Source organism: Flavobacterium aerium (assembly GCF_030766725.1).
GTDB classification, from domain to species: Bacteria; Bacteroidota; Bacteroidia; order Flavobacteriales; family Flavobacteriaceae; genus Flavobacterium; species Flavobacterium aerium.
Genome location: NZ_JARQWR010000005.1, coordinates 1 through 57,671, shown reverse-complemented (window position 1 = coordinate 57,671; position 57,671 = coordinate 1). Strand labels below are relative to the sequence as shown.

Below are 57,671 nucleotides of genomic sequence, written 5' to 3'. Positions count from 1 at the left end.
CCAGTAATCATATTACGGGTGTATTGTTCATGTCCGGGTGCATCGGCTATAATGAATTTTCTTTTTTTCGTAGAAAAATATTTATAAGCCACATCTATTGTAATTCCTTGTTCTCGTTCTGCTCGTAATCCATCTGTAATTAAGGATAAATCGATGGTCACCCCTTCCAGTTTGGTTTGTTTTTGGAGTATTCCTAATTGGTCGGTATGAATACTATCGGAATCATATAGTAAACGCCCTATTAAAGTGCTCTTTCCATCGTCTACATTTCCTGCTGTTATAAATTTTAGTGTTTTCATCTTTCCTTGTTTTTAAAAATATCCTTGTTTTTTTCGATCTTCCATTGCAGCTTCTGAGAGCTGATCATCCAATCGGGTTTGTCCACGTTCGCTAATTCGGGTTTGAATAATATCTTGAATGATATCTTGGACCGAAGTTGCATTGGATGGAACAGCTGCCGTACACGTCATATCGCCTACGGTTCTGTATCGTACGCGTTCTGTTGTTACAATATCTGTGGGTAATGGCTGAATGAATGTTGATGTAGCGACCAGTTTATCTTGAAAGACAATACATTCTCGCTCATGTGCAAAATAGAGGCTTGGAAGTTCTATCTTATATTTTTCAATATAATTCCATACATCGAGTTCAGTCCAGTTGCTGATTGGGAATACACGAACATTGTTTCCTTTATGTACTTTCCCATTGAGAATATCCCATAGCTCTGGTCGTTGTAGTTTCGGATCCCATTGTCCAAAATCATCTCGAACTGAAAAAATGCGTTCCTTAGCTCTTGCTTTTTCTTCATCTCTTCGGGCTCCGCCAATGCAGGCATCAAATTCATGTTCTTGAATTACATCAAGTAAAGCATACGTTTGTAAAGAATTTCGGGAAGGGAAACGTCCTTGTGTTTCTTTTAAATTGTATTTTTCGATACTTTCTTCTACAGAACTCACAATCAATTTTTCTCCTATTTCTTTTACAAAAGCATCTCTAAAGGCAATTGCTTCTGGGAAATTATGTCCTGTATCTACATGAACTAATGGAAAAGGAAATTTTCCTGGACGAAAAGCTTTTAAAGCTAGATGTGCTAAGATTATCGAATCTTTTCCACCAGAAAATAATAAAGCTGGTTTTTCAAATTGCGCTGCTGTTTCGCGAAGGATATATATCGCTTCATCTTCTAATTGATCTAAATATTGCTTTGAATCATTCATCGTATTTTCATTTTTCATTCTTACTGTTATCGGTGTAATCCACATTCTTTTTTCGTCGTATCTTCCCACCACCATCGTCCTGCTCTAAAATCTTCTCCTTCTCGGATGGCTCGTGTACAGGGCGCACAACCGATGCTTACAAATCCTTTGTCGTGAAGCGGATTATAGGGTATTCCTTTTTGTTTGATATAGTCTTTCACGTTTTCTAAGGTCCAATGCAACAAAGGATTGTATTTGTATAATTGATATTCTTCATCCCATTGTATCATTTCTAATGTGTTTCTATTTGCTGATTGTTCTGCTCGCAACCCTGTAATCCATACCTCAGCATCTTGTAAAGCTCTTTTCAACGGTTCTACTTTACGAATTTGACAACATCGCTTTCGCAGCTCTACAGTTGTATAAAAAGGATTAATTCCGTTTTCATTGATAAAATTCTCTAGGGTTTCTGTTGCTGGATAGTAGGATTTAATTTGTTTTTGATAGCGTAGATTGGTCTGATCCCACAAAGCATAGGTTTCGGGAAATAATCGACCTGTATCCAGTGTAAAAACTTCTATATTGGGTATTTTATCCGATAGAATAAGATCTGTAATCACCTGATCCTCCATACCAAAACTGGTTGAAAAAACAATTTTACGTGATGTACTTTCTGATAAATCTCTCAGATTTCTTCCTATGTCTTGACTGGTTAATAAGCGATTAAGAGTGTTCGTATTCATGGATAATGTTTGATTTTGGATAAAAAAAAAGCCTCTTGAAATCAAGAGGCTTTGAAAAAGTTAATTATATACTATCTCATTTATAGCTATAATACAACAATACGCCTCCTGTGTATCTACACATGCAGCACATCATCATATTGTTGAAAGAGATTGTATTAAAATTATTTTTCATGGTGTTCATTTATATTTTCAATGTATTGTAAAAAAAAAGCTCCTCATTTTCATGAGGAGCTTTGCATATTTAAAAAGTTTTAATTCACTTTAGACCATAGCAGAGACTTCCTCATTTTCTGAGAAGCACATACACATTGTCATACATAAAACTTGATTTGTCATTTTTTCTATTCTATTTGAATGGTGCAAACTTATAACATTTTTTAATTACGCTCCAAATAAAATATTTATTTTTAACGTATCTTATTTTTAAAAAAGCAGGAAAAAGAACTATTTTTTATCAAAAAACAGTTGAAAACACTCCTTTTCGTTTACTTTTTAAATTATTGTTTTTTAAAGAATATCTTTCTCATTATCATTATAAAATGTGTCAATATTCTTCAAATTAGGATCAATGCATAAGCGAATTGGTTTACTGGTCATTCGTATTTTTCCGATTACTTGATTATTTTTAAGGTTAAAAATGTAGGTTACCATTTTTCCTTTTTCATCATAAACACCAATATCAATCGTTTGATCATTCATAATAAGTGTACGTTTCCCTACATTATTTTCACTGTATTTTTTACTATTGACCAAAAATGAAACTTCATATTCCTTATCGGAAACTTTCCTACTGCTTACGGATTCAATTTTGGAAGTATACGTGATAATCTGCTGAAACATTTCGTTTATTTTTGGATGCAAATCAATTGGTGAGATTTTGTATATCTCATTTAATAAATCCTGCGAATCAGCTCTAGGCTTCGGATAAGCATGATTATCAAGTAGTAATTTCAAGGCTTTATTGACCTTATCTTCTCCAATCAATAATCGCAGTTGATGCATCATAACCATACCTTTGTCATACGCTAAATATGGAGTATCATAATGTGTTTTGTATACAGGCATTTCATCCGTATAACCACGACTACTCAAATACAGATCCAGATGTACTTTCAAGGATTCAAGCGCAGCTTCTTTTCCATGTGTTTTTTCATAGAGCATAAGTTCAGTATACTGGGCAAGCATTTCTGTTAGAATTATTCCACCTTCTTTTTCTTCTGGGCTTAACTGTGCATTTCCCCACCATTGATGTGAAAATTCATGTCCTGTTAATTGATTCAACACATCGGCTTTCGTCTTATTATTGTAATTGCTAAAGAAACCAAAATTTTCTTTCATATAGAGTGTTGTAGGATAGGCCGTTGCAGCAAATCCCTCTACAAAGGCTGAGATTTCAGCATATCGTATTACCTTCTCTGGGTATTTCCCAAAGTTACTTTCACAATAATCCAATGCCTGTTTTGCGGCAGTGATAAGATTATCTACATTTCGTTGATGTTGAGCATCAAAATATACTTCAATAGTAGTCCCTTTATACTGTTCTTTTTTAACTTGATATTTAGCGGAAGAAAACGCAAATCGAAAAGGTATTGGATGGGCCGTTTTATAATGAAAATAATTGCGATTCTCTACCTTCCATTCTTTTATCAAATCTCCTAACCCAATGGCTATTTGATCTTCCGATGTAGATATGATGGCGTCTAAATCAATAAAATCATAGGGCACTTTTTCTTTATCTTCTAATTTCTTAAGACTTCTTACAGCACCTAAATTTCGTTTTATACGTTCATTTTTATCTTCAATTTCATTTCCAATCTGATAGCCCAACACAGGAAAATATCGACTCATTCGCATAAAAGATCCATTATCAATAATGGAATTAAATGAAGTATGACCTTGGTAAGATGACCAAGAGGATTCAAAAGTAAATTCCATTTTTAATGAATCATTCGGCTGTAACGGTTGTTCTAATCGATACCATTGGTGTCCATATTCTGATAAATCCTTTATTTTCTTTGCATTTGGAATTATAACTGAGGTTAGCTTTGCATTTTCATCAATATAAAGCAATAAGCTATCTATTTTGACTGATGTTGTATTTACTAATTCGTAACTTCCCTTTACACTATACCGTTGTTCTTCAGGAAACAAATCAACATTTGTTTTTACTTTAGTAATTAGAGGTTGGGGTAAATTCTCATATTTTTTAAATGTCAATTCATAACGTTGTTTCCAATCATTATCACTACTCACTGGACTTAACTTTTCAATATCGGTTTTGTACAAAATAAAGCTCCCAAAACCCCAGAAGAATACTACTCCCAAAAGAAATATTCCTTTTTGCAAAACGTTGTTTTTGGTTCGTTTATAACCCTTTTTAATCGAATATCCTCTGTTTTTCCATACAATACCACTCAAAACAATCAAAATTATAGCCAGTCCACTATTGTATAACATATAACTATGGAATGAAGTTGTATAATTACCAAAGCCATTCATATCGTAATAGGACGTTTTCATCACATTCCCATAACGGACTAAAATATGATTGGCATGAATTAGCTTCCCAAAGCTTGTGCTCACAATAAATACAACAAATGCTGCTATGGATAAGCCCAAATATTTATTTGGGATAAAAACCTGAATGCTGAGCAACAAAACCGCAATTAGTAACATTGGGAGTCCGATGTAATAATACATTGAGAAGTATAAACCAATATCTATCGGGGCATTATTATTTATAATCTGAAATAAGGTTCCAATCAATATACTGCTTGTAATTAATAGTAATGGAATAATGGATAATGTAATTAATTTTGAAAAATAGATACTGTATTGATTACTGGGTGTTGCATTTTCCAACATCTGAAAATTTACTCCTGTACTTCGCCAAAGGAGTTCACTACTATAAAAAATAAGAACGAGAATAATACAAAAAGGAATTACTTTCATAATGGTTGTAATCATTAAACCTGTAGTCGTAATATTTTCTGCCATGCGTGTGCCTCCATCTATTACATCCGAAATCTCAATGATTAACATGGCACTCAGCATAATGATAATTAATAGGAATGGTATTCCTTTGACAACAGACTTTAAATCTATTTTTATAAAACTTATCAGAACCAATCGATTGTGTTTACTCGTTTGAATCACTGGTCTTACAATAGTATAGGGTTTGATCCCTTTACTGTATTGTTCTTCCCATTTTCTCTTTTTATGATACTTGATATTCATTTTTCTGAAAGAAAATAATCGGTATGATATTCCCAAAATCATCAATGAAAGTACAATCCAAAGTATTCGATTAAATAAAAAATTTCCCGTTAATTCAACACCGTGTGTATTTCTTTCAAGAACAGTCCAATAGCGCGTTTGTTCAAAAAAACTAGCCAGACAAAAGGGATCCATTTTGGCTACGAAAGCCATCGATTCAGCCGACGAAGGGGAACCACCTGCAACCAAGGGCGAGTTAGAAAAAATGGATGCGACGATATAAAAGATATAGATAAATAATCCTCCTACATATATAATTAATTTATTTCGTGTAATCCAAGCCAGACTGCATAATACGGAGGCGCATAACAAAATATTCGGAATTGCAATTATCATAAAAGGCCATACATAATGGGATAAGTCAAAAGCACCTAAATCCTCCCGTAATACCCATGGCATGTGATAACCTATCATCATACCAAAAACTAACATACTAAACGATAGTATTCCTACACCAAAAACGGCAATGAATTTTGTCCCTAAGTAAAGTCGTTTGGAGATTGGAGTTGCATAAATAATTACATCCATTTTGCGATCTATATCGCGTAATAATGTTTGGGCAATGAGTATTGTCATAGAGAATATCACTCCTAGTGACATTAATCCTATTATGTAACTAATTACATACGGCGAGTTTCGGTATACTCCTGGAAATGGAAATCCACCCATTGAAGCAGCAAAAAAACCAAGTAAGAAGTAAATTAGAAATGCGGCATAGAACAAAATATTTCTAGTATGATAATGCCATTCGAATTCTAGTAGTTTCTTAAACATGGCTTAGCTTATTTACATTATTTTCTAATAAAATGCTGAAATAAACATCTTCCAAATTAGGTTTTATGGCTACAAAATCGTTTCCAGGATGTGTTGTGGCACTAACATGGATATTCATTTGTCCTGCATAAAGTTGCGCGGAAATAACATTCATATTTGCTTGATACAAAGCCAATTCATTTTTGTGAATTGTTTTCGCCCATAGTGTTCCCTCAATGACTTTTATGGCTTCTTCGGGTTTACATTGAGTAATCAATGTTCCATTCGTAATGATGCCCATATTAGTACATAAATCTCGTACATCTTCTACAATGTGGGTTGATAAAAGCACAATAATATTCTCTCCTATTTCACTCAGCAGATTATTAAATCGATTGCGTTCTTCTGGATCTAAACCCGCCGTTGGTTCATCTACAATAATCATTTTGGGGTTTCCTAAAAGGGTTTGTGCTATTCCAAAGCGTTGGCGCATTCCTCCAGAAAATGTATGAACAGATTTGTTTCTATGTTCCAATAAATTAGTCTTTCCCAACAAACTCATAATCTGTTCTTCCCTACTCTTTTTGTCTACTATTCCTTTCAAAACAGCCAAATGTTCTAATAATTTATAGGCTGATATTTTAGGATATACGCCAAATTCCTGTGGTAAATACCCTAAATTTTGACGCATGAATAATGGATCATTTAAAATATTGATTCCATTAAATTCAATTGTTCCGCTATCAGGTTGTTGTAACGTGGCTATCGTTCGCATTAAAGAAGATTTTCCTGCGCCATTTGGTCCTAGAAGTCCAAACATACCATTGCTAATTTCAAGCGAAACATTATTAATTGCTTGTACTCCATTAGCATATCTCTTGTTGAGATTTGTGATTTTCAACGTGTTCATTTTTTGATGATTTTGATGATTTATATTCCGTTTTATTCTTTCTAAAGCCTTATTAAAATGCTGTTGATGAGACAGTCAATCCAAATTATTATCGTTTTAGATTCTTGAAAAATAAGGCTAAGAATTCCTTGTCCGCTCTATTTACAGAGTTGATAAATTAATCTTCTATTACTTAAAAATTATTCGCTGATGTATTCTAAAATATCTCCTGGTTGGCAATCCAGTTCTTTACAAATCGCTTCCAGAGTTGCTATTCGGATGGCTTTTGCTTTTCCGGTTTTTAGCACTGATAGATTTGCTGGGGTAATCCCAATTTTTTCTGCCAATTCATTTGAACGCATTTTGCGTTTAGCAAGCATCACATCAACGTTTATTATTATTGGCATATTAAATGGTTAAATCTTGTTCGTCTTGCAAAGTTAATCCTTGCTTAAAAATTGAAGCCATAAAAAAAGCAAAAATCCCTATTACAAAATGGAGCATGGTAATAATGACCATCAAGCTTTTTTCCTCTTTCCCTATATATAGTATTGAAATGGCTAGTACAGGTATAATGATATTAGCGATATAAAACTGCCTTAGCCGTTGTACAGAAAGTGCAGTAAATAATTTCTTGTTTCGAAATACACTAAATACATTTCCTAATAACCAGAAAAAAATCCAGTATATCAAAAATATAGTGAGCATAACAGTGATGAATAATCCTGTATAATCTCCTAACAAAATAGATTCTTCCGAAAAAGGGAAAAGTATTTGAAATCGATTATTTTCAACTCTATTGATTGCATTCCAGGTTACATCCGTAAACTCTGAAAGGAAAAAAATAATCCCAGAATACAGAAATAAAGTCAAATACAATAGTGCTATGCATCGGCTCAAATAAAATAAGATCGTTGCGATAAATCGAACATTTTTCATTTTATAAAATTTAATTACAGATCAAATATAAAAATTAATTATCGTAAATCGATAATTTTTTATCAAAAAATAATATTATAAACTTTTCCATACCCTAACAAATAAACTGTAAGGTATTTGAAATCACACCTAGATTTAACATTAGGAAAATTTAAAAACAATATTATTAATCGCTATTTGGAATAAAAAAGTAGTAAATTTAACATAACATCTTTTTTATTTAAGATTAAATTTTTCATTTAAACAATAATTAATTATGGCTACCTCATTAAATACTATTCTGAATTGGTTCAAGACTGGAAAAAAACCTACACAAGCACAATTTTGGGCCAGCTGGCAGTCTTTTTGGCATAAAGATGAAGTTATACCTCAAGACAAGATTAATGGACTACAGACATCTCTAAATTCTAAATTAAATAAAAGTTCATTAACCACTAATATAATTCCAATAACAAATTCGAATAATGAATTAATTGATAGTACAATAACAAAAGATTCGGTCGGTAACTATTATATAGAAACCCCTCTTTTATCACTAAAAAATGCTCAAATTAATTCTACTCAATTAACTGGATCAGTAAAGTTAAATTTCTCTTGGCTTGATCATATTGGGGCAGGAATTGAAGGATATAAAATAACAAAAAATACATCTGGACTGAAATTTTATACCGAATATGGGTATAATGTACAAATAGAACGAATGCGTTTAACCAACGGAAGCGGAAAATTAATGTTAGGAAATGATGTTACAACAATGCAAGAAGATGCAAGTCGACTTCAAGTAGAAGGATCAGCATCATTTACAGGAATTATAGATGCTATTGGTGGAGTCAACCTTAGTGGGCAAGGACTAAATATTGGAAATGGATTTGTAACTGCTTATAATTCAAATTTCGGAGGATGGAATTTTGCTAAATTAGGAATTACAGATGGTATTTTTTTTATAAAAGATAATAGTTTTGTTGGAATTGGCACAGTTAATCCTTCAGAAAAATTTGTAGTCTCAAATAATGGCGCAGAATCTTTTGAAATTGCATTAGGTAATCATAGTGGCTATGTTCATGCTCGAGCTTATAATAGAGAAACCCAAAGTTATTCTCCATTACTTTTGGATGGATTGAAGATTATATTGGGGATCTCTGGAAATGTTATAATTGGATCCAAAAATGATAATGGTGAGAAATTTCAAGTAAATGGCAATATGGCTGTTTATGCAAATGAAGGAAGAGAAATTTTAGCTTTTCATACATATCTAAAACCAATTGATACAATGATATCAGGACATTCCTTCAAATGGTATGATCACCAATGGAAAGCAGGCATTACTAGAGGTAATAGTATAAACACAATTGGTTACGATATCATGTTAGATGATGAACTCAAATTTAGAGTAACACCAGAAGGTGGAGGTCATTTTTTAAGTACTGTAAAAGGAGCCAATGCTCTTGAACCAAATGAATTTGTAACCAAACAACAATTAGATAACTTTTTTCCAAGCCATTTATCGGATCAACTTCTAATCAGTAAAAATGAGGCTGGCCCTTTTCCTGGAATAAGAATTGAAAACACCAATAATACTGGAGCAACAGCCTGTACCTCAATTGACTTAGTTTGCCAAAAAGAAAATGAATTAGGGATTATTGGACAACTTCTTGCTACAAGTAATCAATGGCAATATGGGACGTATCTTCAAAATCAAACAAACCTTACTGGCTCAGGTATTGGTGGTATTGCTATCCGAACAACAAATGCACCTATAAGTTTTTATCAAGGAAATTTAGATCCAGATAATTCACCATTAGTTGCAGGCTTTAAAGACGGACAATTCTTTATCAATAACTTACCTGTTACCGTTGGAGATATAATTACTGTAGGACAAGATGGTAAACTTGGAAAAACAACTTTAGAAAACCTGGGCATACCTACTGTAATAAAAACGACTGTAAGTACAACAGCACTTACAATTCCTCCCGGGGAAATAATAACAATGGCTAGAGCTATTAATGGTGTAACAGAAGGTGACTCAATCATATTTGGATCACCAATGATACTACCTGGTACAATTGATGCTAAAGCTTATGCAACAAATAATCATGTGAAATTAATTTTATCAAATAATGGTGTATCAGCATTCTCTATCCCCTTTACAACCTTTAAAATAACCGTTTTAAAATAATCTAATTTCAGACAATTACAACAATAAAAAACACTGTATTTCAGCAGCTTATAATTCCAAAATACTTACATTTAAAATAGTAAGGATTATAAAAAAACAATAATTTGTTTTTTTTATTCATTTTACTCTATATCTTTGTACCATATAATTACAACAATGAACACAATTTTAAACAATACATGGTGGTGGAATAACTTACGTCGAACTTCGTGAGCGATTCCTGCTATAGTATTTTTTAAAAAAATATAAATATAAAAGGCTTGTCATCACGACAAGCCTTTTTTTATTGTCCAAACTGAAAATATCTCAAAAAGATGAAAACATATAAATTAAAAACACAATACAAACAAATCCTTGCTGATACGATTACACCTGTAAGTGTTTATCTTAAAATTCGTGATAAGTTCCCGAATAGTCTTTTGCTAGAAAGTAGTGACTATCAAGCTAATAAAAATAGTTTTTCATACATCTGTTGTAATCCTATTGCAAGTATCAAAATTGAACATGAAACGATTACCAGAACATTTCCTGATCATCGAAAAGAAATAGAATTGATTACAAAGGATAGTAATGTACCAATGATTATTGATGCTTTTGCACAGGAATTTGAAACGGGTAACAATGAATTCAAATTCATCAATAATGGACTATTTGGTTATATTGCTTATGACGCTGTTCGTTACTTTGAAACCGTTAACATCAAACCAAAAGCCGATGGCGTGAGTATTCCTGATATCTATTATGCCATATATCAGAACATTATCGCTATTAACCATTTTAAAAATGAGGCTTACATCTTCTGTCATAATATAAATGGGGAAAACAATATTGATGAAATAGAACAAATCATGGCGGTAAAAGATTTCAGCTCATATAGTTTCTCCCGAAAAGGAACAGGAATTTCAAATCTTACCGATGAAGAGTTCAAAGAAAATGTTGTTTTAGCGCAAAAGCATTGTTATCGTGGTGATGTGTTTCAATTGGTATTATCCAGAAGGTTTACACAAGACTTTAAAGGTGATGAATTTAATGTATATCGTGCCTTACGAAGTATCAACCCATCCCCTTACCTTTTCTTTTTTGATTATGGTGACTTCAAAATATTTGGATCATCACCCGAAGCACAGCTCGTCGTTCAAGACCGCAAAGCAGAAATTCATCCTATCGCCGGAACCTTCAAACGTACTGGAAATGATGAAGAAGATGCACTTTTGGCAAAACAATTAGCGGAGGATAAAAAAGAAAATAGCGAACATGTCATGCTTGTCGATTTAGCTCGTAATGATCTAAGCCGCAATAGTAATGGGGTTCAAGTAGAAAAATACCGAGAAGTACAATTCTTTTCGCACGTGATTCATTTGGTTTCCAAAGTCACTGGACTTTTACATCCTAAGGCAACTACTATGCAAGTTGTCGCGGATACTTTTCCTGCAGGTACATTAAGCGGAGCTCCAAAGCACAAGGCGATGCAATTAATTGATTCTATAGAAAAAACAAACCGTCATTTTTATGGTGGGGCTATTGGATTCATGGATTTTGAAGGAAACTTTAATCATGCCATAATGATCCGTACATTTATGAGTAAAAACCATCAGCTTCATTGTCAGGCAGGTGCAGGAATTGTAGCCGATTCAAATCCTGAAAGTGAAATGCAGGAAGTGTACAATAAACTAGGTGCTTTGAACAAAGCATTAGAATTAGCCGAAACCATTTAAGACTTATATAAACCGACCGTTTAAAATATACATACAATGAAAAAAATAGTAGTCATAGACAATTACGATAGCTTCACTTATAATATAGTACATTATTTGGAAGACTTGAATTGTGAAGTTACAGTCATCCGAAACGATGAAGTTTTTATGGATGAACTGAAGGATTATGATAAAATTCTATTATCGCCAGGACCTGGAATTCCTGATGAAGCAGGTTTATTAAAAGAAATCATTCAAAAATATGCGCCAACAAAAAGCATCTTAGGGATTTGCTTAGGGCAGCAAGCTATTGGTGAAGTATTTGGAGGTCAGTTAATCAACTTGGATAAAGTATACCATGGTGTTGCAACAAAAGTGAACATTCTGGTTTCCGATGAATCTCTTTTTGAAGGTCTTGAATCTCAAATTGAGGTAGGACGTTACCATTCATGGGTTGTTGATCCTAATTTACCGGCAATATTAGAAGCTACTTCGCTAGATGAAAATGGACAAGTAATGTCATTACGCCATCGGGAATATGATGTAAAAGGCGTGCAATATCATCCTGAATCTGTATTGACACCTGACGGTAAAAAAATATTAGAAAACTGGGTAAATAGCTAATGATCAAAAGCAATATCCAATAACTAATACAACACTATTACAATGAAAAATATATTAAATAGATTAATTAAACACGATACACTTTCTAAAGAAGAAGCGAAAAACGTATTGTTACATATCTCTGACGGTCATTACAATAACAGTCAAATTGCTTCATTTTTAACTGTATTCATGATGCGAAGCATTACAATTGAAGAATTAGAAGGTTTTCGAGAAGCCCTATTGGAACGTTGTATTCCTGTTGATTTTTCGGCCTACAATACCATCGATTTATGTGGAACAGGTGGTGATGGAAAGGATACTTTCAATATTTCAACATTGGCTTCATTTGTCACTGCTGGTGCAGGAATTAAAGTAGCAAAACATGGAAACTATGGTATTTCATCAATATCAGGTTCTAGTAATGTCATGGAAATTTTAGGAATCCGATTTACCAATGAAATTGATTTTTTAGAAAAATGTATTGAACAAGCCAATATCAGTATCTTACATGCTCCTCTATTCCATCCTGCTATGAAAAATGTAGGACCAATTCGCAAAGAATTAAGCGTTAAAACCTTCTTTAATATATTAGGTCCTATGGTAAATCCTTCCTTTCCAAAAAATCAATTGGTGGGAGTTTTCAACTTAGAATTGGCAAGAATGTATGGTTATTTATATCAAAATACAGGAACTAATTTTACCATACTCAATGCTTTAGATGGTTATGATGAAATATCCTTGACCAGTAATACCAAGACAATATCCAATCATCATGAAGGTCTTATTAAACCAGAAGATTTTGGTGTCCAACCGGTCACACAAAAGCAAATTGAGGGAGGAAAAACAATTGAAGAATCTGCTCAGATATTTCTGAATATTATAAGTGGAAATGGTACTGAAGCACAAAATAATGTAGTTTGTGCAAACGCTGCAATGGCAATTGTAACTATGCAAAACTGTACTCCAAGAGAAGGATTTGAACTTGCAAAAGAAAGTTTACTTCGTGGAAATGCTTTAAATCAATTGAAAAAACTACAAGCTTTGAGTAAAAACTAGCTTACAAAACATACAAGAAATGAATATATTAGATAAAATTGTTGCCGACAAACATCGTGAAGTTGCACTCAAAAAATCAATTATTCCGGTGAGTCAACTGGAATCTTCTGTTCTTTTTGGTCGATCAACCCATTCATTAGTCGAAAACTTAAAGGTCTCAAATTCAGGAATCATTGCAGAACATAAACGTCGTTCTCCTTCAAAGTCTGTAATTAATCAAAGTTTTACCGTTGAAGAAGTAGTAACTGGGTATGAAAACGCTGGAGCAAGTGCTATTTCAGTTTTAACAGATGGGAAGTATTTTGGTGGTTCCCTGGATGATTTAATCCTTGCCAGAGCCTCAGTTCAGTTACCACTTTTACGTAAAGAGTTTGTGATTGACGAATATCAAATCCTTGAAGCTAAAGCTTATGGCGCCGATTTAATTCTTTTGATAGCAGCTGTTTTATCTCGAAAAGAAATTGAAACATTGTCCTCATTTGCCAAAAGTCTAGGACTAGAAGTATTGTTAGAAGTTCATAATCAGGAAGAATTAGAGCTATCAATTATGCCCACTTTAGACATTATTGGCGTGAACAATCGTAATCTAAAAACATTTGAAGTAAGCCTAGACTATAGTAAGACCTTAGCTCCACATATTCCTGATGATTTTATTAAAATTTCAGAAAGTGGCATTAGCAGCGTAGAGGCTATTAAAGACTTAAAAACCTATGGTTACAAGGGATTTTTAGTGGGAGAAAACTTCATGAAAACTGATAATCCCGGAATAAGTGCGAAACAATTTATCGATCAATTCGTCTACTAAAGAAAAAACGTTTTACGAACTAAAATAAAAGCAAATGAAACTCAAAGTTTGTGGCATGAAATATCCTGAAAACATAATCGATGTAGCCAAATTACATCCTGATTATATGGGTTTTATTTTCTGGGAAAAATCAGCTCGTTACTTCAATGGAATTATTCCTGATTTACCTGAATCTATTGAAAAGGTTGGGGTATTTGTTGATGCAACTTTTCGAGAAATTGTTTCAAAAGTTAGAAAATATCAATTGGATATTGTTCAATTGCATGGTAATGAACAACCTGAATTATGCAAAGAATTAAAACAACTTTTTGAAAACATTAAAATCATTAAGGTGTTTTCAATCGGAGAAGATTTTGATTTCAACCGATTAGTTCCCTATGAAACTAGTTGTGATTACTACCTCTTTGATACAAAAGGTGAATTACCAGGCGGTAATGGTTTACCATTTAACTGGCAAATATTAGAACGTTATCCCTATTCCAAGCCTTTTTTCTTAAGTGGTGGTGTGGGAATTGAAGAGCATCCAAAAATAAAAGAACTTATCGAAACAGGATTACCCATCCACAGTATTGATATCAACAGTAAATTTGAATTAGAACCAGGTCTAAAATACATCGATGCGATTAAACGCTTCAAGTATGAAATAGACTTTCTATAAATAACATTTCAATATATTATGAAAACATATCACGTAAATGAAAAAGGATTTTATGGCGAGTTTGGTGGTGCATTTATACCCGAAATGCTCTATCCAAATGTAGAAGAATTACGTCAACGTTACCTTACAATCCTACAAGAACCAAGCTTCCAGGAAGAATTTCAAGCACTATTAAAAGACTATGTAGGACGTCCTACACCACTTTATTTTGCCGAAAGATTATCCGCAAAATACAATACTAAAATCTACCTGAAAAGAGAAGATTTATGCCATACTGGTGCGCACAAAGTGAACAATACAATTGGGCAAATTCTATTAGCAAAAAAACTAGGTAAGACGCGTATAATAGCTGAAACTGGTGCAGGTCAGCATGGAGTGGCTACAGCGACAGTATGTGCTTTGATGGGATTGCAATGTATTGTCTACATGGGAGAAATTGATATTGAGCGTCAGGCTCCAAATGTAGCCCGTATGAAAATGCTTGGTGCAGAAGTACGTCCAGCAGCGTCAGGTTCCAAAACATTAAAAGATGCTACTAATGAAGCCATTAGAGATTGGATCAATAATCCTGTAGATACTTATTACATCATTGGATCTGTGGTTGGACCACATCCTTATCCAGATATGGTAGCTCGTTTCCAAAGTGTTATTTCTGAGGAAATTAAAGCCCAACTTTTAGAAAAAGAAGGCAATGAAAATCCTAATTATGTTATCGCCTGTGTAGGTGGTGGTAGTAATGCTGCAGGTGCATTTTATCATTTTTTAGATGATGAAACAGTCGGTTTAATTGCTGTAGAAGCTGCTGGAAAAGGAATTGATACGGGTCACAGTGCGGCAACATCTGCTTTGGGTCGCATCGGAATCATTCATGGAAGCAAGACGTTATTGATGCAAACTAAAGATGGACAAATCACGGAACCCTACTCCATTTCTGCAGGATTAGATTACCCTGGAGTTGGACCAATGCATGCTCATTTATTCCAAAGTAAAAGAGCTGAATTCATAGCCATAACCGATGACGATGCCATGCAATGGGGACTTACTTTATCCAAAACTGAAGGTATAATTCCAGCAATTGAAAGTGCACATGCATTAGCCGTTTTAGATTATAAAACCTTCAAAAAGGATGATGTTGTCATCATTAATCTATCCGGTCGCGGTGATAAAGATTTGAATACCTACATCAATTATTTCAAATTATAAGCTCTATTTTCTACTCAAATCAGGCAATCTTCCACCTTTTTCCAGTCGTTATTTATGCCTAAATTATTAAAAAAAAGATAGTTTTTCTCATTCAAAAAAGAAAGAAAAAACGTATAAAATTTAAATTACAGAAGACTATGAATCGTATACAAAAACAGTTACAAGGAGATAAAAAAATCCTTTCCATCTATTTTACGGCAGGATTTCCAAGTCTAAATGATACCGTAACTATCATAGAAAACTTAGAAAAAAGTGGTGTTGATATGATCGAAATCGGGCTTCCTTTTAGTGATCCCTTAGCCGATGGACCTACCATTCAGGAGAGTTCAACACAGGCTTTACACAACGGAATGACCACAGAATTACTGTTTGAACAGCTTAAAAATATCCGTCAAACAGTGCAAATCCCGTTACTGATTATGGGATATTTTAATCCTATTTTGCAATATGGAGTAGCCAAATTTTGTGCTAAATGCAAAGAAATTGGTATCGATGGATTGATCATTCCAGACCTTCCAGTCGCAATATATGATGCCGAATACAAGGCTATTTTTGAGCAATATGACCTTTATAATATCTTCCTTATAACACCACAAACGAGTGATGAGCGCATTCGATATATTGATAAAGTATCTCAAGGATTCATCTACATGGTGAGTAGTGCAAGTGTAACCGGTAGCCAAAATAGTTTCGGTAATACGCATCAAAATTACTTCAAAAGAGTCGCAGAAATGAACTTAAAAAACCCTCAAATTATTGGGTTTGGAATTAGCAATTCAGAGACTTTCTCACAGGCAATTCAAGAAGCAAAAGGAGCAATTATTGGGAGTGCGTTTGTAAATCACATCAAAAACAACGGAATTGAGAGCATCAATTCATTTGTTAAATCAATACTAAATGTAAATTAGTATAATATACTGGTTATTAAAATTTTAAATAATCACTATAGAAATACTCTATAGCACTAAAAAAGATCATTTCACAATAAAAAAGGGTAATATTAGTAACTTAAAAGTGAAGATATTGCTCTTTTCTCTTTTATATACAAGAGCTAGATTAAGCATCAAAATCTTTGGAGAAAAACGATGCATTACTATATCCCTATCGCTCCTAAATTTCGGAGCCAAATTACAATAATTTTATGGCTTGTCTCTTCTTTTTTCCTATAATTTCATTTTGTTAAAATTAAGTTAAAAACAAATTAAACAAACGTTTAATTTAAACAAGTGTTTAATTTTGTACTCGATTTTGAAATGCACAAAAAATGACTGAGTATAATGACAAGCAGATGAAGATACTTCAGGTAGCAGAAAAGCTATTTGCTGAGAAAGGATATGACGGAACTTCAATCCGGAATATTTCAAAAGAAGCCAAAATAAATATCGCAATGATCTCTTACTATTTTGGATCAAAGGAAAAATTATTAGAGGCTTTAATTTTTTTCAGAACATCTGATTTAAAAATGAAATTGGAGAGCTTAATTGTAGAGGACATCTCCCCTTTAGAAAAGATCAATAAACTTATTGACTATTATGTTACCAAAATAAATTGCAACAAAGGAATCTATCAGATTTTACATTTTGAATTTTCTTCCAAGAAAAGAACAATGGATTATAAATCATTTTCTGAAGTCAAAAGAGTTAATTTAATTTCTCTAGAAAAAATAGTTCATGATGGACAGGAAAAAGGAATCTTCCAAAAAAATGTCAATATCGCTTTAATACCTCCTACGATATTGGGTACCTTTTTTCACTTTAATACCAACCGTCCATTTTATGAAAATTTGTTGGGATTAAATACGGATGAAAAATTTGACAATTACATAAATAACGAATTAATAACTCACATTCAACAAACCATTAAAGCACTTTTAATTTATGAAAGTTAAATCCCTTTTGCTTTCGGTACTTTTTGTTGTAGGTATATCGACCGTAAATGCGCAGGACAAAACGCCGCTTACATTAGATGAAGCTATCCATATAGCCCTTACAAAAAGCACAGAAGCTCAATTAGCTGATACAAAAGTTTCAACTAAACAATATGAACTACAGGCAGCAAAAAACAACTTATACCCTAATTTAAAACTTTCAGGGCAATACCAACGTCTTACTAATGCCGATGTAAACTTCAAACTTGGCAATTCAGATTCTGAAGGAGGTACAACGGCACCAAAAGTTAATCAATTGATGTTAGGACAAGCTAGTTTATCTTATCCTCTATTTGCTGGTCTTAAAATTCAAAACAGCATTAAGACATCTGATTACTTATACCAAGCAGAAGGTTTTAATGCAGCACAAACAAAACAAGAATTAGCGGTTCAAGTAGTGATGGGCTATGTTAACTTATACAAAGCACAACAATCTGTCGCTTTGATTCAAGAAAATATCAAGAGTTCAGCACAACGTGTAAATGATTTCACTGCTATGGAACAGAATGGTTTGATTGCTCGTAATGATTTGCTAAAAGCAAAATTACAAGTATCCAACTTCCAAGTGGCTTTGGACGAAGCTAAAAAGAATGTTTCCGTAATCAACTTCCAATTAATTACATTGTTGAAACTTCCTACTAGCACTCAGATTATACCTAACGAAGGAATGTTTGATAAAAACATGTTTGGAAATGTTACAACTACAGAACAAGATGCGATTGAGAACAGAAGTGATTTAGGAGCTATTCGTTTACAACAAAAAGCTTCTGAAACCAATATTAAAATTGCAAAAAGTGCATATTACCCATCATTGTCTTTAGTGGGTGGTTATGCTGCTATCGATTTACAAAATGTAATGAGAGTAACGAATGCAATTAACTTTGGTGTAGGATTATCGTATGATTTAACGTCTATATTCAAAAATGGTAAAGAAGTAAAAGTAGCGACAAGCAAAGCACAAGAAACAGAGCATGCCGTAGAATTATTGACGGATAACGTTAAAGTACAAGTTCAGCAAGCAAAAGAAAACTACGATTTATCTTTAAAACAAAATGACGTATACGTAGAAGCTCGTGCTCAAGCAGAAGAGAATTATAGAATTGTAAAAGATAAATACGAGAATGGTCTTTCAGATACAAATGATTTACTGGAAGCAGACGTAGAACAATTACAAGCAAAAATCAATCAAGCTTATGCAAAAGCAAACATCACACAAAGACAGTATGAATTGCTTGCTGCATCCGGAAAACTAACTCAATCAATAAAATAATTCAAAAAATAAAATCATAGACTATTCCCATGGAAAAGAAAAAAACAAATAAAAAATTCGTCGCTATACTAGCTGTATTAGTTGTATTAGGCGGTGCTTATGGCATATACAAATATATCCACTCCCTTTCTCATGAATCAACTGATGATGCTCAAATTGAGAAAAACATGAATCCTATTATTCCACGTGTAACAGGATACATTACTAAAGTTTATGTAAAAGACAATGATTATGTGAAAAAAGGAGATACACTTTTCACAATCGACAACAAAGATTACCAAGTAAAAGTAGAAGAAGCAAATGCTGCTTTGGTTGCTGCAGAAGGAAGTTTTGCAGTATCTAAGGCTGACATAGGTGGTGCGCTTGCAAACGTATCGGTTTCTGACGCGAATATCTCTTCTGCAGGTGGTAACATAGAAACTGCTAGAATTCGTTTAGGAAGAGCTTCTAATGACTTTGAGCGTTATAAAAACTTATACGCAAACAAATCAATCACCAAACAACAATTTGAACAAGCTGAAGCAGCAAAATTAGAAGCAGAAAGCCAAGTTAGAATTTTACAACAACAACAAAAAGCAACGAGCTTCCAAAAATCAGCAATTGTATCTCAATCTGAAGTAATACACAAACAAACCGATGTTGCTGCTGCAAATATTAAAAGAGCACAAGCTGTTCTTGAAGCTGCAAAATTAAACCTAGCGTATACCGTTGTTACTGCTTCAATTGATGGACAGGTATCAAAAATCAATATCCAACCAGGACAAGTAGTTCAACCCGGACAATCATTATTCTATATCATCAATAATGAATCTGCTTGGGTTGTGGCAAACTTTAAAGAAACACAATTGAACAAAATGGCTATTGGCCAAAAAGTAGGAATTAAAGTAGATGCCTATCCAAATGTAGAATTTGAAGGTACTGTAAGTTCATTTTCTCCAGCAACAGGGGCGCGTTTCTCTTTATTACCTCCAGATAATGCTACGGGTAACTTCGTAAAAACAATTCAACGTTTACCGGTTAAAATTAGCTTAGACGCTAGTAATGATCCAGAAAAAATAAAATTATTACGTCCAGGAATGAATGTGGATGTAGATGTACATTTAAAGTAATATGGAAGCGACTAATGGAGAAGATAGTTTAGTTGAATACGGTTACAGAAGGGTAATCATTACGATTACGGCAGTACTTTGTGCATTGCTTGAAATCGTGGATACTACTATTGTAAACGTAGCACTAACAGACATGCGAGGAAGCCTTGGCGCTACGCTAACGGATGTTGCTTGGGTAATTACTGCGTATGCCATTGCAAACGTAATTGTAATCCCAATGACGAGTTGGCTTTCTCAACAATTTGGTCGACGTAATTATTTTGCCGTTTCGATTGTAATCTTTACGATTTCCTCTTTTCTCTGTGGTAATGCCACAAATATATGGGAACTGGTAGCTTTCCGATTTATTCAAGGTTTAGGTGGTGGAGCTTTATTAGTAACAGCACAAACCATTATTACAGAAAGTTATCCGATTGCAAAACGAGGTATGGCGCAAGCTATTTACGGAATGGGTGTAATTGTAGGACCTACATTAGGTCCGCCATTAGGAGGTTATCTTGTGGATAATTACTCTTGGCCTTACATTTTTTACATCAATATCCCATTGGGAATTATTGCAACGATCTTAACTCTAACGTATGTAAAGAGTCCAAAATATGGAGAGAAACTAAAAGCCAATCAGGTTGACTGGTGGGGAATTATATTCTTAGCATCATTTATTGGGTCATTACAATTCGTTTTAGAACATGGTCAACAAGATGACTGGTTCAACGATGGCTTAATTGTTACGTTGAGTGTGGTTACTGTATTTGGATTATTATTATTCATTTGGAGAGAAATGACCTATAAATATCCCATTGTAAATCTTAGTGTTTTAAAAGATGGAAATTTAAGAATTGGAACCGTTATGTGTTTTATCTTAGGATTTGGTTTGTACGGATCGACATTAATATTACCGATTTATACACAATCTGTTCTGGGATGGACCGCTACAGATGCAGGTTTATTATTAATTCCAGGATCACTTACCACTGCCTTTATGATGCCTTTTATTGGGAAAATGATTCAAAAAGGTGTTCCACAAGGTTACATGGTCGGTATAGGATTCTTAATCTTCTTTTTCTTTACATTCTGGATGCATAATGTAATTACGCCCGATACAGGAAAAGAACATATGTTCTGGCCTTTAATATTAAGAGGTATGGGATTAGGATTACTTTTCGTACCGATTACAACTTTAGCTTTATCTACCTTAAAAGGTAAAAGCATAGGTGAAGGAGCTGCATTTACTGGAATGATGCGTCAATTAGGAGGTTCATTTGGTATTGCAATCATCACGACATTCATTACACGATTCAGTCAGGATCACCGTGTAGATTTAGTTTCAAAACTAGATGTGAGTAAACTTGAAGTTCAACAACGAGTAACACAACTACAACAGGGATTCATGTCTAAAGGTTTTAGTTCAAGCGAGGCCTTAGGAAAAGCCTATCAGGCAATGGATCTTTCTGTAATGAAGCAAAGCACTGTTCTTGCCTACATGGATATTTTCATGTACCTCGGGATTATGTTCTTATTGTGTATCCCTATCATCCTGTTGATTAAAAAAGGAACCAATAAAATTAATCCTGCTGATGCTATGCATTAGTCTTAGTAATTAATTAGTATTTTAAAAAAAACTCCCGATTCACATCGGGAGTTTTTCTTTATATCAATGCTATTATTTTATCGTGTAAAAATCAGTGTATTTCCTTTTGACAGATTGGCATCAAATTTATATCCTTCATAATCGAAACCTTTCAGGTCTTCGATAGTTTCAACATTTTTATCCAAAATATAGCGTACCATCAATCCTCTAGCCTTCTTTGCGAAGAAACTAATGATTTTTAATTTCCCATCTTTATAATCTTTGAATTCTGGAGTAATTACTGGAACTTTTAACTTCTTTACATCGACTGCGTCAAAATATTCTTTGCTGGCCAAATTAATAAAAAGCTCTCCTTTCTTTAATTCACTATTCAAAGCCTTCGTAATAATTGGTTTCCAAAAGCCATATAGATTTGGTGATTCTTTCACAGGTAATTTTGTACCCATTTCCAAACGATATGGTTGAATAAGATCCAATGGCTTTAATACTCCATACAAACCTGAAAGGATTCGCAGACGATCTTCCAATTTTTCAAATGCATTTTCTGGAATAGAATAAGCATCTAATCCTGTATACACATCTCCATTGAAAGCAAAAACTGCTGGACGTGCATTCTCAATCGTAAAAGGCGTTTTCCATGCTTGATTACGCTCCCAATTTAATGCCGCCAATTTATCAGAAATACTCATCAAATTTGATAACTCTTTTGGGGATTGTGTTTTTAAAACTTTATGTATGATTTTCGATTCTTTTAAAAAAGAAGGCGTAGTATGTTTTTCAATGGGTAATGGCGTTTCAAAATCTAGTGATTTGGCTGGAGATATTACAATTTTCATTTTCATTTATTTTATACTTTCAAAAATACTAATTCCAATTTAGAATTAGCAGCATCCTTATTCAATTCTGTTGATTATACTATTGTAAAAATTGATACCCCAGAAAAAACAGACAGCTACTAGCCTACATTGCTCATTTTCACTGCCAAAATATGTTTGCAAACCCCTCTCTTTCCTTGATAACTGGTAAACCAATCACAAGTACACTTTGCTTTATCGTTTTCAATAATTACAGTATGATATACTCCTGTTCCTTTTACTCTCACTTCTGTATACTCAGGTCGTTTTGCTACAACTTCTATTTCCGCGTTATCCAATAGCTTTTTTGCATTTTTCAAACGTGGATTTAAACTTAAAATACGTTCTGTTTTAAAAGGCAAGCGTCTATAGAAATGCTGATTTTCATGTAAATCATAGCCCAATAATCCCATCGAAGATAAACTTGCTGTCAAACTGTCCATAGTATCAAATTGAATATCATTTTCAATAGACATCATTGTGGGATCAAATGTTTCATTGGATTTCATCAGACTATTTAAACCATACACCCATTCTAGTGGCACTTCTTTTACCATATTCTCTAAGGCTACTCCTTCTCCAGAAAAGCCTCTATAGGCATCGGGAGAAAAAGCCATCATCAAGCGCATGGTTCCAAATTCTGCTACTAGAGCACAGGCTTCCTTATCCTGGGATTGATAGATTTGTATTCCTTTCACTAATGGTAAAATCCCTTCCAACAATCTCAATCGGTGTACTCCACCAATACGTACAGAGTCTGGACTTTCAATTACAGTAAAAGTGAATTTCCCTGCTCTTTGTGTAATGAAAAATTGTCCTGTAGTATTTCCTTTTGGAATACTTTGAAATAATTGTATGGTTTGTATTTTATTCAGCTCAAAAGACAAATCCATATCTGCTAAATACAACTGAACACTTGTTAAACCTTTAATCCATCGCAGGGGTAATTTTACTTTTTTCTCTACAACTTTTTCTTGCTTGGTTGTTACCTGAACTTCGTTTTGCCCAATGGCTAAAACAACTTTTTCATTCTTCTGAATTCCATTTAGAGCATTCAGCATCGGCTCATTAAAATCTACATTCGTTGTACCACTGGCAATGAATTCTCCATCGACAGCATCGGGCATCATATCCAAACGCACATACACTCCATTACAGGAAGAAAACCCTTCAAAACGTAGGCGCTCTGCTCCTGCAGAAACAATTGGATCTCGTAAGCTGGCTGGAATAGGTCCAAAACTGGAACGAACTACTTTTGAAATCGTAGTCCAGCATTTTGCGGTTACATAAGGGTCCGTCAAACTTCCCCAAAAGAAACATGGAATATTATTTACTTCTTCAATTTCTGTTTGATGTGCGAAAACTAATTTATTCCCTCCTTTATTTTTTTCTAAAGTTGAAACTCCTTGATAATTATATTCTAAATCCGCTGACATATTTTCTCTTTTTTAAATCAAAATTTAATTATTCGAAATTTGCTTCACTATCGCTTTAATACTCGCATTAGAACCCAAAGAAGTAATTAAATTAAGCGCTCCTGCACTTGGTTTGTGTCCTGTTTTTGTCAGTACATCAAAATACAATTCAAGCAATTTCTTAAAGTTTGTAGGTAACTTATCGCCTATTTTTAAATTTTCAAGACAACTGTCTAACAATGACTTCAATGCTGAATTATGCAAAGGAGATATATCCTTACTCATCGTTATGGCTTCTGTAAAACGTTGTAAGGGACCATAATTTTCTGAAATTAAAAACCCTGCTTTTCGTCCCATAGTATCTACATCTATTTTTTGTTTTGTTATCAAATCAATCAATACTTCCCCGGCAAGTAAACGGTTTTGTTTCTTTTGTTCAAATAAACCACAGGCTAATACCATAATCGAATGGTCTGTAAACCAAAATTCCGGTAACATCATTACATATAAAAAGGCTCTTAGTCCATTATTACTTTCATCTGGACTTTTACAAGCATACTTTAATATTGAAAGTGCTAATGGATCATCATTCTGTGGCATCAAACTATGCCAATACCATACATTTTCTTCCGCTTCAATGAGATATGAAAAATATCCCGTTTTATCATACGCATCAATACTGTATAAAAGTACCTCTGGAGTTTGTTGAAAAGCATTTAACTTAACATCTAGAATAGAAGGCAGTTGATTGCGCATCTTTTCATTTGTTTTATAATCTCTCCACTCCTGCCATTGTTCTTTTATTTTTATTTCAGGATAATATGGAGATACTACATAAGGAATATCCTTTAATGTGGTGGTTTCAAACTCAGCGAATGTTCCTAGGGGATCAAAAGTTCGAGCAGCCAATGCCCAATAGGCATTATTTACTGTTTCTTTTGTGGTATTCAACGTATGCATCATTATTTTTGAAAAGAATGAATTTTTACGTAGTGTAATTTCTTTCGTTTCTCCTAAACAATATCGTAACAAATCTGCAACCTCATCTTTTAACTGATCACAAAGCTGTAAGGCTTCTGTAGTATTCTCCCGTGGCATTCGACTGATTGCTATTGCAAAATCAATTTTATTAATCGGTTCATTGGCTTCTTGATATTGTAGTAAACGCTCTACTAACACTTTAGGAGCAACCCAATGTGGCAAGTGTGATGGAAAGCTCAATAACGGTAACTTTGACTTATTTTTAATTTTATATTCTACTTCGTTTAAAACCTCCAATAGTGAATTAATCGTTTTAGAATTGGAGATATAGGCACTTTTCACTTTAAAAGTCCCCGATAGGTCCTTTATTTTTTCACTGAAAAAGTTTTTAAAAATATTTTTATAATCAGCTTCAAAGTAACTTTTCTCCAATTGTTTTAAATAAGGCTGTAATTGTTCTTTATAATCTTCTGGAAATAAATCTGACTGAAGCGTTAAACTATGTAATATTATTTCTGCATCTATAACCTCCGTAGAACTAATAAATTTTCCGAATTGGAATAAAATTGCATTCCAATCAGCGGGTAATATTACGGTATTTTGTTCTAAAAGAACTTTATTTTTTTGTTTAACAACAACATAGTCTTCGAGTTCAAATCCCTGTAACAAAACAGTTTCAGCATCCAAAAATGGTGTTAATTGTACTTTCACATTTCCCTGCATTTGGGAAGCATACATTTCTAATTTTTCTTTGAGTACTGCATCTTTTGCATTCCCTAATTTTTCAATTGTTTTTACGGCGCGTTCCTGTAAACTTAAATCCGGAATCATAAAAACATCGGAAGCCAAATGACTTAGTCTAGCTTTTAACTTTGGTTGTTTTTTAGCTATTTTATCAAATAGAATCAATATTGATTTTATAGCTCCTTTACAATCTTCACGCATCATTACAGGCTCCAACCATTCTAAAAATGCTGTTGTGTCGAATTTCTTCTCTTCTATAATTTTCTTACTTAAATCAATCCCTAACACGACTACAGCACTAACAGAAGCATGTAATAAAGGGAATATTGTGTTTTGAAGTGTTACTAATTGTTCGGGTGTCGGATCTGCTTCTAAAATTCTTTTTCTAAAAAATGATTTTAAATTCAGACTCCATTCTTTCGTTTGTATTTGTATGCTTTTTTCCAAGAACCAAAGCATATCTATTTTTTTATCTTGAAGTAGTGTTTTTAAAATGCGCTCCCATATTATTATTTCTTCTCTTTTCTTTGGGTCTGGGTCATGAAAAAATTGCTGATGCAAAGTTGTTGGATAATTGAACAATTCCAAAACATCTCGTTTCACTATGGTTGCATCATTTATAATATAGGCGGAGAATTTATCAAAATTCTCATATCGATCATCCGCATTACCCCATCTTCTGCGGGATAACATTCGTGCAAACAACTCTGGATTATAGTCAATTATTCCTTTATCTTCCCAAAGACGAAGAACAGCATAATCCACCGTTCGCCAATCATCGCGTGCTGTTTTTTCTAATAAAAAATCAACAATCCAATTGGGTTTTGCCCATTCTATTATTGCAGTAGAATAGGGATCATTCATTTCATTAAAAACATCTAACAATTCATCCCAAGAATTAATTTCTGCTCTATTGAATAAGGCAATGGCGCTTAATGCTATAATATTTTGTTGTGCTTTTGAGCCTCTAATACCATATTGGTTCCCTCCTTTTTTAATAAAGTTTTTTTCTTTTGTTAAATCAACCCAAGTCATCCAATGCCTTTTGGCTTTCCGAATATTCTTCTTCATCGCCTCAGTATGCCCTTTTACTTTTGTTTGTAAAAAAGGTAACAGTCCTTGAATGTTGGCTTGTTTCACTAACTCATCATATTCTGCTAATAGGGTCGCTTGATCTGATTTTTTAGCGGTTATTGCTTTGGGCACTGCACCAGAAGGTTCTCCATCTTCTGAGTAGCCTTTTTTAAGTTTTTCAGCAATTATTTTCTGTGCTTCTTTGAGGCATTTTTCTTCACTTTCAAATGTTTTCGTCTGTGATTGGCCTTGGGTACCTGTTTTACCATAGGTTACTGTAAAACTATTTCCTGACGCAGCAATATTCCAGAATTTATTTGATATATCATCTTGGTAAAGGAGTTCTTTGTTCATGGGGAATTTTTATAAATCTAAACCAATTGGTTACTACTTAGTAATTAATAATCAGGGGAAATAAGTCCCTAATTTATAAAAAAAGAATTATAAACCCATTTGAAACAACTGGATTTAAGCAAAATTATTCAACAAAAAAGCCCGCATTTTCATAGCTGAAAATGCGGGCTTTATATTTTTATCATAATGATAGATTAATCTTCTTCCTCTTCTACAGTATGTGAATTAGAATAAGCTCTCCATTTCGTGATACATTCTTTCATATCCTCAGGAAGTTCCGTATCAAAACTCATTTTTTCTCCCGTAGTGGGGTGAATGAATCCTAATGTCTTAGCATGTAGGGCTTGTCTTGGTAATATTTTAAAACAATTATCAATGAATTGTTTATATTTCGTAAATGTCGTTCCTTTTAAAATGATATTTCCGCCATAACGTTCATCATTGAATAAGGTATGTCCAATGTGTTTCATGTGCACACGAATTTGGTGTGTACGTCCTGTTTCCAATTTACATGAAATCAAAGTAACATAACCTAATCGTTCTATTACTTTGTAATGAGTTACTGCTGGTTTCCCAATCTCTTCATCTAGAAAAACAGCCATTTGCATTCTGTCTTTCACATGTCGGGCGATATTTCCTTCTACCGTTCCTTCATCTTCTACCATATTTCCCCAAACCAAAGCCACATATTCTCTATCTGAAGTTTTTGCTTCAAATTGCTTTGCTAAGTGTGTCATTGCAGCTTCAGTTTTTGCAATAACCAATAATCCTGTAGTATCCTTGTCAATACGGTGTACTAAACCCGGACGTTCACTACTATTCATAGGAAGGTTATCGAAATGATAAGCCAATGCATGTACTAAAGTCCCTGTATAATTACCATGTCCAGGATGTACAACCATCCCAGCTGGTTTATTAATCACTAAAAGTGCATCATCCTCATAGACAATATCCAAAGGGATATTCTCTGGTTCAATATGATTTTCATACGGTGGATGTGTTAACATAATACGTACTACATCCAAAGCCTTAACTTTATAATTTGATTTTACAGCGATGTCATTCACATAAATATTTCCTGCTGTTGCTGCATTTTGTATTTTGTTACGTGTTGCATTCTGAATCAAACTCATTAAATACTTGTCAATTCGCAAAGGAGATTGTCCTTTAGGAACTTCAAATTTAAAGTGTTCGAATAATTCTTCATCCATTTCTGGACTGTCAATATTGTTATTGTTCATTTTTTGTATCTATGTTTACCCCGTCTGTATCGTTCGTATTATTATCCTCAAATCCAATTTTCCCATCTCCTAAAACTAAATCGATCTTAGAGGTTTTCAAAACTTGGTCTCCTGGTTTTAATTTTTTACCATTAAAACGCATTTCCAAAACCATGTCTTTTGCAATATTAGGAACATAGATGATTTTACCTTCATCAAGTCCTAATGCTTTTAATGTAGGCAATGCCTGTCTGTATGTTCTCTGAATTAAATCTGGAATTTTCACCTGTGCATAACCCGAAGAATTTAATTTTACATAAATTTTTCTGTTCTGTTTTACCTTCGCACCCGCAATTGGATCCTGATCTACAACTGAAAATTTAGGGAAATCACTTCTATAGTCTACAGAATCTACAATAACATATTCTAAATCCATGTTTTCTAATTTTGACTCAATTTGTGTTGCAGTCATCTTTTTCAAATCTGGCACAGTGATTTCTTCACCATGATTTGTGGTGACACTCAACCATTTCATCAATAAAAAAGTAGCAATAAACACAATTACTGCAGCAATAATTAATTGCTTAACGAAAACACGACTTGTAAGGAATTTGGATAAACTCATATAATTTTATTTACCGCAAAGATATAAAAATAGTAAAGGTTTTTAGTTTCAACAATTAATGATATTTTTGTTTTATAAAAGTCGATAATTTTAATGCCTTTCAAGATGAAAAATGTTGCCATTATTATGGGTGGATATTCTAGCGAATATCAAGTTTCTTTAACCAGCGGAAATGTAGTATATCAGTATTTAGATAAAAATGAATACCATACTTATCGTGTTCATATTTTTAAGGAAAGATGGTTTATGGTCGATGATAACAATATCGAACACACAGTAAACAAGGATGACTTTTCGGTATTGGTTAATGAGGTCAAAATAAAATTTGATGTTGTATTTAATGCCATCCACGGTACACCGGGAGAAGATGGATTATTGGCTGCTTATTTTGAATTATTAGGTATTCCTCATACATCTTGTGATTATTATCAAGCAGCATTGACTTTTAATAAACGTGATTTATTATCTGTATTAAAACCTTATGGTATTAAAACAGCACAGTCTTATTACTTAAACCTTGGCGACCCTATCGATCAGGATGCGATTATAAAAACAGTAGGATTACCTTGTTTTGTTAAGCCCAATAAAGCAGGATCTAGTTTTGGTATTTCAAAAGTGAAAGTTCAAGACGAATTAGCCGCAGCAATTGAGAAAGCTTATAAAGAAGATAACGAAATCATTATTGAATCATTCCTTGATGGTGTTGAAGTTTCTGTTGGAGTAATCAATTACAAAGGAAAAGTTACTGTTTTACCAATTACTGAAATCGTTTCAGAAAATGATTTCTTTGATTATGAAGCTAAATACTTAGGGAAGTCTCAAGAGATTACACCTGCTAGAATTTCAGATGAAATGACAGAGAAAGTAGGCAGCATCGCAAAAAGGGTTTATGAAGTATTGAAAATGAAAGGATTCTCTCGTAGTGAATACATTATTGTAAATAATGAACCTCACTTATTAGAAGTGAATACTGTTCCAGGTCTAACCACCGAAAGTCTCTTACCTCAACAGTCCAGAGCAGCAGGAATCAGTTTACCAGAATTATTTGGCAATGCTATTGCATTAGCTTTACAATAAAATAGAGCATTGGGTGAGATAGATAATTATCTCGCCCAATTGTTATATATAGAATTAATAAGAACATCGATTATAAAATAGTTATATCATTTTCACTATTATTTTCATTCCTATGAAAACAAACTCAATCTTATTCATTCTACTTAGCCTCTTATCATTAGGATGTTCTTCTAGTGATGGTTCCAAATCAGATGATGAAGTAGTCAATTATCGTCAGGAAATGCGTGATTTTGTTGTTGGAATTAGTACCAAAGCCAAAAGCAGTAATCCTAACTTTATTGTCATCCCTCAAAATGGTATTGAATTAATTTCAAATGATGATAATGCCAATGGTTCTTTAAATATGAATTATTTAAATGCCATTGATGGCCATGGCCAAGAGGATTTATGGTATGGATATGATAACGATAATCAAGAAACTCCTGCTGCGACAACCAATTATATCAATGCTTTTTTAAATCGATCCAAAACTGCTGGAAAAACAATTTTGGTTACAGATTATTGCTCCACTACTTCAAAAGTGAATCAATCTTATACAGCAAATAACGCATTATCATATATTTCATTTGCAGCGCACCGAAGAGAACTGGATGCAATTCCAAGTTTTCCTACTCCTATTTACCATTCTAATGCCAATGTCATCACTAAATTATCGGAAGCAAAAAACTTCTTATATTTAATAAATACTTCCAGTTATAGTTCTAAAGCAGCTTTCATCAGTGCAGTACAAACAACTAATTATGATGTTTTAATCATGGATTTATTTTTCAATGATGATGCTTTCACTTCTACTGAAATCACAGCTTTGAAACAAAAAGCTAATGGAGGCAAAAGACTTATTATTTGTTATATGTCAATCGGAGAAGCTGAAAATTACAGGTATTACTGGCAATCGAGTTGGAATACTCATAAACCCGATTGGATACAGGCAGAGAATCCCGATTGGGAAGGAAATTATAAAGTAAAATATTGGAATACCGAATGGCAGGGTATTATCTATAGAAGTAATACTTCTTACCTAAAAAAAATTATGGATGCAGGTTATAATGGTGTGTATTTAGACATCATTGATGCCTTTGAATATTTTGAATAACTGTATTTTTACAAAAAATTAGAACGAAATGAAAAAAGCAATATTCCCTGGTTCTTTTGACCCAATTACCTTAGGGCATTATGATATCATTAAAAGAGGGATTCATCTCTTTGACGAAATTATTATTGCAATCGGAGTGAATGCCGATAAAAAATATATGTTCACTTTGGAAGAACGCAAAAAATTCCTGGAAGATGCCTTTAAAGATGAACCTAAAATTAGTGTTATTACTTACACCGGTCTAACGGTCGATCTTTGTAAAAAATACAAAGCTCAATTTATATTAAGAGGTTTACGCAATCCTGCCGATTTTGAATTTGAAAAGGCAATTGCCCATACTAACCGTAAGTTGTCTAAAATAGAAACTGTTTTTCTACTTACTGCTGCTAGTACCTCGTACATCAGTTCGAGCATAGTTCGTGATGTAATCCGCAATGGTGGTGATTATACAGTATTAGTTCCAGAAGTGGTACGCGTTCCTTAAAACATAGTAAGAAGAAGGCCCTGATGTAGTATCAGCACCTTCTTTTTGTATATAAAATAATTATTTCTTTTCTGTCTTAATTACTTTTCGCGCTACTTCAATTTTATATTTTTTCCCTTTCATTTTTTCTTCTCTAATATTCTGAAGTAATTCTCTCACTTTTGAAAATTTAACGGCTGCAAAGGATATAAAATCTTTTACTTCAATTAATCCTAAATCTCCTTTTTCTAGCTTTCCTTTTTGAGAAAAGAAACCTACAATATCAATTTTGTTTAACTTATTCTTTTTACCCCCACTAATGTACAATGTTTGATATTCTGGTGGTTTCGGCAAATTAATAGTCGTTGGCAATGTCAATATCTCTAATGAGTTATCAATATAATCTGGTCGTTTTTCACCTTGATGAAATATTAAATAGGCTGTACCAGAGGCTAACATCCTTGCAGTTCTACCATTACGGTGGGTAAATTCATCTTCCTTGGAAGGTAAGTGGTAATGAATTACGTGTTTCATTTCTGGAATATCCAATCCACGGGCAGCTAAATCTGTTGTTACTAGATACGGAATACTTCCATTTCTAAATTGGATTAAGATACGTTCACGTTCGTCCTGATCCATTCCTCCATGATAATATCCAGAATAAATTCCTTTTTCATTTAAAAGATCACTAATACGTTCTGCTGCTTCACGGTGATTACAGAAAATTAAGGCTGATTGTGATTTTAAAGAGCAAATTAATTGGAATAAAGTATCCATTTTATCTTTCTCTTTTGAGAAAACAATCTTCATATCCAAGTTTACTTTGTCTTCTTCCTCTGGAATGAAGTCCAAAATTGTTGGATCGATTACACGGGTATATTTAGGAATTTCAACATCAGACGTTGCTGATACCAAAACTCTTTTATTTAATTTATTTAGTCTTCCAATAATGAATGACATCTGTTCATGGAAACCTAATTGTAGTGATTTATCAAATTCATCCAATACTAGTGTTACAATCATATTAGTACTGAATGTTCCACGATCTATATGATCGGCAATACGTCCAGGTGTACCGATTAATACTGCAGGTGGATTACTTAAATTTTTAATTTCTGTTTCTATTGAATGTCCACCATAACATACATTTACTTTATAATCTGTTCCCATTTTCTTCCAAACTTGCTCAATTTGCAGGGCTAGCTCTCTTGATGGGGCTAATATCAAACATTGAACTGTCGAAATTTCAGGATTCAGCATTTGAAATACTGGCAATAAAAACGCAACAGTTTTCCCAGAACCTGTAGGGGATAATAAAAGAGTATTGTTGTCACTCAATATTGTTGTAAGCGCTGTTTCTTGCATTCCATTTAGGTTGGATATCCCTAAATTTGAAAGTATCGTTGTCGTTTGGTGTTTCTTTTTCATTGGGCAAAGGTATTCCTTTCCTAAATTGGATACAACTTATTTATAAATTGTACGGTAGAAAGTCCATTTAGACGAATTGTATCCTTACTTTTTACTGTATTTTTGTTAGAACTATATTCTTTAAAAAATATGAAATCGGCACTATCAATTTTTATTTACTTTATCTTATTTACCATGAATGCACAGGATAACATGACTTACCTTACGCCTTATGAAAAGGGAAATGGTAATCAAACGGCGACTTATGAAGAAACTATTGCTTATTTTCAATTACTAGCCAAAAACTTCCCTTCAATTCAGATACAAGAAATGGGATTAACTGATTCTGGTGAGCCTTTACATCTTGTCATCTTTAATCCTGATCAAAATTTTGATTTTGAAGCCATTCAAAAAAATAAAGCTATTTACTTAATCAACAATGGGATTCATCCGGGTGAACCGGATGGTATTGATGCCACCATGCTTCTCTTTCGTGATTTAGCCCTGCATAAAATTGATATTCCAAAAAATACTGTTTTAGTCAATATTCCTATTTATAACATTGGTGGTGCATTAAATCGAAATGCCCACAGTCGCACCAATCAGAATGGTCCTGAATTATATGGTTTCAGAGGTAATGCCCGTAATTATGATCTCAATAGAGACTTTATCAAATGTGATACGCGTAATGCGAGAAGTTTTGCTCAAATTTTCCAAAAAGTAAAACCCGATGTATTCTTAGACAACCATGTAAGTAATGGGGCCAATTACCAATATACACTGACTTACATCGCAACACAACATCAACAATTAGGTGGGAAAGTTGGTGAATATTTCCACAAAGAGATGATGCCAACTGTATTAAAGGATTTACAGAAAAAGAAAATTGAAGCTACTCCTTATGTGAATGTTTTCAATAAAAAACCAGATGAAGGCTTTGAAGAAATGCTAGATTTACCACGTTATTCTACAGGGTATGCTTCTTTGTTCAACACTTTTTCTTCTATGGTAGAAACTCACATGTTAAAAAACTATAGTGATCGTGTGAAAGTCACCTACGAATACATGATTAGCACTCTAAAATTCATAGAGAAAAATCATTCTAAAATTAAGGAATTACGCAAACAACAATGGGCTAATTATGCTGTGGGCACTTCTTATCCTATTGAATGGAAATTGGATGCTACGAAATTTACAAAATTCCCATTCCTGGGTTATGAAGGTGGTTATAAAAAAAGTGAAATTACTGGAAAAGATCGACTGTTTTATGATGATCAAAAACCTTTCAGGAAAGACATTCCGTACTATAATGAATACGTAGTGAATAAACGCATTACAATTCCTGAAGCTTATATTATTCCAAAAGCTTGGTGGAATGTAATCGATATATTAAAGGCAAATAATATTATCTATAAAACACTTACTGAGGACACTTTAATTGAAGTAGAAAGCTACCGTATCGAAGATTTTCAAACTTCTAAATCTGCTTTTGAAGGGCATTATATGCACAGTAAAACAAAGCTATCGGTGAAAAAAGAAAAGCATGTCTTTAAAAAAGGAGATTTATGGATTCCTACGCAACAGTATGGAGTACGTTATTTATTGGCAACTTTAGAACCCGAAGCTAGTGATTCATTTTTCAATTGGAATTTCTTTGATGCTATATTACAGCAAAAAGAACATTATTCTGACTATGTTTTTGAAGATTTGGCCATCCAGATTTTAAAAGATAATCCTACTTTGAAAAAGGCATTTGATGTGAAGAAATCTAGCGATGTAAAATTTGCTGATGATGCCGAAGCACAATTAGACTGGATTTATCAAAATTCCGATCATTATGAAAAGTCACATATGCAGTACCCTGTTTATCGAGTACTATAAACCACAAAAAAAGAGCGGCAATTGCCGCTCTTTTTAGTTATACTGTAAAAAATTAGTTTACTGTTCTAATTTTACTTTCATCAATTTTATAATACTTAATCACAGCTTCATAATCATTCAAATCAACAGCTGGAGCTCCTTTTGATACTGTTACAGGATTTTGTCCAGGAACTAATACAAAACGGAATGTTTGATTTTTTGTATATCCTGGTACCGTCGTAACATCAAAGTTAAATTGAAGGAATATATTGATATCGTTTATTGTAAAGTCATAATTATACGTCAACTCTCCGTTTGGAGCTGCTGGAGCATTATTATTTGGAAAATACTCAACTTGAGGCATTGGTCTCCATACTGGTTGTCCATTAAATGTTTCCCATAATACATATCCTACTACTACATCTCCTGGAAATAATCTTGGATTTAAAGCAATGTTTTTCTGATAATTACTTGCAGCAGTAAAATCGTAATTTCTTAACTCTATCACTTCTGCTGTTGGTCCCGGAGGCCCTTGTGGTCCATCAGATCCTTCACAACTTTGGATAGCTATTGAGCCGAATACTACGGCTAAAATTAAAAGTAGTTTTTTCATAGTGTATGTATTTATTACATAAAGGTAATCAAAAATCAAACCATAAATAGTATGTAAAGAATAGAATATTTGTTTAATGCATAATTTTATCCTTCTTTTTCCTACATTATATACTGTTTTTCAAGAAGTTAAACATACATAAACCAAGACACAAAACAACTTAATCTACTCTGAATGAGATAAAAAAGCTCAAAAAAACCTTGTTAATTTTATAATTTATATCTTTGCACCAACACTATAACGTTTAATCTTTAAAAAAATCATTATGAAGAAATCAATTATGGTAATGTTACTTGTAGCATTTTTAAACATCCAATGTAACCCGAAAAAAACTGAAACACCAACAGAAACAAAAACGGAAGTTGCTACTGATAGTACAAAAGTTGCTGCAACAGCAAAAGAAGTTGCTCCTTCTATGCAATATGGAATGATTGTAGCTAGTAAAAGAGTAGACTGTCAAGGTGTAGCAAAACAAAAGTGTATGCTAACAAAATCTGTGGGTGGCACTAAATGGGAACTTTTTTATGATTCAATCGAAGGTTTCACTTATGAAGAAGGTTACGAATATCATTTAGAGGTATTAAGAACTGCAGTAGAAAATCCTCCTGCTGATGCATCTGCTTTCCATTATAAATTGGTTAATGTTATTGCTAAAGAGAAAAAAAACAGTGACATTAGAATGGAAAATGAAAAACCAACTTTCGAAAGTACATGGGACTTGGTTAGTTTAGATGGTAAAGCAATTAAAGGTTTTATTGCCTTCAACAAAGATGGTTCTTTAAATGCTAATGCTGGTTGTAATGGAATGTTTGGAATCAAATTTAAAGCGGATGCTGCTAAAAAAGCAATCACTTTTGATACTAAAAAATCAGGTTCTACATTAATGGCTTGTCCAGAAGATAGAGATCATGAGTTTACTGAAACACTTGCTAAAGTGACTCACTTTGAGGAAGTTTCTAAAACTAAAATGCTTCTAAAAATTAAAGATAAAGTTGTCTTAGAATTAAGTAGATAATTTTTATTCTATATAAGAAAAAGCCTTTCATAATTATGAAAGGCTTTTTTTATTATTATAATTGATCTAATGCATTAATTGCATTTTGATATTCTTTAAAAGCATCACTAAAGGCTTCTGCATATTCATAATTACTAAATTCATACTCTTCATTCAATCCAGAATTCGTTCGTAATGTAATTTCAGCATATTTGACAACTGGAATCCTATAATTCCCAGTAAATCTCCTATCTGGACTTCCATCTCGATTTACTTTTGCCCATGTATTATCAATAATCATTGAATCAACTGGAACTTGTCCAGATTCTGTAAATCTCACAGCTCTTTGATCTAATTCAATTTCATTATAACCAATAAGAGCAAAACTAGTTCTTGAAGAATACATAATAATGAAATTAGGATAGAAATATAAATCTGCACCATTTGCATTCTGAAAATAAAATGCTTTGAATTTTGATTTAAAATCTGGAATTGATCTCAATCCAATTTTCACTTCTTTCTTGGTCACCATTATTGATGCTGATGATCTAGTTATAGCTCTATCTTCATATTTTGCACTAGTAACATCCCATATTTTATTAGAAGTTGCTAATCTATTAAATGCACTCCCTAACTTATAATATTTTTCACTTATTTCGGGTTCAAAATTTATGTTTAAATCTACATAGGAATTCTCTATGTGTTCTTGTAATTGCGTGATAACTTCTCCTTGTTCTTTTATATCTTCTTTTATATCCTCAGCAATTGATTTTTTTAATAACCCATACAGCAGGAAATAACTCATTTTCAGTTTAAATTTTGATTTTTTTAAATCTAAATTAATTTTCAATAAATCACTTCTAAGTTCATTACGTTGTTTTGAAGCCATAATCATTGCTTCTTTAACTCCTTGCATATTTTGGCTTGTAATTTCTTGCACATCAAGACTAAAAATATTATTATGAGTAATCGGTAAATGAACTTGACTTGGCATATTATTTTTGGGAAATGTATTTCTATTATTTCCTGATAATTTAGTACGACAATAAACATCCAAAACTGGTATTTTAGTATTCAAGTAGGTTCCTGAACTACTAATATTTAAACTTGCTCCTTTCACCCCAATTGAAGTGCTAATTCCTCTTTTACTAAAATTTAAATGAATCCCAGGAATAATTTTAATTCGTTTACGATAACTCCAAGCCATATTGTATTTTTTTGATTATGAATTTTAAATCTCATTGCTAAAATACCATAGCCAAACTGAATGAGATTACGGAAATCCATAAACCAGAAAACTTAACTTCCTCATTTATTTTTAAATAAAAAAAGCCTTTCATAATGAAAGGCTTTTTTTATATCAGAAATTGTAGATTACATATTTCTACGGTATTGTCCTCCTACTTCGAACAATGCGCTAGTAATTTCACCTAATGAACATACTTTGGTTGCTTCCATTAAATGAGCAAAAAGGTTCTCATTTTTAATCGCAGCATCCTGAATAATATTCAATTGTTCTTGTACTTCTTTTTGATTGGCTTTGTGCAAATTATCCAAAGTAACAATTTGTAATTGTTTTTCTTCTTCCGTTGCACGGATCACCTCAGCAGGAACAACTGTTGGTGAACCTTTTGAACTTAAGAATGTATTTACACCAATGATTGGGAATTCTCCTGTATGTTTTAACGTCTCATAGTACAAGCTTTCTTCTTGAATTTTTGAACGTTGGTACATAGTTTCCATTGCTCCTAATACACCACCTCTTTCGGTAATTCTATCAAATTCTTGTAATACTGCCTCTTCCACTAAATCAGTTAGTTCTTCAATAATGAATGATCCTTGAATTGGATTCTCATTCTTAGCTAATCCAAGTTCTTTATTAATAATCAACTGTATAGCCATCGCACGACGTACAGATTCTTCTGTAGGTGTTGTAATTGCTTCATCATATGCATTAGTATGTAATGAATTACAGTTATCATAGATTGCATATAAAGCTTGTAATGTAGTACGGATATCATTAAAATCAATCTCTTGTGCATGTAATGAACGACCAGATGTTTGGATATGGTATTTCAACATTTGCGCACGTTCGTTAGCTCCGTATTTATTCTTCATGGCTTTCGCCCAAATTTTTCGTGCTACACGTCCAATTACAGCATATTCTGGATCAATTCCGTTAGAGAAGAAGAATGATAAGTTTGGACCGAAATCATTAATATTCATTCCTCTGCTTAAATAATACTCTACATATGTAAATCCATTTGATAGAGTAAACACTAGTTGAGTAATTGGATTTGCTCCTGCTTCTGCAATATGGTATCCTGAAATTGATACGGAATAGAAATTACGGACATTGTTTGTAATAAAATATTCTTGTACATCTCCCATTAATCGTAAAGCAAATTCTGTAGAGAAAATACAAGTATTTTGTGCTTGATCTTCTTTTAAAATATCTGCTTGAACAGTTCCACGTACTTGTGATAATGTTCTTACTTTTATGTCTTGATACACATCGTCTGGTAATACTTGATCTCCAGTAACACCCAAAAGCATTAATCCTAAACCATTATTTCCTTCTGGTAAATCTCCATTGTATCGTGGTCTTTGAACTCCTTTTTTCTTGTATATCGCTTCAATCTTTTTATTAACCTCAGCTTCTAATCCATTTTCTTTAATGTAAAATTCGCATTGTTGATCAATAGCAGCATTCATAAAGAATCCTAATAACATTGGTGCAGGACCATTGATGGTCATACTTACAGATGTCATTGCATGGGCTAGATCAAAACCAGAATATAATTTTTTAGCATCATCTAAACAACAGATTGAAACTCCTGCATTACCAATTTTACCATAGATATCAGGACGTAAATGAGGATCATTTCCGTATAATGTAACACTATCAAAAGCGGTAGATAAACGTTTTGCAGGTAAACCTTGACTCACATAGTGGAAACGTTTGTTTGTACGTTCTGGTCCACCTTCTCCTGCAAACATACGGGATGGATCTTCTCCTTCTCTTTTGAAAGGATATAGCCCTGATGTAAAAGGAAATTCTCCTGGTACGTTTTCTTGTAAACACCAACGCAATATATCACCCCAAGCTTCATATTTAGGTAATGCTACTTTTGGAATCTGACTGTGTGATAATGATTCCGTATGGGTTTGTATCTTTATTTCCTTGTCTCTCACTTTAAAGGAATAGACTGGATTTTTATATTTATTTACTTTTTGATCCCATGTTAGAATTACTTCCCAATTGTATGGATCTAACCCCATTTTTACACGGTCAAATTCTTTTAAAAGTAAGTTTACAAATATTGTAGTGTCTGCTTTTTCATGAATCGCACTAATGGCTACAGAATCTTCATCAATTCCTGCTTTATTAATTACAGGTATTTTTCCTGATACTGATTCGATCGTTTTGAAAATACCGTATAATTTCTGAGCCACTTGTTGTTGTGACATTGCAATTTCATCATACTTTCTATTGTTTTCAGAAATTTCAGAAAGATAACGTGTTCTGTGTGGTGGTATAACGAATATCTTCTCACTCATTTCGCGAGTGATTTCAAAAGTTGATTTTAATTCACTCTCTGTTTTCTCCACAATTTTATCCATGATCGCTTTGTACAGCGTATTCATTCCTGGATCGTTAAATTGTGACGCAATAGTACCAAATACGGGTAAATCATCTGGATTTGCATCCCAAAGGTTATGGTTACGTTGGTATTGTTTCTTTACATCACGCAATGCATCCAAAGAACCTCTTTTGTCAAACTTGTTTATAGCAACTAAATCGGCAAAATCAAGCATGTCAATTTTTTCCAATTGTGTAGCAGCTCCAAATTCAGGGGTCATTACATACAATGAAACATCAGAATGATCCATAATCTCTGTATCGGACTGTCCGATTCCTGAAGTTTCTAAAATAATGATATCGTATTGTGCTGCTTTTAATACCTGGATGGCTTCGGCAACATATTTTGACAAGGCTAAATTTGATTGTCTTGTTGCCAATGAACGCATATAAACTCTAGGATTATTTATCGCATTCATACGAATTCTATCTCCTAGTAATGCTCCACCTGTTTTACGTTTTGATGGATCGACAGATATTAATCCAATTGTTTTTTCTGGAAAGTCAATTAAAAAACGACGTACTAATTCATCTACTAAAGATGATTTACCAGCTCCACCTGTTCCTGTAATACCCAATACTGGTGTTTTACAAGATGCATTTTTTTTATGAATAGCATCTAATGTTTCTTTGGCTACTTCTGGGAAGTTCTCTGCTGATGAAATAACACGTGCTATTGCTGTTGGATTCTTTTCTTCTAAATGATTAATTTCTCCATTCAACACATCTCCTACCGCATAATCAGATTGTTCTACCAAGTCATTAATCATTCCTTGTAAACCTAAGGCTCTTCCATCATCTGGAGAGTATATACGGGTAATTCCGTATTCATGTAATTCCGAAATTTCAGAAGGTAAGATTACTCCTCCTCCTCCTCCGAAGATTTTGATATGTCCCGCTCCTTTTTCTTTTAGTAAATCATACATGTATTTGAAATACTCATTATGACCTCCTTGATATGAAGTCATTGCAATTGCATTGGCATCTTCCTGAATGGCAGTATTCACCACTTCTTCAACACTTCTATCATGACCTAAATGAATGACCTCAACCCCTGTGGATTGAATAATTCTTCGCATTATATTAATTGCTGCATCATGTCCATCAAATAATGAAGCGGCAGTAACAATTCTAACTTTGTTTTTAGGGGTATATGGTTTTGCTTGTTCCATTTTGTATTAATCTCAATTTTAGCTGGCAATTTACAAAATTCTTAAAAATATAAACGCAAGACTTCGATATATATAACCATAATTCAATATAAAAATTAGATTCATAAAAAAAACGTTCTTGATGAGAGCGTTTTTAATTTAAATTTCTAAAGTATTCTATTCCAATTACTGGATTATTTATACATATTTATTCTGACTATCATCAAAGCTATTGGCTTCCTGCATAGTCATATTTAATGCTTTTGCAACACCTTCACCATAGGCTGGATCGGCTCTAAAACAGTTTCTCACATGGCGTGCTTGAATGAATCGTTGCGCTCCACCTACTGCTGCTGCTGTATTTGAGAATAATAATTGTTTTTTATCATCAGTCATTAATCTAAATAAATTACCGGGTTGAGAATAGTAATCATTATCTACTCTATGATCCCAATGATCCGCATCTCCATGAATTGCTAATGATGGATCTTTAAAACCTGCTTGATCTTGCCATTCCCCAAAACTATTTGGTTCATATCCTCTTGTTGACCCAAAGTTTCCATCAACACGCATTGCTCCATCACGATGGTAACTGTGGTATGGACATTTAGAAGCATTTACAGGAATCTGATAATTGTTTACCCCTAATCTATAACGTTGGGTATCGCCATAAGAGAACAAACGTCCTTGTAACATTTTATCTGGAGAGAAACTAATTCCTGGTACTACATTCGCTGGATTGAATGCTGATTGTTCTACTTCTGCAAAATAGTTTTCAGGATTTCTATTCAAAGTAAATTCTCCTACAGGAATTAATGGATAATCTCCATGTGGCCATACTTTTGTTAAATCGAATGGATTGATATGGTAGGTATTTGCTTCTTCTTCAGTCATAATCTGAACGAACAACTTCCATGATGGAAAATCTCCTTTTTCAATACTATCGTATAAATCTTTTTGATGGCTTTCTCTATCGTTTCCAATTAAATGATTTGCATCTGCATCACTTAAATTTTCAATTCCTTGTTGTGTTCTAAAATGGAATTTAACCCAATGTCTTTCATTTTTAGCATTAATAAAACTGAAAGTATGGCTTCCAAATCCATGCATGTGTCGGTATGACTTAGGGATTCCACGATCACTCATTACAATAGTAACTTGATGTAATGCTTCTGGCAGTGAGGTCCAGAAATCCCAATTATTATCTGCACTTCTTAAATTGGTTCTAGGATCTCTCTTTACAGCATGATTTAAATCGGGGAACTTCATTGGATCTCTTAAGAAGAATACAGGTGTATTATTACCTACTAAATCCCAGTTACCTTGTTCTGTATAGAATTTCATTGCAAAACCACGAATATCACGTTCTGCATCGGCAGCGCCTCTTTCTCCTGCAACAGTGGAAAAACGCACGAACATATCGGTTTCCTTTCCTATTTCAGAAAAAAGTGCCGCTTTTGTATATTGTGTAATATCATGTGTCACTTTAAATTTTCCATAGGCAGCAGATCCTTTTGCATGCATACGTCTCTCAGGAATAACTTCACGGTCAAAATGAGCCATTTTTTCTAAAAACCAGATGTCCTGTAATAGTGCAGGACCTCTTTGGCCAGCCGTCATAATGTTTTGATTGTCCACTACTGGAGTTCCGGTAGCTGTAGTTAGTTTTTTGTCATTTTTCATAAGTAATAATTTATTGATTCTGTACAAATGTAAGCGGGATCAAATTATAATCAAAATCGATTGTTTTTATATTTTAATAACTAAAAACTATCAAAATAAGCTAAACCTGTATTAATAAACGCATTACATAAAGGTACAAAAAATAGTTTTCCCTTATTGTACAGAACCTAATCTATAATGATTCTATAAAATAGATTCTCTTTTCATTGGGTTCAATTTGCCTAAAAAAAAATAAAATTGACGGGTAAGACTACAAACGGCATGAAATTTGGTTTTTACTGTAACAACAAGCTAAGTATAGGTATTTATACCGCTTAAAGTATCAACTCGTTTTTTAATTACCTTTACAAAAAAATTTAAACGCATGAAAAAATTATTACTTGTCGCATTATTTATTCCTTTCATAGGACAAGCACAACTGAAGAAACTAATTACTAAGGCTAAACAACAAACTACTAAAACTACATCAAAAGAAGATACTTCAAAAACTTCTATTCTTGGGAATGCAGACATCACTGCTGGTTTAAAAGAGGCTTTAAATAGTGGTATTACAAAACAAGTTTCTAAACTAACCACTATGGATGGTTTTTACAAAAATGAACTTGTAAAAATTGTATTGCCTGAAGAATTACAAAAAGTGGATAAAACTTTACGTAAATTAGGAATGAGCAGTCTTGCTGATGAAGGTATTAAAGTATTGAATCGTGCTGCAGAAGATGCTGTAAAAGAAGCAACACCAATATTTGTAGATGCAATTAAAAACATGACAATAACGGATGCAAAAAACATCTTATTGGGTAATGATGTGGCTGCTACAGATTATTTAAAAACTTCTACATCAACTGCTTTATATTCAAAATTCAATCCTGTTGTTCAACAGTCTTTAGGAAATGTAGGAGCAGATAAAGTATGGACTACCATTATTAATAAGTATAATAATCTTCCATTAGTTAGTAAAGTAAATCCTGATTTAAATGATTACGTTACAAACAAAGCTATGGATGGTGTATTTAAAATGATCTCTGTAGAGGAAAAAGAGATTCGTACAAGCTTACCAGCAAGAAGTACAAATTTGTTACAAAAAGTATTTGCTTTACAGGATAAAAAATAAGCTCTTTTTTAAAGCTAAAATTTTAATAATCAATAACATATATATAACAAAGCCTTAACACCCGCAAAGCTTTTTTTTCATGACCTTTGCGGTATAATAAATGGTTTTATCATTTGGTTAGGGTTAGTTATACAGGAATGGTCAGTACAAACAAGTACTGACCATTTTTATTTTAGGTAAATTCTATTAATCGTTTTGGAGTTTGATATGGATTTTTTTAAAGTAGTCAAAGGCTTTTAATAGCCTACTTCCATACCATGAAAACATCTCCCCATCTACAAAAACTGTTTTAGCATGATGTGTAAATCTTCCTATTTCAAATGCATCTTCATCTTTAAACGGAAAAGGCTCTGAAGAAAGAAATACTATATCCGGGTCTCCTTCAAGACGCATTTTTTTTAATTCGATTTCGGGATAACGCCCTTTATCATCGTATATATTCTTGAATTTATTTAGCTTTAATAGTTCATTAATAAAATTATCTGAACCTGCAACCATATATGGGTTTTTCCAAATAAAATAGGCTGCTTTTTTAATTTCAATCGGTTCAATGAATTTTTTGAAATCCTCAAAGGCGAAATTAATCTTATGTACTAAATTTTGAGCTTCAGTTCTTCGAGCTAACATTTGCCCTAATTGTTCAATCATCGCAATATTATCTTCTAACGTAATAATATTACTCACCCATACTGGTGCAATACCTTGTAAGGCTTCTACAATTTCTTGGGTATTCTCTTCTTTATTGGCTATAATTAAATCGGGTTTTAATAACCTGATCTTCTCGATATGTACTTTTTTAGTCCCGCCAATAATTTTCTTTGTAGATTTAAAATGATAGGGATGCACACAAAATTTTGTAATTCCTACTATACTATTCTCTAAACCTAAATCATATAATAATTCGGTTTGAGAGGGAACTAGGGAAATTATTCTTTTGGGTGTATTCTCTAAAGTAATTGTAGAACCAATCTGATCTTGATACGTTTTCATGTTGTACTTAAATTCTCTGATTATCGTCCTATAATTACTTTTCTATGTTCAATCCCCCAATCGCGAAGTACACTAATTACTCCACGCAACGATTCGGCATGTTGTGTTGCCGTATATTCTATTGTCACAGGTAAAGTATCATATACATTACGCTTAAGCAATTTCTGCTCTTCTAAGTCCTTCAATTCCTTCGATAACATTCTAGGGGAAATATTGGGTATTTGTCGTTCAATATCTTTAAACCTCTTATTTCCTGCCCATACAGCAATAATAATTTGCAATTTCCACTTTCCACTTATAGCATCAAGAGAATCTCTTATGGCCATTAAGGATTTTAAACATTCTTGTCTAGTTTCTGGCTCTGCGATCATAACATAAAATTAAAATTTTGCTATACTTAAGTATAGCGGTTACAAAAGTATAGCAAAAAAGTGTTAATTTTGCCGCTCCAAAACAATTTATTAAAAATAAAGAAAATAAAATGAGTCTTATAGATAATCTTAAATGGCGTTATGCCACAAAAAAAATGAATGGTCAAACTGTTCCCCAAGAAAAAGTTGACTATATATTAGAAGCAATTCGTTTATCTGCTTCTTCTTCAGGGTTACAGCCTTATGAAGTATTTGTTATTTCAAACAGAGATTTATTAGAAAAAATTAAAGTGGTTGCAAGCGGTCAAAGCCAAATTACCGATGCTTCACACCTAATCGTATTTGCTGCGTGGGATGATTATAGTGAAGAGCGCATTAGAAATGTATTCGCAAGAGGAAATGCAGAACGTGGTTTACCAGACAGTGCTACTGCCGACTACATCAATATGTTACTAGGAATATTCGCATCAAGAACAACTGAAGAAAACTTCCACCATGCTGCAAAACAATCTTATATTGCCTTAGGAACAGCTCTTGCAGCTGCGGCTGAACAACAAGTAGATTCTACACCAATGGAAGGATTTAATAGTGCAGAATTAGATGTATTATTAAACTTAAAAGAAAAAGGATTACGCAGTACGACTATTATGCCATTAGGTTACAGAGAAGTTGAAAATGACTGGTTAGTAAACTTGAAAAAAGTACGTACTCCAAAAGAAGAATTCATCACTGAATTAAAATAAGTTATCTATAATACAGGCTATAATCTTTCCTATTGATTATAAATTGTATTCATTAAAAAGCCACAAATCTTTATCATTTGTGGCTTTTTTTATTTTTATAAAATGCTATTGATCATTAAGCATCCAATATAGACTTCATTTCTTCTTGAATCTTTAGGGCTTCGGCTTGTGCTTTCTCTGCAAAATCAACACCATTTGAGGCATAAATAATACCTCTGGACGAGTTAATCAATAATCCTACATTCGAGTTCATTCCATATTGACAAACATCTCGTAAATTTCCTCCTTGTGCTCCTACTCCTGGAACTAATAAAAAACTAGTTGGAACTATTTTTCGAACCTCTTGAAAATATTCGGCTTTGGTAGCCCCTACAACATACATTAGATTTTCACTGTTTTCCCAAGTCTTTGACGTGGTCAGAACTGTTTTATACAGTTCTGTATCATTTACCTTTTGTGTTTGGAAATCAAAGGCTCCTTCATTAGACGTTAGGGCTAATAGAATTGTTACTTTATCTTCAAAAGCTAAAAAAGGTTCTACAGAATCTTTCCCCATATAGGGTGCAACAGTTACGGAATCAAAACCCAAATCTTCAAAAAAAGCTTTTGCATACATAGAAGATGTATTTCCAATGTCTCCTCTTTTTGCATCTGCAATTGTAAAAATCTCTGGATATTTTTCATTCAGATAATTAATTGTCTTTTCTAAAGATTGCCATCCTTTAATTCCATACGCTTCATAAAAAGCTGTATTTGGTTTGTACGATACCGCCAAATGATGTGTGGCATCTATGATGGCTTTATTGAAAGCAAAAATCGGATCTTCTTCTTCTAATAGGTGTTTTGGTATTTTGTTCAAATCGACATCTAAGCCAATACATAAGAATGATTTTTTTATTCTAATCTGTTGTATTAATTGATCTATAGTCATGTTGCTTGTAGTTATTTATTTTTAATTACTATAAATTCTTTAAAAAAAAACCACACTTGCTTTTATACAATGTGTGGTTTTCTCTTATTTTATTTTTTTAGTCGTCAATGGGTATCTTTATTTAGAATACTTCACTTGCTTCTTTTAATTTTTCTGTATTGTTTACCAATTGTAATTCGTCAACAATTTTTTGAATATCACCATTCATGATGTTTCCTAAATCATATAATGTCAATCCAACTCTATGATCAGTTACACGTCCTTGTGCATAGTTATACGTACGAATTTTTGCAGAACGGTCACCACTACTTACTTGTGAAGTACGTTTGGCAGCATCTTCTTCTTGTTTTTTCGCTAATTCCATTTCATATAAACGAGAACGTAATACCATTAAGGCTTTATCCTTGTTTTTATGTTGTGATTTTTGATCTTGACATTGTGCCACTAATCCTGTTGGAATATGCGTTAAACGTACTGCTGATTTTGTTGTATTAACGGATTGTCCACCTGGTCCAGAAGAACAGAAAAAGTCAACACGTACATCATTCATATCAATTTGAACATCAAATTCTTCTGCTTCTGGTAAAACCATTACCGTCGCTGCTGAAGTATGCACACGTCCTTGTGTTTCTGTTTGAGGAACACGTTGTACACGGTGAACACCAGCTTCAAACTTCAATGTTCCGTATACATCTTCTCCAGTTACTTCAAAAATTACCTCTTTGAATCCACCAGAAGTCCCTTCATTCATATCTACTACACTCGTTCTCCACCCTCTTCCTTCACAATACTTGGTGTACATTCTGAATAAATCTCCTGCAAAAATACTAGCTTCATCTCCACCTGTACCTGCACGGATCTCAACCATCACGTTTTTAGCATCTTCTGGATCCTTAGGGATCAACATGAATTTTATTTCTTCTTCTAATTCTGGTAATCTATCTTTTGCTTCATCCAACTGCATTTTTGCCATCTCCACCATTTCAGCATCACTTCCATCCGAAATAATTTCATTCGCCTCTTCAATATTACCCATAAGAGTAACATATTCATCACGCTTGCCTGCCAAAGCTTTTAAATCTTTGTACTCCTTGTTTAATTGTACATAACGCTTCTGATCCGCAATGACATCGGGTTGAATGATCAAATCGGAAATCTCATCGAAACGTTGTTTTACTATCTGAAGTCTATCTAACATCTTTTTTTACCTTTATTTGGAGTGCAAAATTACGAAAAAAAGTATTTAGTTTGCCGTATTGGCTTCGTATATTTTTTTTCTAACTTTGATTGTATAATCATTTGATATGGAAAATTTTAATTGGACATCTTTTACGGTAAGAATCGCTATAAACGCACCAATTTCAAAACTTTACGATGCTTGGACTAAGGCTACAGAAATTGAAAAATGGTTTTTAAGCAATGCTAATTTTTTAGATTCTAACAATCAATTACAACCTAAAGAAAAATCCATCGAAAAAGGATTTCATTATGAATGGAGCTGGTATCTATATAGCGAACTAGAAAGAGGTACTATCACTGGAACAAATCCATCTGATTTTATACAATTCACATTTGCAGGAGATTGTATTGTTGAAGTAAAACTTACCGATCATAAAGATTATGTATTGGTTGAATTAACGCAAAGGAACATCCCTACTGATGACAATTCTAAAAAAAATATCCGCTTGGGATGTCATGATGGTTGGTCTTTTTACCTCGTTAATTTAAAATCTGTTTATGAAGGCGGACTTGATTTACGAAATAAGAATATCAATTTGAAACCAATGCTAAACAATTAATATATTCTAATTATGAAAAAAAATTACATTTATCTATCTCTTTTTGCCCTAAGTATCTCCTTTTTTTCTTGCCAGAATAAAGAGGGAAAAGATGGTGCTGGTGCTAAATATACTCATCTTGAAAAAGCCAATTGGCTAATTGGAGAATGGGGTAATGTTTCAGAGAAAGCAACACTAACTGAAACTTGGGCTAAATTAAATGACAGTACTTTTGCCGGTAAAACATATTATATCATAGGAAAGGATACTGCTCATGCTGAAAGTATTATGCTACAACAAAAAGGAGATGGTTTATTCTATATTCCAACTATTAAGGATCAAAACAATGGAAATCCGGTTTCATTTGAGCTAACCACAGGAACTAAGGACTTGTTAGTCTTTGAAAATCTAAATCATGATTTTCCACAAAAAATAACTTACCATAGAGTTTCAGACAACAGTCTTGTTGCCGAAATTTCGGGTCTAGAAAATGGAAAAGAGAAAAAGGAAAGTTTTCCGATGAAGAAAAAATAAAACTCAGGTATAAAAAAAGCACTTCCTCACGAAGTGCTTTTTTTTATGGATTCCAATTCAATTATTTCTTTGGAATGTTTTTTAAGATTTCCAGTACAAATTTCCAGTATTTCTGAACTGAAGAAATACTTGCTCTTTCGTCTGGAGAGTGTGCCCCTTTAATTGTTGGTCCAAAAGAAATCATATCCATATCTGGATAATTTGTTCCTAGTATTCCACATTCTAAACCAGCATGACAAGCTACTACGCTTGGTTTTACTCCATTTTGTTTTTCATATAACGTTTCTAAAACTCTTAGAATCGGTGAATCAACATTTGGAGTCCATCCTGGGTATGATCCTGTTAATTCAACTTCACAGCCGAACAATTCAAATGCTGAACGTAATGCATTTCCTAAATCAAATTTTGAACTTTCTACAGATGATCTTGTTAAACATCCAATTTTTATCTCACCATCTTTTACAATTACACGAGCGATATTATTTGATGTTTCTACTAAATCTGCAATATCAGCACTCATTCTATACACGCCATTATGTGCTGTGTAAAGAGCTCTAATTAATCCTTCCTGAACTCCTAAATCCATTACCTTTTTTGGTAACTCAGTAGATTTTTCAATTGTGATTGCTAAGTTTGGCTCAGTAGTTTTGAATTCTGTTTTTATATCATTGATTACATCTTGCATATCAAATACAAAAGCTTCATCAAAAATATTTGAAATTACAACTGTAGCTGTACTTTCTCTAGGTATAGCATTTCTTAAACTACCTCCGTTGATTTCTGCAATTTGTAGACCGAAATTTTCAAAACTATCAAATAACAAACGGTTCATAATTTTGTTTGCATTCCCTAATCCTTTGTGAATATCTACTCCTGAATGTCCGCCATTCAAACCATTCACAGTGATTGTATATCCTACAGATCCTTCTGTAACTTCTTCTTCAGTGTAACTTCTTGTAGCAGTAACATCTACTCCACCAGCACATCCGATATCAATTTCATCATCTTCTTCTGTATCTAAATTCAATAAGATTTCACCTTTTAAAAGACCACCTTTTAATCCCATTGCACCCGTCATTCCAGTCTCTTCATCGATTGTAAACAAGGCTTCAATAGCAGGGTGAACAATATCTTTTGATTCTAAAATTGCCATTATTGTAGCAACACCTAAACCATTATCAGCGCCTAGCGTTGTTCCTTTTGCACGTACCCAATCTCCATCTACATACATTTCGATTCCTTGTGTATCAAAATCAAATACTGTTGAAGTATTTTTTTGATGCACCATATCCAAATGCGATTGCATTACAATGGTTTTACGATCTTCCATTCCTGCAGAAGCTGGCTTTTTTATAATCACATTTCCGACTTCATCTTCAATAGTCTCAAAACCTAATTGCTTTCCGAAATCTTTCATAAAAGCAATTACACGTTCTTCTTTTTTTGATGGTCGCGGAACAGCATTTAAATCAGCAAACTTATTCCAAATTGATTTTGGTTCTAAATTTCTTATTTCTTGACTCATTATTTTTAAAGTTTGATTTCTACAAAGGTAGGATTTTAAAGAAGAATTGACTGTACTATAAAACTAAAAAAACTCAACCAATATAATATTGATTGAGTTTTTCATTTTAAATAAAAAAAACGAAATATGTAAATCTATTTGTATCCTATGCTATGTGTTTTAAAAATAGCTTTTTTGCTTTTTTCTCTGAAACTTCACCTTTCCAAATGTCTTTCGGCTGAATACAAAATACAGGTGCTTTTTTACACATACCACTGCATTTCATTTTTTCTATGCTTACTTCTCCTTTTAGTCCAGCTTCATTTACTAATTCGCTAAAACATTTTTTAACGTCTTTATTGTATTTACAGCATTTTTTTCCATCACAGAAAAATATTACTTTATCCACAGCTTCTTTCTTTCCCATTTTAGCGACTGTATCAATCTATTTTTTAAGCTTTTATAACAGGACAAAATTAAATAATTTATTTTTAATTATTCTAAATAAACACTTAAATTTTTCATTGAAACAAAACTTTCATTTGTATAAAAGCCCTCTTTGTTCTTATATTTACCTAACGCAACTATTTTTTAGATGAAAAACAAAAAGGTTTTACTTAGTTTATTCTTACTCGTCCAATTATTAGTATTAAAAACGCTTTCATATTTCCCTGCATTTGTAGAGCACTATTACAGTAATGGTATATATCCATATCTTTCTAAGTTTTTACGTTTCACTTTTGGGAAAATTCCTTTTTCATTTGGAGATATTCTATATACAATTGTAATACTAGCTGTTATACATTGGTTTTGGAAAACCAGAAAAAATTGGAAGTCAAATTTGAAAAATCAAATTTTGAGTGTGACCAGTTTTATTTCAGTAGGGTATTTTTTGTTTTATTTTCTATGGGCAATCAATTACAATCGAGTTCCTCTTTACGAGAAAATGAACTTGAATAAGGATTATTCAGAAGCAGAATTACTTTCCTTTACAGAAAAACTCATTTCCAAAACAAATTCAATTCAAGTCTCCATCACCAGCGATACCACTCAAAAAGTAGTGATTCCTTATCATCCACAACAGATTTTTGGTAAAACTCTAAATGGTTATAACCATCTTGCTGATCAATATGATTTTTTCACTTATACACCTTCTAGCATTAAAGCTTCATTATTTAGCACGCCTTTATCCTATATGGGGTTTTCTGGTTATTTGAATCCATTTACCAACGAAGCTCAGGTGAATGATAAAATTCCTTTGTATCAATTTCCACTTACAACTTGTCATGAAATGGCGCATCAAATAGGATATGCATCAGAAAGTGAAGCAAACTTTATTGGCTTTTTGGCTTCTGTAAAAAATGAGGATATTTACTTCCAATATTCCGGTTATATCAATGCTCTAAAGTATTGTTTGAACATTTATAAAGAATATAGCCCTGCTACGTTTGAAAAGTTAATTCAAAAAATCAATCCTGGAATTTTAAAAAACATAGAGGAAAGTCATCTCTTTTGGTTGCGTTATAATACTCCTATAGAGGATTTCTTCAAAGTATTTTATGATAACTACTTGAAATTAAATCAACAAAAAGAAGGATTAGAAACCTACGCTAAATTTATAGGTTTATTAGTTAATTATTATAGAAATCAACCTTTATAATTCATCTGAAGTAAATGAATTGAAACTCTTCTTTTTATATGGTCGAATAATTAATCGAGCTTCACGATCAAAACGAATATAGTTATAAACCCAATTCAATAGTACCACTGCTTTGTTCTTGAAACCTATTAAAGAGAATAAATGAACAAACATCCATACAAACCAGGCAAAAACACCATTAAATTGCCAATGTGGTAAGTCTACAACGGCTTTGTTTCGTCCTATTGTAGCCATAGATCCTTTATCTTTATAGATAAAAGGAACCATCTCTTGATTCTTTATTTTTCGGATTAAATTTTCGGCCAATAATTTCCCTTGCTGTAATGCGGGTTGAGCCATCATAGGATGTCCTTCTGGATATTCTTCACTTTCCATAAGCGCGACATCTCCAATAGCGTATATCGCTTCCTGATCGACTACCTGATTGAATTCGTTTACACGAATACGGGATACTTTTTCGGCTAATGATTTCCCATTTAATCCTTTTATACTCGCACCCTGAACACCAGCTGTCCATATGAAAGTAGCAGTTTCAAAAGTAAGATCAGAATTTGTTTGAACCGTTTTACCATCATACCCCATCACTCTGGTATTTTTCCAAATGGTAACTCCTAATTTTTGTAAAAATTCTTCTGCTTTTTGGGATGCTTTTTCACTCATTGTATTCAGAATCCGATCTCCACTCTGGATAAGATTTATTTCCATTTTTCGGATATCTAAATCTGGATAGTCTTTGGGTAAAATTGCTTTTTTCATTTCGGCTAATGCTCCCGCTAATTCTACACCAGTGGGTCCACCTCCTACTAAAACAAAATTCATCAAGCTACGTCTTTCTTCCAGATCATTAACTAATAGTGCCTGTTCAAAATTTTCTAAAATCAAACTTCGAATGTTCAACGATTGTGGAATCGTTTTCATAGACATACTATTGCGTTCAATTTCTTTGTTTCCAAAATAATTGGTTTTTGACCCTGTAGCAATAACAAGATAGTCATAATCCAACGTTCCTATATCAGCAATAATTTTTTTATTGACAGAGTCAACCTCTTTTACTTGAGCTAAACGGAAAAAAAAGTTTTCATGGTCTTGCACTACTTTTCGAATAGGATAAGCAATTGATCCTGCTTCCAATCCTCCTGTTGCTACTTGATATAATAAGGGTTGGAACGTATGATAGTTATGTTTATCCAACAGAACTACCTGAAAGCCTTTATTTTTTAATTTTTTAGCTACCGCAATTCCAGCAAAACCACCGCCAATAATTACAACTCTTGGGAAATTAGAACGAAGAATATTCATTACACTATCTATTTTTAACAAATGTAATTTAAACTTCTAAAGCCACAAAGGAACCCACATTCAAAATTGAATAGCGACTATTATTTTTGATATCTTTTAATTAAATTTACTTTTACTTGTAACAACTTTAATCAAAGTGGTACTAATTGTATATGAGTCTATCATTAGAGCAATCTTTCGTTGAACAAATCCAAAAGAATCAGAATTTAATTCATAAGGTTTGTCGGCTATATACCTCAAATGATGATGCTCATAAAGATCTATTCCAAGAAATAACCATTCAACTATGGAAAGCATATCCGAAGTTCAGAGGAGATGCTAAATTTACTACTTGGGCCTACAGAGTAGCTTTAAACACTGCCATTACTCTGTACAGAAAAAAAACAAAAACAGAAAATACAATTGAATTTGATAGTAAAATACATCGATTCAATTATGAAGAATATAACTACGAAGAGGAGGAGCAGATTAAATTATTATATAAGGCTGTTCATCAATTAAATGATATTGAAAAAGCATTAGTTTTTATGTATTTAGAAGATAAAGATTATACCGAAATAGCGGAGACATTAGGAATAAGTGAAGTAAATGCCAGAGTGAAAATGAATCGCATCAAAGGGAAATTAAAAAAAATAGTAAATCCGTAATAATAAGAAATGATGGACGAATTAGATTTATTAAAAAAGGATTGGAAGAAAAATGATAATCACTTTCCGAAAATATCGGAAAAGGATATCTATGTTATGTTGCATAAAAAATCATCTTCTATTGTCAAATGGCTTTTTATTATTAACGTGATAGAAATTTTATTTTGGGTTGTAATTGGATTTTTCCATAATGATGACAATTATGAAAAGTCTTTGGTGAGTTATCACCTAACTACATTAACTAAATTCTTTACGTATACCAATTATATTATCTGTTTTATTTTTATAATTCTTTTTTACAAAAACTTTAAAAAAATATCAACTACGGATACTGTGAAACAGTTAATGGAAAGCATCTTAAATACCAGAAAAACAGTTCAATATTATGTTTGGTATAATTTAGGCTTACTCGTAATCATGTTTTTCACCATGTTTATTGCTGCTTACATGTATGATGAAAAACTAAATGATATATTCTCTAAAATAGGAAGTGGTAAACATCCTTATTTAATATGGTTAACACTTAGTATTATTACAATATTGGTATTAGCTGTGGTTGTAGTTGCCTACTGGTTATTTTACAAACTTGTATATGGGTTCTTATTAAGAAAACTAAATAAAAATTATACTGAATTACAGAAAATAGATCTATAATATTAGTATTCCCACATCCTTTGTTTATTAAGTTCTTCTTGCGCTTCAATTTCTTCCGCAGGAATAACTTTTAAAAATGAAGGATGTTGTTCAATTGCAAATTCAATTTTTTCAACGATTTCCTCTACTGTATCATTTTCATAATCGATATCCAATGGTTCTTTGATAATAAAAGATTGTAGTATACCTTTTTTCTTCAATCGTAATCCTTTTTTATCAAATGAACGTCTAAATCCATCGATTACAATCGGTACTACAATTGGTTTATGTTGTTTAATGATATGAGCTGTACCTTTTCTAATAGGTCTGAAAGGTTTTGTTGTTCCTTGTGGGAAAGTAATCACCCATCCATCTTCCAATGCTATTCGGATGTTCTCAGTATCATTTGGATTGACTTCTCTTGTAACTTCTTTACCTTTTGCTCTCCAAGTACGTTCAACTGTTATTGCGCCAGCATAAGCTAATATTCTAGGCAATAAACCTTCCTTCATTGTCTCTTTGGCTGCAACATAGTAGATATTCATTTTAGGTTGCCATAGATAACCAATGTTTTTTATATTGTCTTCTCTACCTTTTAAACTAGCATTAAAAACATGAAACATCGCTACAACATCTGCAAAATAGGTTTGGTGATTGGATATAAAAAGTACATTTGTTTCTGGTAAGCTTCTTATTATCTCAGATCCGTCTATCTGCAGTTCATTAAAACCTCTATAACGTCTATGCGTCAATGCGCCAAAAACACGTATTAACCATTTCTTTAAGAAAAGAATATGACCAAAAGGATTTCTTTTGAACAAGCTCATATATTACATTTTTTTTGGAAAAAATTTAATCGCAAACTTACAAAATCTTATGCTTATAATGTAGATTTTAATACTTCTTTCAACTCGCTGATTATCATAGCTGTAGCTCCCCAAACAATATGATTTTGCATTTGAAAAGCTGGAACATCAATATCTACAGCATAAGATGTTGTCATATTCACACTTACAACATTTTGCTCATTCAACAACTCTGTAATCGGTAATTCAATAATTGCAGCTACTTCATCAGGACTTGGTATAAAAACAATTTCTTCTTCACTATACCCTAAAAATGGGTAAACCATAAAATTACTGGGAGGAATATAAATCTCTGTGAATGGTTTTATAATCTTAATTTTTGAGCTCTCTACTCCTACTTCTTCCCATGTTTCCCGTAATGCAGTATCTTCCAACGATGCATCATCTATTTCATATTTCCCTCCAGGAAATGCAATCTGGGAAGAATGAACGCCTGGATATTCATTTCTAACGATTAATACTAAATGAGTTTCTTTATTCTTGGGATACAACAACATTAATACTGCTGCTTTTTTTGGCTTCTTAATTTCTGGATTAAAATTCTTCATGATCTCAATTCGATCAAAAGGAGCCATTTTTATGTGTGCTGTGATGCCTAACAGTTTTTCTTTTGCTATTTTTGGTAAATTATCTAGAAAATTATTAAAATCCATTGAACGAGCATTTTTCATTTTCATTTTTTATTGCTTATGCATTATAAAGATACCGTAGAAAATGATAATGAACAAATTTGGAACAACAACCTTTATAAAATAATAGAATGTACAGTAAGGAAGAAAGTCAAAAACTAAAGAGAGAATTTTGGATTCAGTTCGCAGAACGAAATCCACGAAAATGGATGCTGTATGATACAAAAATCAAAGATTTCACTTTCAAATTTTATGTAGACAAGAAAAAAGCACAAGTTTTACTTGATATTGAGCATAAAGATTTAGAAAAAAGAAACATTTATTTCGAAAAAATAGAATCCTTAAAGAATATATTAGAAGATGAATTTATTGCTGATTTAGTTTTTGAAAAAGATTTCCTCTTAGAAAGTGGAAAAACAATCAGTAGAATTTGGATTGAATTATCTCCTGTAAGCCTTAATAATCCAAATAATTGGGATACTATATATGCCTTTTTCTCTGAAAAAATGGATGCTTTTGAGCGTTTTTACTACGAATACCAAGACTATATCAAAGATTTAGAAACTAATACATAGTAGTATTAGTTCATTATATAGCATAACTAAAAAAGACTGTTGTTTCCAACAGTCTTTTTTTGGTTGCATTTAATATAACTTGACTCAATAACTCACTAATTAATTACGCTTCTCTAATGAATTCCCCAGCTGCAGTAAAGAGAGCTGTTACTTTAGCTCCATCTTTTGCTAATACTAGTTTGTATTCACCATCTGCAGCAACATTAGCTTCTTCTAATGTATAACCTGCGTATTTTGTTCCAATTTGTTTTAAAGCGT

At 32.9% G+C, this 57,671-nt stretch carries 51 protein-coding genes (1 of these 51 running past the window's edge); 25 read left to right on the top strand and 26 right to left on the bottom strand.

The genetic code is table 11. The features are described from left to right. The 7 genes from P6733_RS08250 to P6733_RS08220 form a co-directional block, all read right to left on the bottom strand. Positions 1 to 299, bottom strand: the 5' portion of a protein-coding gene (locus P6733_RS08250) for a sulfate adenylyltransferase subunit 1 (protein WP_306352213.1). It extends 937 nt beyond the left edge of the window; the window shows 299 of its 1,236 coding nt (coding positions 1-299); its start codon is at positions 297 to 299; the stop codon falls past the left edge of the window. A 12-nt stretch (positions 300 to 311) separates the two neighbouring features. After that, the gene (gene cysD, locus P6733_RS08245) at positions 312 to 1,217 is read right to left on the bottom strand and encodes a sulfate adenylyltransferase subunit CysD (RefSeq protein WP_306352570.1); all 906 of its coding nucleotides are present in this window, start codon (positions 1,215 to 1,217) and stop codon (positions 312 to 314) included. Between the two features lie 26 nt (positions 1,218 to 1,243). Further along, positions 1,244 to 1,939: a phosphoadenylyl-sulfate reductase gene (locus P6733_RS08240; RefSeq protein WP_306352211.1), complete on the bottom strand. Its 696-nt coding sequence runs from the start codon at positions 1,937 to 1,939 to the stop codon at positions 1,244 to 1,246. A 510-nt stretch (positions 1,940 to 2,449) separates the two neighbouring features. Beyond that, on the bottom strand, positions 2,450 to 5,992 hold the full coding sequence (locus P6733_RS08235; RefSeq protein ID WP_306352209.1) for a M1 family aminopeptidase: 3,543 nt from the start codon (positions 5,990 to 5,992) through the stop codon (positions 2,450 to 2,452). After that, a complete protein-coding gene (locus P6733_RS08230; protein WP_306352207.1) occupies positions 5,985 to 6,881 on the bottom strand; it encodes an ABC transporter ATP-binding protein in 897 nt (298 codons plus the stop codon). Before P6733_RS08230 ends, P6733_RS08235 begins: the two co-directional genes overlap by 8 nt. A 179-nt stretch (positions 6,882 to 7,060) precedes the next feature. Continuing rightward, positions 7,061 to 7,267, bottom strand: a complete 207-nt coding sequence (locus P6733_RS08225) for a helix-turn-helix domain-containing protein (protein ID WP_306352205.1) — start codon at positions 7,265 to 7,267, stop codon at positions 7,061 to 7,063. A gap of 1 nt (position 7,268) precedes the next feature. After that, the gene (locus tag P6733_RS08220; RefSeq protein ID WP_306352203.1) at positions 7,269 to 7,799 is read right to left on the bottom strand and encodes a DUF2975 domain-containing protein; all 531 of its coding nucleotides are present in this window, start codon (positions 7,797 to 7,799) and stop codon (positions 7,269 to 7,271) included. A gap of 256 nt (positions 7,800 to 8,055) precedes the next feature. Here P6733_RS08220 and P6733_RS08215 point away from each other — a divergent pair, with 256 nt between their 5' ends. The 12 genes from P6733_RS08215 (at position 8,056) to P6733_RS08160 (ending at position 21,891) form a co-directional block, all read left to right on the top strand. Then, positions 8,056 to 9,975, top strand: coding sequence for a hypothetical protein (locus P6733_RS08215; RefSeq protein WP_306352202.1), 1,920 nt, complete (start codon positions 8,056 to 8,058; stop codon positions 9,973 to 9,975). 314 nt (positions 9,976 to 10,289) lie between these two features. Beyond that, on the top strand, positions 10,290 to 11,690 hold the full coding sequence (locus tag P6733_RS08210; RefSeq protein WP_306352200.1) for an anthranilate synthase component I family protein: 1,401 nt from the start codon (positions 10,290 to 10,292) through the stop codon (positions 11,688 to 11,690). 36 nt (positions 11,691 to 11,726) lie between these two features. Then, positions 11,727 to 12,293: an anthranilate synthase component II gene (locus P6733_RS08205; RefSeq protein WP_306352198.1), complete on the top strand. Its 567-nt coding sequence runs from the start codon at positions 11,727 to 11,729 to the stop codon at positions 12,291 to 12,293. A gap of 42 nt (positions 12,294 to 12,335) precedes the next feature. After that, positions 12,336 to 13,331, top strand: a complete 996-nt coding sequence (gene trpD, locus P6733_RS08200; RefSeq protein WP_306352196.1) for an anthranilate phosphoribosyltransferase — start codon at positions 12,336 to 12,338, stop codon at positions 13,329 to 13,331. A gap of 19 nt (positions 13,332 to 13,350) precedes the next feature. Beyond that, on the top strand, positions 13,351 to 14,136 hold the full coding sequence (gene trpC / locus P6733_RS08195; protein WP_306352194.1) for an indole-3-glycerol phosphate synthase TrpC: 786 nt from the start codon (positions 13,351 to 13,353) through the stop codon (positions 14,134 to 14,136). Between the two features lie 34 nt (positions 14,137 to 14,170). Then, positions 14,171 to 14,794 (top strand): phosphoribosylanthranilate isomerase, encoded by a 624-nt coding sequence (locus P6733_RS08190; protein WP_306352192.1) that lies wholly within the window; start codon positions 14,171 to 14,173, stop codon positions 14,792 to 14,794. Between the two features lie 18 nt (positions 14,795 to 14,812). Beyond that, the gene (gene trpB, locus P6733_RS08185; protein ID WP_306352190.1) at positions 14,813 to 15,997 is read left to right on the top strand and encodes a tryptophan synthase subunit beta; all 1,185 of its coding nucleotides are present in this window, start codon (positions 14,813 to 14,815) and stop codon (positions 15,995 to 15,997) included. A gap of 137 nt (positions 15,998 to 16,134) precedes the next feature. After that, positions 16,135 to 16,905, top strand: a complete 771-nt coding sequence (gene trpA / locus P6733_RS08180; protein ID WP_306352188.1) for a tryptophan synthase subunit alpha — start codon at positions 16,135 to 16,137, stop codon at positions 16,903 to 16,905. Positions 16,906 to 17,261: 356 nt separating this feature from the next. After that, on the top strand, positions 17,262 to 17,885 hold the full coding sequence (locus tag P6733_RS08175) for a TetR/AcrR family transcriptional regulator (RefSeq protein WP_306352186.1): 624 nt from the start codon (positions 17,262 to 17,264) through the stop codon (positions 17,883 to 17,885). After that, on the top strand, positions 17,875 to 19,194 hold the full coding sequence (locus P6733_RS08170) for a TolC family protein (RefSeq protein WP_306352184.1): 1,320 nt from the start codon (positions 17,875 to 17,877) through the stop codon (positions 19,192 to 19,194). Before P6733_RS08175 ends, P6733_RS08170 begins: the two co-directional genes overlap by 11 nt. A gap of 29 nt (positions 19,195 to 19,223) precedes the next feature. Then, complete coding sequence (locus P6733_RS08165) at positions 19,224 to 20,303, top strand: HlyD family secretion protein (RefSeq protein ID WP_306352182.1); 1,080 nt, start codon at positions 19,224 to 19,226, stop codon at positions 20,301 to 20,303. 1 nt (position 20,304) lies between these two features. Beyond that, a complete protein-coding gene (locus P6733_RS08160) occupies positions 20,305 to 21,891 on the top strand; it encodes a DHA2 family efflux MFS transporter permease subunit (RefSeq protein ID WP_306352180.1) in 1,587 nt (528 codons plus the stop codon). A 77-nt stretch (positions 21,892 to 21,968) separates the two neighbouring features. On the opposite strand, the gene yaaA is transcribed toward P6733_RS08160, so the two are convergent. The 5 genes from yaaA to P6733_RS08135 form a co-directional block, all read right to left on the bottom strand. Continuing rightward, the gene (yaaA, locus tag P6733_RS08155; RefSeq protein ID WP_306352178.1) at positions 21,969 to 22,727 is read right to left on the bottom strand and encodes a peroxide stress protein YaaA; all 759 of its coding nucleotides are present in this window, start codon (positions 22,725 to 22,727) and stop codon (positions 21,969 to 21,971) included. Between the two features lie 119 nt (positions 22,728 to 22,846). Continuing rightward, complete coding sequence (locus P6733_RS08150) at positions 22,847 to 24,181, bottom strand: SWIM zinc finger family protein (RefSeq protein ID WP_306352176.1); 1,335 nt, start codon at positions 24,179 to 24,181, stop codon at positions 22,847 to 22,849. 24 nt (positions 24,182 to 24,205) lie between these two features. Next, positions 24,206 to 27,313: a DUF6493 family protein gene (locus P6733_RS08145; protein WP_306352174.1), complete on the bottom strand. Its 3,108-nt coding sequence runs from the start codon at positions 27,311 to 27,313 to the stop codon at positions 24,206 to 24,208. Between the two features lie 194 nt (positions 27,314 to 27,507). After that, positions 27,508 to 28,554, bottom strand: a complete 1,047-nt coding sequence (locus P6733_RS08140; RefSeq protein WP_306352172.1) for an RluA family pseudouridine synthase — start codon at positions 28,552 to 28,554, stop codon at positions 27,508 to 27,510. After that, complete coding sequence (locus P6733_RS08135) at positions 28,544 to 29,158, bottom strand: PASTA domain-containing protein (protein ID WP_306352170.1); 615 nt, start codon at positions 29,156 to 29,158, stop codon at positions 28,544 to 28,546. Before P6733_RS08135 ends, P6733_RS08140 begins: the two co-directional genes overlap by 11 nt. Before the next feature lie 105 nt (positions 29,159 to 29,263). Here P6733_RS08135 and P6733_RS08130 point away from each other — a divergent pair, with 105 nt between their 5' ends. From P6733_RS08130 to coaD, 3 genes are all read left to right on the top strand, one after another. Next, on the top strand, positions 29,264 to 30,235 hold the full coding sequence (locus P6733_RS08130) for a D-alanine--D-alanine ligase (protein WP_306352168.1): 972 nt from the start codon (positions 29,264 to 29,266) through the stop codon (positions 30,233 to 30,235). A 112-nt stretch (positions 30,236 to 30,347) separates the two neighbouring features. Next, on the top strand, positions 30,348 to 31,328 hold the full coding sequence (locus P6733_RS08125; RefSeq protein ID WP_306352166.1) for an endo alpha-1,4 polygalactosaminidase: 981 nt from the start codon (positions 30,348 to 30,350) through the stop codon (positions 31,326 to 31,328). A gap of 28 nt (positions 31,329 to 31,356) precedes the next feature. Further along, positions 31,357 to 31,812 (top strand): pantetheine-phosphate adenylyltransferase, encoded by a 456-nt coding sequence (gene coaD, locus P6733_RS08120; protein ID WP_306352164.1) that lies wholly within the window; start codon positions 31,357 to 31,359, stop codon positions 31,810 to 31,812. Positions 31,813 to 31,872: 60 nt separating this feature from the next. Here coaD and P6733_RS08115 read toward each other — a convergent pair whose 3' ends face one another. Beyond that, positions 31,873 to 33,219: a DEAD/DEAH box helicase gene (locus P6733_RS08115; RefSeq protein WP_306352162.1), complete on the bottom strand. Its 1,347-nt coding sequence runs from the start codon at positions 33,217 to 33,219 to the stop codon at positions 31,873 to 31,875. Positions 33,220 to 33,348: 129 nt separating this feature from the next. On the opposite strand from P6733_RS08115, the gene P6733_RS08110 reads away from it, so the two are divergent. Next, a complete protein-coding gene (locus P6733_RS08110; RefSeq protein ID WP_306352160.1) occupies positions 33,349 to 35,079 on the top strand; it encodes a M14 family metallopeptidase in 1,731 nt (576 codons plus the stop codon). Between the two features lie 52 nt (positions 35,080 to 35,131). Here P6733_RS08110 and P6733_RS08105 read toward each other — a convergent pair whose 3' ends face one another. Further along, positions 35,132 to 35,671, bottom strand: coding sequence for a hypothetical protein (locus tag P6733_RS08105; protein WP_306352158.1), 540 nt, complete (start codon positions 35,669 to 35,671; stop codon positions 35,132 to 35,134). Positions 35,672 to 35,936: 265 nt separating this feature from the next. On the opposite strand from P6733_RS08105, the gene P6733_RS08100 reads away from it, so the two are divergent. Next, a complete protein-coding gene (locus P6733_RS08100; protein ID WP_306352157.1) occupies positions 35,937 to 36,686 on the top strand; it encodes a DUF4377 domain-containing protein in 750 nt (249 codons plus the stop codon). Positions 36,687 to 36,741: 55 nt separating this feature from the next. On the opposite strand, the gene P6733_RS08095 is transcribed toward P6733_RS08100, so the two are convergent. The 3 genes from P6733_RS08095 to P6733_RS08085 form a co-directional block, all read right to left on the bottom strand. Then, positions 36,742 to 37,872: a DUF4236 domain-containing protein gene (locus P6733_RS08095; protein WP_306352156.1), complete on the bottom strand. Its 1,131-nt coding sequence runs from the start codon at positions 37,870 to 37,872 to the stop codon at positions 36,742 to 36,744. Positions 37,873 to 38,039: 167 nt separating this feature from the next. Continuing rightward, on the bottom strand, positions 38,040 to 41,480 hold the full coding sequence (locus P6733_RS08090; RefSeq protein ID WP_306352154.1) for a methylmalonyl-CoA mutase family protein: 3,441 nt from the start codon (positions 41,478 to 41,480) through the stop codon (positions 38,040 to 38,042). A 177-nt stretch (positions 41,481 to 41,657) separates the two neighbouring features. Then, positions 41,658 to 43,142 (bottom strand): catalase, encoded by a 1,485-nt coding sequence (locus P6733_RS08085; protein ID WP_306352152.1) that lies wholly within the window; start codon positions 43,140 to 43,142, stop codon positions 41,658 to 41,660. 364 nt (positions 43,143 to 43,506) lie between these two features. Here P6733_RS08085 and P6733_RS08080 point away from each other — a divergent pair, with 364 nt between their 5' ends. After that, positions 43,507 to 44,253 carry a DUF4197 domain-containing protein gene (locus P6733_RS08080; RefSeq protein WP_306352150.1) on the top strand — a complete coding sequence of 249 codons (747 nt, stop codon included), beginning with the start codon at positions 43,507 to 43,509 and terminating at the stop codon, positions 44,251 to 44,253. A 186-nt stretch (positions 44,254 to 44,439) separates the two neighbouring features. Here the strand turns inward: P6733_RS08080 and P6733_RS08075 are convergent, their stop codons facing one another. Continuing rightward, positions 44,440 to 45,243 carry an ABC transporter substrate-binding protein gene (locus P6733_RS08075; RefSeq protein ID WP_306352148.1) on the bottom strand — a complete coding sequence of 268 codons (804 nt, stop codon included), beginning with the start codon at positions 45,241 to 45,243 and terminating at the stop codon, positions 44,440 to 44,442. Between the two features lie 20 nt (positions 45,244 to 45,263). Continuing rightward, positions 45,264 to 45,614, bottom strand: coding sequence for a winged helix-turn-helix transcriptional regulator (locus tag P6733_RS08070; protein ID WP_306352146.1), 351 nt, complete (start codon positions 45,612 to 45,614; stop codon positions 45,264 to 45,266). A 110-nt stretch (positions 45,615 to 45,724) separates the two neighbouring features. Between P6733_RS08070 and P6733_RS08065 the strand changes: the two genes are divergently transcribed. Beyond that, a complete protein-coding gene (locus tag P6733_RS08065) occupies positions 45,725 to 46,357 on the top strand; it encodes a nitroreductase family protein (RefSeq protein WP_306352144.1) in 633 nt (210 codons plus the stop codon). 115 nt (positions 46,358 to 46,472) lie between these two features. On the opposite strand, the gene pyrF is transcribed toward P6733_RS08065, so the two are convergent. Together pyrF and prfA are read right to left on the bottom strand one after the other, a co-directional pair. Then, entirely contained in the window at positions 46,473 to 47,288 is an 816-nt protein-coding gene (gene pyrF / locus P6733_RS08060) for an orotidine-5'-phosphate decarboxylase (protein WP_306352142.1), read from the bottom strand. 121 nt (positions 47,289 to 47,409) lie between these two features. Then, positions 47,410 to 48,486 carry a peptide chain release factor 1 gene (prfA, locus tag P6733_RS08055; RefSeq protein ID WP_306352140.1) on the bottom strand — a complete coding sequence of 359 codons (1,077 nt, stop codon included), beginning with the start codon at positions 48,484 to 48,486 and terminating at the stop codon, positions 47,410 to 47,412. Positions 48,487 to 48,592: 106 nt separating this feature from the next. Here prfA and P6733_RS08050 point away from each other — a divergent pair, with 106 nt between their 5' ends. Both P6733_RS08050 and P6733_RS08045 read left to right on the top strand, forming a co-directional pair. Further along, positions 48,593 to 49,087: an SRPBCC family protein gene (locus P6733_RS08050; protein ID WP_306352138.1), complete on the top strand. Its 495-nt coding sequence runs from the start codon at positions 48,593 to 48,595 to the stop codon at positions 49,085 to 49,087. Between the two features lie 12 nt (positions 49,088 to 49,099). Then, on the top strand, positions 49,100 to 49,600 hold the full coding sequence (locus P6733_RS08045; RefSeq protein WP_306352136.1) for a DUF6265 family protein: 501 nt from the start codon (positions 49,100 to 49,102) through the stop codon (positions 49,598 to 49,600). Positions 49,601 to 49,661: 61 nt separating this feature from the next. Here P6733_RS08045 and P6733_RS08040 read toward each other — a convergent pair whose 3' ends face one another. Then, complete coding sequence (locus tag P6733_RS08040) at positions 49,662 to 51,125, bottom strand: aminoacyl-histidine dipeptidase (protein ID WP_306352134.1); 1,464 nt, start codon at positions 51,123 to 51,125, stop codon at positions 49,662 to 49,664. A 145-nt stretch (positions 51,126 to 51,270) separates the two neighbouring features. Next, positions 51,271 to 51,531 (bottom strand): (2Fe-2S) ferredoxin domain-containing protein, encoded by a 261-nt coding sequence (locus P6733_RS08035; RefSeq protein ID WP_306352132.1) that lies wholly within the window; start codon positions 51,529 to 51,531, stop codon positions 51,271 to 51,273. Between the two features lie 168 nt (positions 51,532 to 51,699). Between P6733_RS08035 and P6733_RS08030 the strand changes: the two genes are divergently transcribed. Then, entirely contained in the window at positions 51,700 to 52,764 is a 1,065-nt protein-coding gene (locus tag P6733_RS08030) for a DUF3810 domain-containing protein (RefSeq protein ID WP_306352130.1), read from the top strand. On the opposite strand, the gene P6733_RS08025 is transcribed toward P6733_RS08030, so the two are convergent. Next, complete coding sequence (locus P6733_RS08025; RefSeq protein ID WP_306352128.1) at positions 52,759 to 54,063, bottom strand: NAD(P)/FAD-dependent oxidoreductase; 1,305 nt, start codon at positions 54,061 to 54,063, stop codon at positions 52,759 to 52,761. The genes P6733_RS08030 and P6733_RS08025 overlap by 6 nt on opposite strands. Before the next feature lie 152 nt (positions 54,064 to 54,215). On the opposite strand from P6733_RS08025, the gene P6733_RS08020 reads away from it, so the two are divergent. Both P6733_RS08020 and P6733_RS08015 read left to right on the top strand, forming a co-directional pair. Further along, positions 54,216 to 54,710, top strand: coding sequence for an RNA polymerase sigma factor (locus P6733_RS08020; protein ID WP_306352126.1), 495 nt, complete (start codon positions 54,216 to 54,218; stop codon positions 54,708 to 54,710). 9 nt (positions 54,711 to 54,719) lie between these two features. Beyond that, entirely contained in the window at positions 54,720 to 55,364 is a 645-nt protein-coding gene (locus tag P6733_RS08015; protein WP_306352124.1) for a hypothetical protein, read from the top strand. Between the two features lie 2 nt (positions 55,365 to 55,366). Here the strand turns inward: P6733_RS08015 and P6733_RS08010 are convergent, their stop codons facing one another. After that, positions 55,367 to 56,170 carry a lysophospholipid acyltransferase family protein gene (locus P6733_RS08010; RefSeq protein ID WP_306352122.1) on the bottom strand — a complete coding sequence of 268 codons (804 nt, stop codon included), beginning with the start codon at positions 56,168 to 56,170 and terminating at the stop codon, positions 55,367 to 55,369. Between the two features lie 53 nt (positions 56,171 to 56,223). Continuing rightward, positions 56,224 to 56,886 (bottom strand): NUDIX hydrolase, encoded by a 663-nt coding sequence (locus tag P6733_RS08005; RefSeq protein WP_306352120.1) that lies wholly within the window; start codon positions 56,884 to 56,886, stop codon positions 56,224 to 56,226. A gap of 83 nt (positions 56,887 to 56,969) precedes the next feature. On the opposite strand from P6733_RS08005, the gene P6733_RS08000 reads away from it, so the two are divergent. Then, on the top strand, positions 56,970 to 57,413 hold the full coding sequence (locus P6733_RS08000; RefSeq protein ID WP_306352118.1) for a DUF4268 domain-containing protein: 444 nt from the start codon (positions 56,970 to 56,972) through the stop codon (positions 57,411 to 57,413). Positions 57,414 to 57,671: the final 258 nt, after the last annotated feature.

Bases quoted from the DNA above. Each gene is read 5' to 3' on its own strand.
- P6733_RS08205 (WP_306352198.1), top strand. From the start codon at position 11,727: ATGAAAAAAATAGTAGTCATAGACAATTACGATAGCTTCACTTATAAT.
- P6733_RS08160 (WP_306352180.1), top strand. From the start codon at position 20,305: ATGGAAGCGACTAATGGAGAAGATAGTTTAGTTGAATACGGTTACAGA.
- trpD (WP_306352196.1), top strand. From the start codon at position 12,336: ATGAAAAATATATTAAATAGATTAATTAAACACGATACACTTTCTAAA.
- P6733_RS08190 (WP_306352192.1), top strand. From the start codon at position 14,171: ATGAAACTCAAAGTTTGTGGCATGAAATATCCTGAAAACATAATCGAT.
- P6733_RS08230 (WP_306352207.1), bottom strand. From the start codon at position 6,881: ATGAACACGTTGAAAATCACAAATCTCAACAAGAGATATGCTAATGGA.
- P6733_RS08050 (WP_306352138.1), top strand. From the start codon at position 48,593: ATGGAAAATTTTAATTGGACATCTTTTACGGTAAGAATCGCTATAAAC.
- P6733_RS08045 (WP_306352136.1), top strand. From the start codon at position 49,100: ATGAAAAAAAATTACATTTATCTATCTCTTTTTGCCCTAAGTATCTCC.
- prfA (WP_306352140.1), bottom strand. From the start codon at position 48,486: ATGTTAGATAGACTTCAGATAGTAAAACAACGTTTCGATGAGATTTCC.
- P6733_RS08025 (WP_306352128.1), bottom strand. From the start codon at position 54,063: ATGAATATTCTTCGTTCTAATTTCCCAAGAGTTGTAATTATTGGCGGT.
- P6733_RS08130 (WP_306352168.1), top strand. From the start codon at position 29,264: ATGAAAAATGTTGCCATTATTATGGGTGGATATTCTAGCGAATATCAA.
- P6733_RS08240 (WP_306352211.1), bottom strand. From the start codon at position 1,939: ATGAATACGAACACTCTTAATCGCTTATTAACCAGTCAAGACATAGGA.
- P6733_RS08035 (WP_306352132.1), bottom strand. From the start codon at position 51,531: ATGGGAAAGAAAGAAGCTGTGGATAAAGTAATATTTTTCTGTGATGGA.
- P6733_RS08105 (WP_306352158.1), bottom strand. From the start codon at position 35,671: ATGAAAAAACTACTTTTAATTTTAGCCGTAGTATTCGGCTCAATAGCT.
- P6733_RS08210 (WP_306352200.1), top strand. From the start codon at position 10,290: ATGAAAACATATAAATTAAAAACACAATACAAACAAATCCTTGCTGAT.
- cysD (WP_306352570.1), bottom strand. From the start codon at position 1,217: ATGAATGATTCAAAGCAATATTTAGATCAATTAGAAGATGAAGCGATA.
- P6733_RS08000 (WP_306352118.1), top strand. From the start codon at position 56,970: ATGTACAGTAAGGAAGAAAGTCAAAAACTAAAGAGAGAATTTTGGATT.
- P6733_RS08235 (WP_306352209.1), bottom strand. From the start codon at position 5,992: ATGTTTAAGAAACTACTAGAATTCGAATGGCATTATCATACTAGAAAT.
- P6733_RS08170 (WP_306352184.1), top strand. From the start codon at position 17,875: ATGAAAGTTAAATCCCTTTTGCTTTCGGTACTTTTTGTTGTAGGTATA.
- trpB (WP_306352190.1), top strand. From the start codon at position 14,813: ATGAAAACATATCACGTAAATGAAAAAGGATTTTATGGCGAGTTTGGT.
- P6733_RS08085 (WP_306352152.1), bottom strand. From the start codon at position 43,142: ATGAAAAATGACAAAAAACTAACTACAGCTACCGGAACTCCAGTAGTG.
- coaD (WP_306352164.1), top strand. From the start codon at position 31,357: ATGAAAAAAGCAATATTCCCTGGTTCTTTTGACCCAATTACCTTAGGG.
- P6733_RS08015 (WP_306352124.1), top strand. From the start codon at position 54,720: ATGATGGACGAATTAGATTTATTAAAAAAGGATTGGAAGAAAAATGAT.
- P6733_RS08225 (WP_306352205.1), bottom strand. From the start codon at position 7,267: ATGCCAATAATAATAAACGTTGATGTGATGCTTGCTAAACGCAAAATG.
- P6733_RS08165 (WP_306352182.1), top strand. From the start codon at position 19,224: ATGGAAAAGAAAAAAACAAATAAAAAATTCGTCGCTATACTAGCTGTA.
- P6733_RS08220 (WP_306352203.1), bottom strand. From the start codon at position 7,799: ATGAAAAATGTTCGATTTATCGCAACGATCTTATTTTATTTGAGCCGA.
- P6733_RS08150 (WP_306352176.1), bottom strand. From the start codon at position 24,181: ATGTCAGCGGATTTAGAATATAATTATCAAGGAGTTTCAACTTTAGAA.
- P6733_RS08095 (WP_306352156.1), bottom strand. From the start codon at position 37,872: ATGGCTTGGAGTTATCGTAAACGAATTAAAATTATTCCTGGGATTCAT.
- P6733_RS08005 (WP_306352120.1), bottom strand. From the start codon at position 56,886: ATGAAAATGAAAAATGCTCGTTCAATGGATTTTAATAATTTTCTAGAT.
- P6733_RS08070 (WP_306352146.1), bottom strand. From the start codon at position 45,614: ATGATCGCAGAGCCAGAAACTAGACAAGAATGTTTAAAATCCTTAATG.
- P6733_RS08080 (WP_306352150.1), top strand. From the start codon at position 43,507: ATGAAAAAATTATTACTTGTCGCATTATTTATTCCTTTCATAGGACAA.
- P6733_RS08065 (WP_306352144.1), top strand. From the start codon at position 45,725: ATGAGTCTTATAGATAATCTTAAATGGCGTTATGCCACAAAAAAAATG.
- P6733_RS08175 (WP_306352186.1), top strand. From the start codon at position 17,262: ATGACTGAGTATAATGACAAGCAGATGAAGATACTTCAGGTAGCAGAA.
- P6733_RS08040 (WP_306352134.1), bottom strand. From the start codon at position 51,125: ATGAGTCAAGAAATAAGAAATTTAGAACCAAAATCAATTTGGAATAAG.
- P6733_RS08140 (WP_306352172.1), bottom strand. From the start codon at position 28,554: ATGAACAATAACAATATTGACAGTCCAGAAATGGATGAAGAATTATTC.
- trpA (WP_306352188.1), top strand. From the start codon at position 16,135: ATGAATCGTATACAAAAACAGTTACAAGGAGATAAAAAAATCCTTTCC.
- yaaA (WP_306352178.1), bottom strand. From the start codon at position 22,727: ATGAAAATTGTAATATCTCCAGCCAAATCACTAGATTTTGAAACGCCA.
- trpC (WP_306352194.1), top strand. From the start codon at position 13,351: ATGAATATATTAGATAAAATTGTTGCCGACAAACATCGTGAAGTTGCA.
- P6733_RS08020 (WP_306352126.1), top strand. From the start codon at position 54,216: ATGAGTCTATCATTAGAGCAATCTTTCGTTGAACAAATCCAAAAGAAT.
- P6733_RS08215 (WP_306352202.1), top strand. From the start codon at position 8,056: ATGGCTACCTCATTAAATACTATTCTGAATTGGTTCAAGACTGGAAAA.
- pyrF (WP_306352142.1), bottom strand. From the start codon at position 47,288: ATGACTATAGATCAATTAATACAACAGATTAGAATAAAAAAATCATTC.
- P6733_RS08075 (WP_306352148.1), bottom strand. From the start codon at position 45,243: ATGAAAACGTATCAAGATCAGATTGGTTCTACAATTACTTTAGAGAAT.
- P6733_RS08125 (WP_306352166.1), top strand. From the start codon at position 30,348: ATGAAAACAAACTCAATCTTATTCATTCTACTTAGCCTCTTATCATTA.
- P6733_RS08110 (WP_306352160.1), top strand. From the start codon at position 33,349: ATGAAATCGGCACTATCAATTTTTATTTACTTTATCTTATTTACCATG.
- P6733_RS08145 (WP_306352174.1), bottom strand. From the start codon at position 27,313: ATGAACAAAGAACTCCTTTACCAAGATGATATATCAAATAAATTCTGG.
- P6733_RS08030 (WP_306352130.1), top strand. From the start codon at position 51,700: ATGAAAAACAAAAAGGTTTTACTTAGTTTATTCTTACTCGTCCAATTA.
- P6733_RS08090 (WP_306352154.1), bottom strand. From the start codon at position 41,480: ATGGAACAAGCAAAACCATATACCCCTAAAAACAAAGTTAGAATTGTT.
- P6733_RS08100 (WP_306352157.1), top strand. From the start codon at position 35,937: ATGAAGAAATCAATTATGGTAATGTTACTTGTAGCATTTTTAAACATC.
- P6733_RS08115 (WP_306352162.1), bottom strand. From the start codon at position 33,219: ATGAAAAAGAAACACCAAACGACAACGATACTTTCAAATTTAGGGATA.
- P6733_RS08135 (WP_306352170.1), bottom strand. From the start codon at position 29,158: ATGAGTTTATCCAAATTCCTTACAAGTCGTGTTTTCGTTAAGCAATTA.
- P6733_RS08010 (WP_306352122.1), bottom strand. From the start codon at position 56,170: ATGAGCTTGTTCAAAAGAAATCCTTTTGGTCATATTCTTTTCTTAAAG.